Below are 57,671 nucleotides of genomic sequence, written 5' to 3' on the forward strand. Positions count from 1 at the left end.
ACGAAGGGTAATCAGGCGCGATCGACCGGGAACGCCATAACCTCGCTCAATCGCTCCGCTCCCAGCGCCAGCATCACCAAACGATCGACACCCAGCGCAACACCGGAGCAATCGGGCATACCGTGCTGTAACGCTGCGATCAGATTGACATCGATTGGATTTTGCGGCAATCCCAGAACGGCGCGTCGACGATTATCCTGCTCGAAACGTTTCAACTGCTCGTTGGCTTCGGTCAGCTCGCGGAAACCGTTGGCTAACTCCATACCTTTGAAGTAGACCTCGAAACGCTCGGCTACCCGATGGTCTTCGGTACTGATTTCAGCTAGTGACGCTTGAGAAGCAGGGAAATGATACACAAAGGCCGGTTTTTCACGGCCAATTTGCGGTTCTACGCCAACGGTGAACAGCAGCTGTAATAGCGTGTCGCGGTCATCTTCCGTATCGGCGATATTGCTCAAATCCAGCTTCGCCGCCGCTTCCCGCAGCTGGGTTTTGTCCGCTGACAGTGGATCGACATCCAAATGACGCAGGAAAGCCTGCTGATAAGACAGCGTTTCTGCGCTGTTACAATCCAGAATCTGCTGTAGCAGGTCGTCGACCTCATTCATTAAGCGATACATATCATAATGAGGACGATACCACTCGAGCATGGTGAACTCGGGATTATGGTGACGACCGGCCTCTTCATTGCGGAAACTACGACCCAATTGATAAATGGAGCCGCTGCCAGCCGCCAGTAGGCGCTTCATGTGATATTCCGGACTGGTCATCATGTACAGCGTCATGCCATCGGCAGCACCCGGGCCAACAAACCGGGTTTCAAAAGGAGACAGGTGGATATCTGTCACTGTCGCTTGGCTCATGGCTGGCGTTTCAACTTCCAATACGCCGCGATCGGCAAAGAACCGTCGTATTTCTGCCATTATTGCTGCGCGTTTCAACAAATTGGCGATGGGTGCACTTGGCTGCCAGCTTGCCGTTTCGCTCATGGTGGTTAACTCCGAAATCAAACAGGGGATGCAGTCTACTCGCATCCTATCAGGCAAACAAATTTGCGACAAAGATTGCCTATTTATGCCACGAATTCAGCATAACGCGTCGTCAAAAATCCTTATCAACAGCAGATCCTGTCTGCGATCACGTTTCTGCCAGTTAGCCCGCGCGCAGAGGTTCAAATAAAACAAAACAATCGATCACATCAAATTTCTACTACTTATGATTAGGTATACTCATTCCCATACAAATAGTAAGAAATTGCTATTCTTAATGAGTTCCCCCTTGCATCGGGTAATTGATTAGCAAGGCAATAATATTAAAAACCATATTAAGAATAGACATTCCTTTTATATAGCCGAGGTCATTGAAGTTACAGGTAGGCAACTGGCAAACCGATCCCGATCAACTGATTCAGGTTTTTGATTCGGTTGAGAAAGTACAGTTAACCCACCGCAGCCTCAGGTACCAAGGGTATAAGAATTTCACTTGAACAATGGAGAAGCGCAGTGCAAACCTTTAACGCCGACCTTGCCATTATCGGGGCCGGGGGCGCTGGTTTACGTGCAGCAATAGCCGCAGCGGAAGCCAACCCCCAACTGAAGATTGCTCTTATCTCGAAAGTTTACCCAATGCGTAGCCACACCGTGGCCGCCGAAGGGGGATCAGCCGCAGTCACTCAGGACCACGATTCTTTCGACTACCATTTCAACGATACGGTTGCCGGCGGCGACTGGCTCTGTGAACAGGATGTCGTTGACCACTTTGTTCACAGTTGCCCGGAAGAAATGGCGCAGCTGGAAATCTGGGGATGCCCGTGGAGCCGTAAACCCGACGGTTCTGTAAACGTGCGCCGCTTTGGCGGTATGAAGATTGAACGCACCTGGTTTGCCGCCGATAAAACCGGCTTCCATATGCTGCATACTCTGTTCCAAACTTCCCTGAAATATCCACAAATCCAACGCTTTGATGAACATTTTGTTCTCGATATTTTGGTGGATGATGGACAAGCGCGCGGCGTTGTTGCGCTGAATATGATGGAAGGCACCAAAATCCAGATTCGCGCCAATGCCGTTATCATGGCGACTGGCGGTGCCGGACGTGTCTATCGCTATAACACCAACGGCGGCATCGTCACCGGTGATGGCATGGGCATGGCTTTCCACCACGGTGTTCCGCTGCGGGATATGGAATTTGTACAATATCACCCAACCGGCTTGCCTGGCTCAGGCATCCTGATGACCGAAGGCTGTCGTGGCGAAGGCGGTATCCTGGTGAATAAAGATGGCTACCGCTATCTACAGGACTACGGCATGGGGCCAGAAACTCCGTTGGGTAAACCAGAAAACAAATATATGGAGTTGGGGCCGCGAGATAAAGTTTCTCAGGCTTTCTGGCACGAATGGCGCGCTGGCCGCACCATTGCGACACCGCGTGGCGATGTGGTTTATCTGGATTTACGTCACCTGGGTGAGAAAAAACTGCTGGAACGCCTGCCGTTCATCTGCGAGTTGGCCAAAGCCTATGTGGGTGTCGATCCGGTAAAAGATCCAATCCCAGTACGTCCAACCGCACATTACACCATGGGTGGCATCGAAACCAATCAGCAGTGTGAAACCCGTATTAAAGGGCTATTTGCCGTCGGTGAATGTTCTTCCGTTGGCCTGCATGGTGCAAACCGCCTCGGCTCTAACTCACTGGCCGAACTGGTGGTCTTTGGCCGCGTAGCCGGTGAACAAGCCGCACAGCGCGCCATGGAAAGTGGCCCGGCGAACGGCAACGCGCTGGATGCGCAAACCCGCGACGTAGAGGCTCGCCTGGCCAACCTGATGAAACAGGAAGGAACGGAAAACTGGGCTAAAATCCGCGATGAAATGGGTCTTTCCATGGAAGAAGGCTGTGGTATCTACCGTACGCCAGAACTCATGCAAAAAACCGTCGATAAGCTGGCCGAGCTGAAAGAGCGCTTTAAACGCGTGAAAATCACCGATAACTCCAGCGTATTCAATACCGACCTGCTATACACCATCGAACTGGGCTACGGTCTGGATGTAGCTGAATGTATGGCGCACTCTGCACTTAACCGTAAAGAGTCTCGCGGTGCCCACCAGCGTCTGGATGAAGGCTGTACCGAACGCGATGACGTCAACTTCCTCAAACATACTCTGGCCTTCCACACACCGGGCGGCACGCCGCGCCTCGAGTATAGCGATGTGAAAATTACCAAACTGGCACCGGCTAAACGTGTCTACGGCGCCGAAGCCACCGCGCAAGATAAGAAGACGGCACAAGATAAAAAGGATAAGGAGCAGGCGAATGGCTGATATGAAAGTCCTGAAAATGGAGATCATGCGCTACAACCCTGAACAGGATAGCGAGCCTCACTTCGACACTTTCGAAGTGCCTTACGATGAGCAAACTTCATTGCTCGATGCCTTGGGTTATATCAAGGACAATCTGGCGCCAGATCTGTCTTACCGCTGGTCTTGCCGTATGGCGATCTGCGGTTCGTGCGGCATGATGGTCAACCGGGTACCTAAATTGGCCTGTAAAACCTTCCTGCGGGAATATACCGAGGGCATGAAAGTCGAAGCCTTAGGCAACTTCCCGATCGAACGCGATCTGGTCGTGGATATGACTCACTTTATCGAGAGTTTGGAAGCCATCAAGCCTTACATTATCGGCAATAAACAAGATCCAAAAGATGGCCCAACCCGCCAGACTCCGGCACAGATGGCGAAATACCATCAGTTCTCCGGCTGTATCAACTGTGGTCTGTGCTACGCCGCTTGCCCGCAATTCGGTCTGAACCCAGAGTTCATCGGTCCGGCAGCGATTACGCTGGCACACCGTTACAATCTGGATACCCGCGATCACGGCAAGAAACAGCGTATGCCTCAGCTCAACGGTAACAACGGCGTGTGGAGCTGTACCTTCGTCGGCTATTGCTCTGAAGTTTGTCCTAAGCACGTTGACCCAGCCGCCGCGATTCAGCAGGGCAAAGTTGAAAGTGCGAAAGACTTCATGATCGCCATGCTGAAGCCACAATAAGGGAGGGGAAACAGCAATGACAACTAAACGTAAACCTTATGTCCGCACCATGGCCCCGAACTGGTGGCAGAAGCTGGGTTTTTACCGCTTCTATATGCTGCGTGAAGGCACCTCCGTTCCGGCGGTCTGGTTCAGTATTACCCTGATTTACGGCGTTTTCGCCCTGAAAGGTGGCCCGGCAGGCTGGGAAGGATTTGTTAGCTTCCTGCAAAACCCGCTGGTGCTATTGATTAATATCATCACGCTATTGGCCGCGCTGCTTCATACCAAAACCTGGTTTGAGCTGGCACCTAAGGCCGCCAATATAGTGGTAAAAGACGACAAAATGGGACCAGAGCTGATCATTAAATCGCTTTGGGTGGTGACTATTGTTGCGACAGCGGTCATTTTGGCCGTCGCCTTAATCTAACCCGGAGGGAAATAAGATGAATCAAGTTCCTAAGCGCTCCGATGAACCGATTTTCTGGGGTCTTTTTGGTGCTGGCGGCATGTGGGGAGCCATTATTGCACCAGCGGTTATTCTGCTGGTTGCTATTTTGCTCCCCCTCGGCGCATATCCAGGCGACGCTTTAAGTTACGAGCGGGTTTTGGCTTTCAGCCAGAGCTTCATCGGCCGCGTATTCTTGCTGCTGATGATTATTCTGCCGCTGTGGTGTGGCCTGCATCGTATTCACCACGCTATGCATGACCTGAAAATTCATGTGCCAGCCGGCAAATGGGTTTTCTACGGTCTGGCAGCCATCCTCAGCGTAGTCGCTGCTATCGGCGTTCTCACTCTGTAATTCTGAACAAAACGGCCTGCCCCGCGCGGGCCGTCTTCCCTTTGCCCCACTTGTCATCCCCCTCAAAATTTGCATCACTGATAGATGAGAGTTATTTTCAATAAGAACTTATTACTAACAGGATGCCTCGCTATGTCTGTCCCACTGTGGTCAAAAATAACGGTACTTATGTCTGCCCTGCTCTCCGTGGCTTGCAGCGTAACGCCGCCAAAAGATGTCAAAATTGTCGATAACTTTCAGTTACCTCGCTATCTGGGCACCTGGTATGAGATTGCCCGTCTGGATCACTCCTTTGAGCGAGGTTTAGAGCAGGTGACGGCGAATTATTCACTACGCGGCGATGGCGGGATAAAAGTAATAAACCGCGGCTATAACCCACAAAAACAGCGTTGGCAGGAAAGTGAAGGCAAAGGTTATTTCATTGGCGAACCCAATCGGGCGGCGCTAAAAGTCTCCTTTTTCGGCCCATTCTATGGCGGTTACAACATTTTTGAGTTAGATGAAAACTATGGTTATGCTCTGGTATGCGGGCCTAACCGTGATTATCTGTGGATTCTATCCCGTACGCCAAACCTCAGCGCCGAAGTACGTGAAAAACTGCTATTAACGGCCAAAGGCTATGGTTTCCCAGTGGAAAAACTGATCTGGGTGAAGCAGGAATAAGCTAGAACTGAGATCGAAAAAGGGCCGAAGATCGGCCCTTTTCTATTCTGATATTTATCAATTCGCTAACGTTTAGCTTAACTAGCTAATTTCAAACCAACAATACCAGCGACAATCATGCCTAAGCTAAGCAAACGTGCCGCGCTGGCGGACTCACCAAGCAGCACAATACCTAAAATGGCCGTACCTACCGCGCCAATTCCCGTCCAAACCGCATAGGCGGTTCCCGCAGGCAGGCTTTTCATTGCATGAGCCAATAGCACCACGCTCACAACCATTGCCGCCAGCGTAATAATACTGGGCGCCAAACGAGTAAAACCCTGAGTATATTTTAAGCCAATAGCCCAAATAATCTCTAATAATCCGGCAATAACCAGAATAACCCAAGCCATAGTAATCATCCTAATGGGAGGGGTCGTCCCCAGATAGCAGCGGTTTTGCCGGGTCGTCCCGGGCTGCAAATAAAACCGCATTTAAATTAGCACGACGCCTAACGGCCATCAATAAGGTGGGAGGAACAATCTGGTGCCCAAGAATGGCTAAGGGATGCTAGGGAAAGATATAACAGGAATGACCTTCCGCCGTTAAGATTTAATAAAAATCATTAGAAGAATAAAAAACAAAAAATTAATGATTTAAAATTATTAATTAGCTATTGAAGTACATACAATCAACACTAGGAATAACCTTAAATTCTCGATTGAGAATAGTCCTAACATTGATATATTTCATTTCCATTATCTTAATCACAATTTATTGATTGATTTTAAAGAAACACGCAAAAGAAAATTTTATTAAATTCATTATTTAACACTAGTTCATGGCTATTTTTTTGCAAAATTCGATCTTATATTTCAATATTTACTTTAGAGACAAATAATTATCCCAAATTAGCTCAATCATCGATCGAATATAATGTAAAAAACAAAATTTGCAGTATATTAAGCCGAGAATTAAGCCGGGCAATTAAATTCATGATTTAACAAATCAGGGCTTCGCCTGCTTATTCCCCCACGCCAGTAATATGTGGAATTTAACAACATCATTTTTATCTCAAGGATTTGATAATGAAAAAGTTATTATTAACTGCTGTTATTGCAGCATCTTTCTCTGCGGCTGTTCATGCGGCGCCACCTGCTGCCGGTTCCCCTGGGACCATCCGTTTTGAAGGCGAAATCGTCACCGGCGCCTGCGGTATTGATTCTAATTCTTTAGATCAAACCGTTAATTTAGGTCAGGTTCCTTCCCATTTATTTACGGCAAAAGGCGACCGTTCGACGGCGGCTAAGTTCGATATCGTATTGACCGACTGCGATACCACTACGTCTAAAAATGCCACCGTAACCTTTACCGGTGCTGGCCACCAAGAAAATAGCGAACTGTTAGGCGTTACTGGTGCAGCAACTCATGTGGGTATCCGCCTACAGGCCGGCAATAATGAATATCTGGCATTAGGCACCGCCACTAAACCTATTATGTTGAGCAATGGGGATAACCGACTGCAATTTTCGGCCATGTATGAAGCCACTGATGCAGGCGTAACCGCAGGTGACGCAGATTCTACAGCGCAATTTACGGTTAATTATCTCTAATAATATTCAACGGCTTTAATATTAAGGGGGAATATATTCCCCCTAAACATACAGGGCAAGAATTGTGAAAACTTATAGCTTTTATAAGTGGGTACTCTGCGTACCTTTTTTTGCCTTCGAGGCTGTTGGCGTAGAGTTTAATACTGAATTTTTAAAAATTGGTGAACAGGGTCAGGCTGACCTTTCACAATTCTCCGCGCCCGATCGATTGGCCCCGGGAAATTATCTCGTCGATATAGTTGTAAATAATAACTACTACAAGCAACAAGAAATTAACTTTGTCGAAAATGCGAAACATCCGCAAACACAACCTTGTTTGCCTCGTAGTCTGATTAGCACTTTTGGTTTAAAACGAGAATATATCTCGTCGCTGCCTGAACACTCATGCCTACTGATTTACCCGGTATTACCGCACGTTATTATAAAAATAACGGACAGTTGAAAATTACCGTGCCGCAATCCCTACTGGAATATTATGACAAAAACTATACTCCACCAGAGCAATGGGATAGCGGTATTGCCGGCCTGATGCTGGATTACCGCATCATCGGAAATACCCGCCAGAATAAACATGAGGATAGAGTTAATTCCCTTTCTGCATTTGGCACGACCGGGGCTAATTTAGGTGCCTGGCGTTTTCGTGGCGACTATCAGTTTGCTAATTACAGTAATAAAGAAGGCAATCAATCTTTAGATTTTAATAACATCCATGCCTTTCGTCCGTTGCCCTCAATAAAATCGCAGCTCACTTTGGGGCAAACCTATTTAACCTCGGATATTTTCGACACGCTCAGTTACAGCGGCATCAAGCTCGCCAGCGACGAGCGTATGCTGCCGCCCAGCCTGCGCGGCTACGCGCCGCGGATCACCGGTATCGCTAAAACGAATGCCAAGGTAACCGTCAGCCAGCAGGGTAGAACCATTTATTTAACCACCGTGCCGCCCGGCCCGTTCAATATTCAGGATTTGAGCAGCGCAGTACAAGGCGAGCTGCAGGTCAGCGTTGAAGAAGAAGACGGTTCCACCAGCCAATTTACCGTAAATACCGCCTCAGTTCCCTTTCTAACGCGAGAGGGACAAATTCGCTATAACACCGCGATGGGTAAACCGACCAACGGCGGTAATCACGTACAAAACCCATTCTTTACCATGGGTGAAATCTCCTATGGCGTCAGCAGCACCTGGTCTGCCTACGGCGGCACTATTCTGGCTAACGATTACCACTCTGCCGCCGTTGGTCTGGGTAAAGATTTATATCAATTCGGCGCAGTTTCGCTCGATGTGACCCAAGCTCGCGCGACTTTGGAACATCAACAATATCTTGGTCATTCCTATCGTTTTAACTATGCCAAGCGTTTCGACAGCCTCGATGCCGATATCCGCTTCTTTGGCTATCGTTTTTCCGATAAGAAATTCATTTCCCTCAGCGAATTTACCAATGCCAGCAACGGGGTATTACAGCGAGATAATAAGCAACGCTACTCGGTAGTTACGGCTAAACAGTTCGATGGCTTTTCTACCTATCTTTCTTATACCCATGATGCGTACTGGAACGCTAAATCCAGCGAACGTTTCGATCTTTCTGCCAGCACGCTATTCGACATTGAGCAGTTTAAAAATGTCTCTCTCAATATTTCCCTGTCTTATAACAAAGATCAGGATCGTAACGATCTGGTGAGTTATTTGGGGATCAGCATACCTCTCGAAGGGCAGACCCGCGTGAGCTATAACCAGCAAACTGGCCGCGGTCGCTTTGACCAAACCGTGTCTCTGCGACAAAACCGAGGTAAGGACGATTATTACCAGCTAACTACCGGCGGCCAGCAAAATAACGCTCTGGTCAGCGGCTTCTATCAGCATAAATCAGATGCCTACCAGCTGGGATTAAGCGGCAGCTATGTGTCTGACAGCTATCATTCTGCTAGCGCTAATCTCAGCGGTTCTATGGTCAGTACTTTGTACGGCTCCGCGCTACATTCTTCCGGCAGTTCCGGCAACACACGCTTATTGGTTGATACCCACGGTGTTTCAGATGTGACCTTTAATAACGGTAAAAACCACACTAATTCATTCGGCTATTCCATTATCGATGGCGCTCCTCCCTATGAGAATTTCGAGGCGCGAGTCGATATGAATAACCTCCCCGCGAATGCCGAAGCCCATGCGCCGATCCGCAGTCTGGTGCTGACTGAAGGTGCCATCGGCTACCTGCCGTTTGAAATGAATCAGGGCAGCAAGCTGTTGGTATTACTGAAGGATTACCAAGGTGTTTCCGTGCCGTTCGGGGCCGAAGTCACCAATACCCAAACCGGTAAAGCTAACGCCATTGTCGGCGAAGACGGCCTGACCTACCTGATCGGCGTGAAACCAGAGAGTCAGCTTAAAGTTCGCTGGTCGGATAAAAGCTGCACCCTCGTCCTGCCACAGGTATTGCCTGATGCCGTTACGACGCCTCAACCCATGAGTTGCCGCTAACCCTTTTGTTAAAAATGACGCTTAGGAATTGAATATGAAGAGAACATTACATCGCTATTTCATCACCATTCTGACGCTGCTGTTATGCGGTGGACTCAGCTCCGCTCAGGCGGCTCTGGTATTGGATCGCACACGGATCATTTATCAGGAAGGCGCGCAGTCTATTAGCATCACGTTGACCAATAAAAGCACCTTGCCTTATGTGGCGCAGTCTTGGATCGAAGATAGCGAAGGGAAAAAGATCGCTTCGCCTTTTCTAGCATTACCTCCGCTACAACGAGTGGAACCCGGCGATCGCAACGTCGTTCGTGTCACTCTCCTACCGGATAACGCGATCCCTAAAGATCGAGAATCAGTTTTTTATTTAAATATTCGCGAAATACCGCCGAAAACTGATAAACCGAACGCATTGCAAATTGCCCTGCATTCTAAAATCAAATTATTTTACCGGCCTACCGCCGTTATTCCTCCGCGTGGGGAAAATAATGCCGCCAAACTGGCCATCACCACCCAAGGTAAGCAGCTAACCATTAAAAATACGACGCCGCTGCATGTCACCTTGGTGGCCATCGCCATAGGAGCCGGAAAGTCCCCGCTGGTATTTGAACCAAAAATGTTATCGCCGGGAGAAAGCATCGTAGTACCCACAAACCATCCTGTTAACGGCCGGATTTATATATCTCATATGAATGATTATGGTGGCCAGCAGGATACCGCCTACGATTGTTCAGCTTCTGAATGCTCCAGTAACGATAAGCAGAGGTCATAATGCGACGTTTAGCCTCTCTTTTATGCCTGGGCATGGCTTTGGCCTTTCTGTCACCCGCAGTTTGGGCCTTGGCCTGCGTTCGCACCGATGGCAGCGGTTTAATCCTGACCGAAAGTATCGGCTCAACGGTCAAAGTGCCCACCACTCTCCCCGATTACAGCGTGATTTGGCGCGGCCCCACCCGGAGTATTTCCGCTCGCTGTTATCGCGATAACAATATTCGCGAAATGGAGAACATTTACTTCTACGTCAATCCGAGAAACACCAATCCATTGAACTGGGGAATTGAATTCGGGATGCGTTTTAACGGCACTGACCAGTGGCCGCAGGGCGGTGGTAACGGTGCTGGAATCAATACCGGTAGCGTGATACCGGCCTGTAAAGCAGGAATTCCGCTGGCACAGTGTCCTGATGTCACCTTTGCCGTCACCTTTCAGCCGATTATCCGCAAACGTGGGCTGGATCCGTTCTCACCAACGCCGGATAGCACCTATGCCCTGTACCAACTGGACGGCAAATACGGCCTAAATAACGCTCGCGCCAACTTTACCTATGTTATTACCGATTTAAGTCTCATAACCGCAACCGATTGTACCGTGGATGTAACCATCACACCTTCCCCCGGCGTCGTCGATTTCGGCACGGTGCAGAAGACTCCCTCCGGTTTTTCACCGGCGGTACCGCAACAGTTTTTTTCACTGGTTCTGGATAAAAGCGGCTGTAAAACACCGATTAAAATCAACGGCTATATCACGACTCCCAATGCTTATGGCGACTATCTGCTACCCAGCGCAGACAGTGGCTTTGGTATCAAACTAACCGATCTGGCAACCAATAGTCAGATTCCATTGGCCAAACCGTTCTTTTTAGCGGATTTCACCGCGTTAGATACACAGCACGAAGTGTTACTCAGCGCTGAGCTGGTTCCTCTCGGCGAGATTAAAGTCGGGCCATTTTCTGCGACTGCGACGGTGGAAATTCTCTATCTCTAAACTTCGGGACAGATGCGGTTGAACGTCCTTCATATGGATTTGTAGGGGATTGAAATGAAGAAAGTCGTTTTGATTGATCCATGCCGCTTTAGCCGAGTTGGTGTTGAATGGTTAATAAACTCGCGCATGCATTTGGCATCTAAAGTTGCACTGGCGCAAACCAGCAATCTGGTGGTCGCCAATGCACAAATTAAACTGTGGCAACCTCAATTGGTTATCGCCGATCTTTATTCTTACGTCTTTGAAACACATAACCTTAAAATTTTAGAGTCACTTTTGGCTACCTGTATCTCCAGCAAGTTACTGGTTTATCTGCACTCCCCTTTGCCTTGGCTCAGCCAATATCTTCTAGATCGTGGAGCGTGGAAAGTCATCACCAAAAAACATAACATCAGTCAATTGGAACAATTAGTAAGTGCTGCATTATGCAATCCGATGGGAAATTACTCTGAGCAACCATTACAACCCGCTCCGGCATTATTTAGTGATAGAGAGGAGTCGATATTAAATTACTGGCTGGAAGGCTGGGTTGATAAAAGAATAGCAAACACATTAGATATTCATATTAAAACAGTTTATACCCACAAGCGTAATATTCGCCTCAAATTAGGTGCGAGCAATCGGCTTTCTCTTTATCTGGATCTATCAACAAATCAAGGTCAATAACTCAAATTGGCGGCAGCAACCTGATCTGTTGCCGCTGATTTTAGTGGATACGTGATATGGATAGATTTATTCGGTGCTAGCGGTGTTATCAAATCAGGCCAGATCTATCTGAATATAAAGAAAAACCATTATTATTTTCCACATCACTTTAGCTTAACGGATGAGCAGTTCATAAAAATCATGTCATCAATAACCCCCCCATCAAAAAAAAATCACTGGAATTAATATTTATAGATATTTAATTATTTTATGAAATACATCACTCATATTAAGTCGTTGCGAAAACCATAGGTATCAGTGATTGTTACATGAAGAAAATAAAGAGTTAACGTCCTGCCAGCAATAGATGAAGAATATACCATAGAGAAAAATTGGAGTATTACACATAAAAAAGGAATGAATTATGAAAGATAACAAAACTATAGCATTCATATTATTTTCTATTTTCATGATATTCAGTCAATTTTCTTCATTTGCCCAAGCCCATGGATATATTCAATATCCAGCTAGTCGAGCCTATCTATGTCAATTAGGAAATAATACTCAATGTGGCTCTGTACAATATGAACCGCAAAGTGTGGAGGGTATAAAAAACTTCCCAGAACATGGTCCCACTGATGGAGCTATCGCGAGTGCAGGAGTCGGTATGTTTACACCGCTGGATATTCAAACGCCCACCCGTTGGTCTAAGTCAAGCATTTACTCTGGCCCCATTACATTCACTTGGAATATTACGGTAGAACATAGTACAACTCGCTGGCGTTATTTTATGACCAAACCAAATTGGAATAGATCAGCACCACTCTCTCGTGCATCATTTAATTTAATACCATTTTGTCAATATAATGATTATGGAAGTATTCCTGATAAATCCGTTACTCATCAATGTGTATTACCTAACAACCGCACGGGTTACAACATCATCCTTGGCGTATGGGATATTGCAGATACGAATAATGCATTCTATCAAGTAATAGATGTCGATATAATTGGTTAATGTTATCAACAACCAGAGAAACAAATACACAGTGGAAAATACAGATCGGTTCCCGGATTAGTTTTGAAGTGGGAAAGATAAAGAACCCCAATATTCGAATATAACTCAATTATTGGGGTTCTTTATTTATTAACTGCCAGAGTTATCTGGATCAGTTAATAAATCATAACTATTTCAGGCACTAATTACTTAACACGAGAAACATATTCGCCAGAGCGGGTGTCAACTTTAATAACTTCACCAACCTGTACGAACAATGGCACTTTAACCACTGCGCCGGTGCTCAGGGTTGCCGGCTTGCCGCCGGTACCGGCAGTGTCACCTTTCAGACCTGGATCGGTATCAGTGATTTCCAGCTCTACAAAGTTTGGTGGAGTCACAACGATAGGCTGACCGTTCCACAGGGTAACGATACATTCAGCCTGATCGATCAGCCATTTGGCGTTTTCGCCTACGGCTTTAACATCTGCTGCCAGCTGTTCGAAAGTTTCGTTATTCATGAAATGCCAGAACTCACCGTCGTTGTACAGGTAAGTCAGGTTCATATCCATGACGTCTGCGCCTTCCAGAGAGTCGGTAGATTTAAAGGTTTTTTCCAACTGTTTGCCAGTCAGAAGGCGGCGCATTTTCACACGCGCAAAAGCCTGGCCTTTACCTGGCTTCACGAACTCACTTGATTCAACGGCGTAAGGTTCGCCTTCGAACATGATTTTAAGACCGGGACGGAAATCGTTGCTAGAATAAGTCGCCATAATGGCCCTCTGAATATTGAAACTGGTGTTAAGCCCAAAAAATGGCAAACATTGTAACCCGAAACATGCCAATTAGAGAAGATTGGTTGCAGCAACTCGCCGATGTAATTACCGATCCTGATGAATTACTCCGACTTTTAGCGCTAAATGATCATGCCGAGCTACAGCAAGGTAGGGACGCCCGTCGCCTGTTTCCGCTGCGCGTGCCCCGCGGCTTTGTTGCACGGATGCGCAGCGGCGATGCAAAAGATCCTTTATTGCTACAAGTCCTTACCGCACGCGAAGAGTTCGTCACCGCTCCCGGTTTTACTACCGACCCGCTGGATGAGCAACGCAGCGTTGTTCCAGGCTTGCTACACAAATACCGCAATCGCGCACTGCTGCTGGTAAAAGGCGGCTGCGCCGTTAACTGTCGTTACTGTTTCCGCCGTCATTTCCCTTATCAGGACAATCAAGGCAACAAGGCCAACTGGCAGCAAGCTTTGGACTATATTGCTCTCCACCCTGAACTGGATGAGATTATTTTCTCCGGCGGCGATCCGCTGATGGCCAAAGATCACGAACTGGATTGGCTGATCACCCAGTTAGAGGCCATTCCGCACCTGAAACGCCTGCGCATTCACACTCGTCTGCCGGTTGTTATTCCTGCGCGCATTACCTCTACCCTATGTCAGCGGTTTGCAGATTCTCGCTTACAGGTGCTGATGGTGACGCATATCAATCATCCGAATGAAATCGACCAACCGCTGCGTGACAGCATGACGCGCCTCAAACAGGCCGGCGTAACTCTACTGAATCAAAGTGTATTACTACGGGATGTAAATGACGATGCCGACGTGCTGGCAGCGTTAAGTAATGCGCTGTTTGACGCAGGAATTCTGCCGTATTACATCCATGTGCTGGATAAAGTGCAGGGCGCTGCGCATTTTATGGTGGATGATGATGAAGCAAGATTGCTAATGAAAGGGCTACTTAGTCGGGTTTCTGGTTATTTAGTGCCAAGGCTGGCGCGGGAAATTGGCGGGGAGCCGAGTAAAACACCTTTGGATTTACGCTTGACGCAAAGCTAGCCTGCAAAATAAATCAGGAGATACCTTGGCATCTCCTGATGATTTATTTCTTTTCGCTTAAACTCTGGCAAGCAAAGGTTATGGGCACTTATAAACCTGACCAACCATCTTGCTGTCTAACGGAGCGAAGCTGGACAAGAAGGTCTCGCTCGGGCTGGTTGCACCAAAAATCACGTTGCCGCCCATCGCTGCCGCTTTGTTACGCAGATCGTTGGCTGCACCGCGCATAGAACTGCTTTCACCGCCCTGGCCGGATAACCAGTTGCTTTGGCTGCCGCTGACTTCGCCAACTAACTGGCATTCGCTACCAGGCTTAGTATCAGAGAACTTAACCTGCTCGCCAGCCGCAGTTAACTGGGTGGTAGAGCTACAGCCAGCCAGCAACATTGCCGCTGAAAGACCAAGTAATACTTTAATCCGCATTTTTTTCCCCATCAGATATTGAGAATCACGCCAAAGTTTACCAGAAAGCAAAGTCGCCGCTTAGGCATCCGTTGCCACATTTATCTGGGCAATAATAGCTTACAGTTTACACGCTAACTCTGCGCTGTGGCTAAAAAAATCCCAGTGGGCATCACACGACTGAATTAAACCACATTTTAAATTCATTAAATAAATGTATAAGCCTAAAATCCGGTAACAAGCTTATATCTACGGAGAAATACGAATTTCATCAATTTGGCAACAGGTGAAGGAAAGGTGCGGGATTGTTGATTATGGCAAGGTTGACCGTGATAGCGCCGGAGCAGAGAGGGAGAAAAGAAAAAAGCGAGCAGGTTTCCCCGCTCGCTTTAGGTTTATAGCTTATTCGCAATCAATGAAGCTATAGGGTGTGGGGCATTACATCATGCCGCCCATACCGCCCATGCCACCCATGCCACCCATGCCACCAGCGCCCATGTCAGCGCCTTTATCGTCGCGTGGCAGGTCGGTGATCATGCACTCGGTGGTGATCATCAGGCCAGCGATAGAAGCTGCGTATTGCAGAGCTGAACGGGTAACTTTGGTTGGATCCAGGATACCCATTGCGATCATATCGCCGTACTCTTCTGAGTAAGCGTTATAACCGTAGCTGCCTTCGCCTGCTTTCACGTTGTTCGCGATAACAGAAGCTTCTTCACCGGCGTTAACCACGATCTGACGCAGTGGAGATTCCATTGCGCGCAGCGCAACTTTGATACCCACGTTCTGATCTTCGTTGTCGCCTTTCAGGCCAGAGATAGCGTGAGCTGCACGAATCAGTGCAACACCACCACCCGCGACTACGCCTTCTTCTACCGCAGCACGAGTTGCGTGCAGAGCATCTTCAACGCGAGCTTTCTTCTCTTTCATTTCAACTTCGGTTGCTGCGCCAACTTTGATAACCGCAACGCCGCCAGCCAGTTTAGCCACGCGTTCTTGCAGTTTTTCTTTGTCGTATTCAGAAGTTGCTTCTTCGATCTGAGCACGGATCTGAGCAACACGGCCCTGGATCGCAGCTTCGTCACCTACACCGTCGATGATGATGGTGGTGTCTTTGTTGATCACAACGCGTTTTGCCTGACCCAGATCTTCCAGAGTGGTTTTTTCCAGTTCCAGACCGATCTCTTCAGAAATAACGGTACCTGAAGTCAGAGTCGCGATGTCTTGCAGCATAGCTTTACGACGGTCGCCGAAGCCAGGTGCTTTAACCGCAGCCACTTTCACGATGCCACGCATGGTGTTAACTACCAATGTTGCCAGCGCTTCGCCTTCAACATCTTCAGCGATGATCAGCAGTGGTTTACCGGCTTTAGCAACGGCTTCCAGAACTGGCAGCATTTCACGGATGTTAGAGATTTTCTTGTCAGCCAGCAGGATAAATGGGCTTTCAAGTTCAATAGAACCTGTTTCTGGTTTATTGATGAAATAAGGAGACAAATAGCCACGGTCGAACTGCATACCTTCTACAACGTCCAGCTCGTCTTGCAGGCCTGAGCCTTCTTCAACGGTGATAACGCCTTCTTTACCGACTTTTTCCATCGCTTCTGCAATCAGTTTACCCACGGTTTCGTCGGAGTTTGCAGAAATAGTACCTACCTGAGCGATAGCTTTAGAGTCAGAGCAAGGTACAGACAGTTTTTTCAGTTCTTCAACCGCAGCGATAACCGCTTTGTCGATACCGCGCTTCAGATCCATCGGGTTCATGCCAGCAGCAACAGCTTTCAGGCCTTCAGTGATGATGGATTGAGCCAGTACGGTTGCAGTGGTAGTACCGTCACCCGCAGCGTCGTTCGCTTTAGAGGCAACTTCTTTTACCATCTGAGCACCCATGTTCTCGAACTTGTCTTCCAGCTCGATTTCACGCGCTACAGAAACGCCGTCTTTAGTAATAGTTGGTGAACCGAAAGATTTGTCCAGAACGACGTTACGACCTTTAGGGCCCAGGGTGACTTTAACTGCGTCAGCAAGGATGTTTACGCCGCGAAGCATTTTAATGCGTGCGTCGTTACCGAATTTTACGTCTTTAGCTGCCATTGGTATTTTCCTTTAAACTCGTTCAGTTCAGAAGATAGTGAGAGCGCGATTACGCTTCAACAATTGCCAGAATGTCACTTTCGGACATGATCAACACTTCATCGTTGTCGATCTTCTCTGACTTCACGCCGTAGCCATCGTTGAAAATAACCACGTCACCTACTTTCACATCCAGTGGCTTGATTTCGCCGTTATCCAGGATGCGACCATTGCCGACGGCCAGAACTTCACCACGGGTAGATTTACCCGCCGCAGAGCCCGTCAGAACGATGCCGCCAGCAGATTTAGACTCAACTTCTTTGCGCTTGACGATAACGCGATCATGCAATGGACGAATTTTCATTGATAGCTCTCCTTTGAGAAGGTCCGTATCAGATTTAGGATTGATACCGGTCTGCCTTCATAACCAGTACCGTGGGTTTCTAAGTGGGGACGTTTACCCATCCCTTCAAGGGATAAGACAAAAAATTTTTAATTTTTTTGTCTTAAAAGGGCAAACTAAGCTAACTCAGCCCCACTGCGACCACGGTCATATTCACCATGTGATTTTATTTTTAAAAAACATAGCATTATAAAATTTCGTTGCGCTTATTTATCGTCTTTGAAACGGTCATCGCGAGAACGATCGCTTTCTTCGTCACGGTGTTCCACGTGGAAGCGGCCATCATCCTTACGCTGAAATTCGCCGTCAAAGGTATTCCCGTCCGCCGTCGGGCCGGTGCTCCTTGAACGATAAATATTCAAATGCGGCATCAGTTTCAAAGTCAGGGACTTTTGAATTGGCGGCAACAGCAATAATAAACCGAGGAAATCGGTAAAGAAGCCCGGTATCAACAGCAAGAAGCCAGCCAGTACCAGCGATACACTTTTCACCATTTCTGCAGCAGGGCTTTCACCCGCAGCCAGCTTTTGCTGCATTTGCATAAAAGTTTTCACCCCCTGATTGCGCACCAGAGACACGCCCACGCAGGAGGTAAAAATCACCAGCAGTAAAGTAACCAACACGCCTAAAGCGGCTGCCACCTTGATAAATATCGATATTTCTATGTAAGCCAATAAAAATATCAGCATGAACGGTAACCAACGCACCGTATTCTCCTTATTCAGCTCATCTAGCTTCCGTCGAGGGCCGAATCAGGGCACTTCAGACGAAAATCATGAGAATGGGGGCAACGCCGCCGCGGCGCATTATGCCTACTACACTAACGTGGTGGTGCCCATGACATTTTTCAAGCAGTCCACTCTCTTTTATTAAGGTTTTATCTAACTGTGAGAACAATCACAGATATCAAATCCTGTTGATTAATTACCACCATATAGTGATCTGAGTTCAAGGCATTTATCTATAAGCAGCATATGATCGTGGCAGCAATAAGTTGAACGGTTAATCCTTCCGCACTTGTTGCCCACGGCGACATAAATTATTCAACAAGCAAATAATTAGACAGCACAATAGAGAAGGTTCTCATGTCAAATAACATTCGTATCGAAGAAGACCTGTTAGGTACACGAGAAGTCCCCGCAGAGGCTTACTACGGTGTTCATACCCTGCGTGCGATTGAAAACTTCTACATCAGCAATAGCAAAATCAGTGACGTGCCTGAATTTGTCCGCGGTATGGTGATGGTAAAAAAAGCCGCCGCGATGGCTAACAAAGAATTACATACCATCCCGCACAAAATTGCTGACGTCATCATTCGGGCGTGTGACGAAGTTCTGGATAAAGGCAAATGCATGGACCAATTCCCGGTCGATGTATTCCAGGGCGGTGCAGGTACTTCATTAAATATGAATACCAACGAAGTTCTGGCCAACATTGGTCTGGAACTGATGGGGCATCAAAAGGGTGAATATCAGTACCTGAACCCTAACGACCATCTGAATAAGTGCCAGTCTACCAACGATGCCTACCCTACCGGTTTTCGCATCGCGGTTTACGCATCTATCATGAAATTGATCGATGCCATCAATCAGTTGGGTGAAGGCTTCGGTAAAAAATCCAAAGAATTCGAAACCATTCTGAAAATGGGTCGTACCCAATTACAGGATGCTGTACCCATGACTCTGGGTCAGGAATTCCGCGCATTCCAGGTATTACTAAACGAAGAAACCAAAAACCTGCAACGCACCGCCGAACTCCTGCTGGAAGTGAATCTGGGCGCGACCGCTATCGGTACCGCACTGAACACTCCTGAAGGTTATTCCGAACTGGCCGTGAAGAAATTGGCTGAAATCAGTAATCTGCCGGTAGTTCCAGCCGAAGATTTGATTGAAGCGACTTCTGACTGCGGCGCTTACGTAATGGTGCACAGCGCGCTGAAACGCCTGGCTGTTAAGATGTCAAAAATCTGTAACGACCTGCGCTTGTTGTCTTCCGGCCCACGTACCGGTTTGAATGAAATCAACCTGCCAGAATTGCAGGCGGGTTCTTCTATCATGCCAGCCAAAGTGAATCCGGTTATTCCTGAAGTTGTGAATCAGGTTTGCTTTAAGGTGATTGGAAACGACACTTGCGTTACTATGGCGGCCGAAGCGGGTCAGCTCCAGTTGAACGTTATGGAGCCGGTGATTGGTCAAGCGATGTTCGAATCTATCCACATCCTGACTAACGCTTGCTACAATTTGCTGGAGAAATGCATTAATGGCATTACGGCAAATAAAGAAGTTTGCGAAAGCTACGTATTTAATTCCATCGGTATCGTAACTTATCTGAACCCTTTCATTGGCCACCATAATGGTGACATCGTTGGGAAGATCTGTGCGGAAACCGGTAAAAATGTGCGGGAAGTCGTTCTTGAACGCGGCCTGCTAACTGAAGCCGAGCTGGATGATATCTTCTCTGTTGAGAACCTGATGCACCCAGCCTACAAAGCAAAACGCTATACCGATGAAAACGAACAATAAAATAACCATCCGGTAGCCCTTAAAGGCACGCTAGCTCCCCTGGACAGCGTGCCTTTTTACTTTCTGACAAACACAACTTTATAACTTTTTATTTTCATTTCATTCAAGGAGTAAACACTATGATAGCCGTAGAATTAGTCATTGTTCTGCTGGCCATTTTTTTAGGGGCCAGGCTGGGCGGTATCGGGATAGGGTTTGCAGGGGGCATTGGCGTATTGGTTTTAGCCATTATTGGTGTAAAACCCGGCAGTATTCCCTTTGACGTTATTTCAATCATTATGGCTGTAATTGCCGCTATCTCTGCAATGCAGGTCGCAGGCGGCATGGATTATCTGGTACAGCAAACTGAGAAGTTGCTGCGTAAAAACCCAAAACACATCACTATTCTGGCGCCTCTGGTCACCTATTTTTTGACCATTTTTGCCGGTACAGGGAACATCTCTCTTTCCGCATTACCAGTGATTGCTGAAGTGGCGAAGGAGCAAGGCATAAAGCCTTGCCGTCCGCTGTCTACGGCCGTGGTTTCAGCGCAAATCGCCATTACAGCATCTCCGATTTCTGCCGCCGTGGTCTATATGTCCTCGGTAATGGAAGGCCACGGAGTCAGCTATTTACATCTACTGATGATCGTTATTCCCTCCACGCTGTGCGCCGTATTCTTAATGTCGCTGATCGTGTCATGGTGCTTTAACTCCAAACTGTCCGATGACCCTGTTTATCTGAAACGCCTCGAAGAAGGTTTGGTCACGCTGCGCGGCGATCAGGTCAAAGTGATCAAGCCTCGGGCCAAAACCTCGGTATTACTGTTCCTGTTGGGCGTTATGTGCGTGGTGGCTTATGCCATTATCAACAGCCCAAGCGTCGGTCTGGTAGAAACGCCGCTGATGAACACCACCAACGCGATTCTGATTATCATGCTGAGCGTCGCGACGCTGACCACGCTGGTCTGCTCCGTGGATACAGATGCCATTCTCAACTCCAGCACGTTTAAAGCCGGTATGAGCGCCTGTATCTGTATTCTGGGCGTGGCATGGCTGGGCGATACCTTTGTACAGCACAATCTGGTATGGATTAAAGAAACGGCGGGTGGCCTGATTCAGGCTCATTCATGGTTGCTGGCAGTGATTTTCTTCTTCTGCTCTGCGCTGCTGTACTCTCAAGCTGCGACTGCCAAGGCACTGATGCCAATGGCGATGGCGCTGAACGTTTCTCCACTGGCGGCGATTGCTTCTTTCGCAGCGGTTTCCGGCCTGTTCATTTTACCAACCTACCCAACGCTGGTTGCGGCGGTTCAAATGGACGATACCGGCACCACCCGCATCGGTCGCTTCGTCTTTAACCATCCGTTCTTTATTCCCGGCACCATCGGGGTCGCGCTAGCCGTTGTATTCGGCTTCGTGATGGGCGGTCTGGTTCTCTAGTTCTCCCCGAGGGCGCCCCGTGCGCCCTCATCAATCCCCTCTTATCCCGCTGCATTAATCTCCATATTGGATAAATCATCTTCAGACCCGCCCCTCCTTCGGGGTATAGTGCATGACTGTCAGCTTTTCCTAGCGAGGTTAGAATGTCTGATTCTGATGTGATTGTCGTACTGTGCACCGCACCCGATGAAGCCAGTGCTCAAGATCTTGCAGGGCGAGTTCTGGGGGAACAACTGGCGGCCTGCGCTACGCTGCTGCCCGGCGCAACGTCTCTTTATTACTGGGAAGGACGTTTGCAGCAGGAATACGAAGTACAAATGCTATTCAAAAGCAATAGCACCCATCAGCAGGCATTACTGAGTTTTATCAAACAACATCACCCTTACCAGACGCCAGAATTGTTGGTCTTGCCGGTTCGGGATGGAGATAAAGATTACCTGTCATGGCTCAACGCTTCTTTACACTGATACTGCTGCTATGCAGCGCGCTACTGGCACCTCAAAGTGCTCAGGCATCTCTTTTTAGCCAAAACGGTCAGAGCCGCTTTTTGCCGGTCGATCAGGCATTTGCCTTTGATTTTAGACAACAGGGCGAGCAGCTCGATTTAAGCTGGCAAATTCACCCCGGCTATTATTTGTATCGCCAGCAGATCAAGATTGTTCCGCAACAGGCGACTCTTGGCGCGGTGAACATTCCCGCAGGCCTTGCTCATAGAGACGAGTTCTATGGCGAAGTCGCGATTTTCAAACAGCGGCTGGATTTACAGATCCCGATGATTCGGGCAGAGAAAGGAGCCAGCGTCAGCGTGACCTATCAAGGCTGCGCGGATGCGGGATTCTGTTATCCGCCGGAAACCAGAATTGTACCGCTGAGCGCCATTGTCGCCACACCGCACACCGCAGCGGAAACGCCTGTTACGCCGCCGGCACAAACCGAATCTGAACCGGCCTCATTGCCTTTCTCTCCACTCTGGGCACTGTTGATTGGCATCGGCATCGCTTTTACGCCGTGCGTTTTGCCAATGTATCCGTTGATTTCAGCCATTATTCTTGGAAGAGAAAAACCCCATAGCCAAGGACGAATATTTGTTTTAGCTATGGTTTACGTCCAGGGAATGGCGCTGACTTATACCTTATTAGGATTAGTGGTGGCCGCTGCCGGGCTACAGTTTCAGGCGGCGTTACAGCATCCTTACGTGCTGATTGGGCTGTCGGCGCTGTTTGTACTGCTGGCGTTATCGATGTTCGGCCTGTATTCCCTGCAATTACCGGCTTCCCTGCAAACCCGTTTAGTCGAGTGGAGCAACCATCAACGCGGCGGTTCCCTGTTCGGCGTCTTTGCCATGGGAGCGCTAGCCGGATTAATTTGCTCCCCCTGCACCACTGCGCCTCTCAGCGCCATTTTGTTGTATATCGCTCAAAGCGGAAACATGCTGGCTGGCGGCGGTACGCTTTACCTGTACGCGCTGGGGATGGGGATTCCACTGATTGCGGTCACGCTATTTGGCAACCGCCTGCTACCGCGCAGTGGGCCGTGGATGCAATACGTGAAAGAAGCGTTCGGCTTTGTGATTCTGGCACTGCCAGTCTTCCTACTGGAACGCATTATCGGCGATATTTGGGGCATTCGCCTGTGGAGCCTGCTGGCGGTGGCCTTCTTCGGTTGGGCCTTTATTATCAGCTTAAAAACGCATCAAGGCTGGGTTCGGGCGCTGCAACTTCTGCTGCTGGCAGGATTACTGATTGCAGCCCGACCATTGCAGGATTGGGCTTTTGGTCACAGCGCTACGCAGCAAACGACGATTAGCCATCTCAACTTCCAGCAGATTAATAACCTACCGGAATTACAGGAAGCGCTGGCAAAGGCGAAAGGTAAACCGGTGATGTTGGACTTGTACGCCGATTGGTGTGTAGCCTGTAAAGAGTTTGAAAAATACACCTTTAGCGATCCTAAGGTGCAGTCTCAATTAGCCAACACGGTGCTGCTACAGGCCGATGTGACAGCCAATAATGCGGAACACGCCGCAATGCTGAAAGCGCTCAAAGTGCTGGGATTGCCAACTATCCTGTTTTTCGACGAACAGGGAAATGAAATGACGCCGTCGCGGGTCACCGGTTATATGGATGCCGAAGCTTTTTTGCATCATTTGCAGAATAGCCAGCGGTAATCCACACTAGCAAAACACCGATGTGGAAGGAGAAGCAACGTGCAACGAGAAGACGTTTTGAGCAACGCCCTCAGCCTGTTAGAGCAACGAGGCCTCGCAACGACCAGTCTGGAAATGCTGGCAGAAAAATTATCCTTGCCCGTCAGCGACCTTCAACGTTTTTGGCCAGATAGGGAAGCGTTGCTATACGATTGCCTGCGCTACCACGGCCAGCAAATCGACACTTGGCGTCGGCAGCTACAGCTCGACGAAAGCCTGACGCCACAGCAAAAACTGCTGGCTCGCTACCAAACGCTGAATGAACAGGTTCAGCAACAGCGTTATCCCGGCTGCCTGTTTATCGCCGCCTGTAGCTTCTTCCCAGAAACCGACCATCCCATCCATCAATTGGCGGAACAACAGAAACAGGCCTCTCTGCAATATACCGAAGAATTACTGCATGAAATGGATGCCGACGACGTTGAAATGGTGGCACAGCAAATGGAGTTAATTCTGGAAGGCTGCCTGAGCAAGCTATTAATCAAACGTCGACCGCAGGATGTGGAAGTGGCAAAACGTCTGGCGGAAGACGTTCTGGCCGTCGCCCAGTGCCGCAAAAACGGCGCGCTGAGTTAAGTTCAGGGCCAGCGGCTTTGCATCTATCGCGCTCAACCCGCATTATAGTGGCCCTTTATTTTCAGTAAGACTCATAGAGAATTCAGAAATGGCCCAACAAACCTCTGTTGCCGAAGTGATTTATTACCACGGCGCTGTTTATACTGCGGATCGAGATAATACGATCTGTAGCGCTATCGCTATCGGGCAGGGTTATATCCTGGCAACTGGCAGCGATGACGAGGTACTACGCCTCGCTACTCCAGAAACTCAGCTAATTGATCTGCAAGGCAAGCTGATGATGCCAGGACTGATTGACAGCCATATGCACCCGTTTTGGGGCGGCAAGCAGCTACGCGGCTGCCACCTGAACTATGCGGCGCTGACCGTTGAACAGACGCTGGCGTTCATCCAACAACATTTGGATGCCGATCCAAGTCAGGGGGATACCGACTGGCTACCCGTGCGGGCGTGGCAGCGTCAGGCCATGATTCCTGTCGGTGCAGATATGAGCCGTGCTGCGTTGGACACCTTAAAGACTCGCCGTCCGGTGGTGCTGTTTTCCAACGACTGCCACACCTTGGCCGCCAACAGCCGCGCACTGGAACTGTTGGGCATTGATGAAAATACCCCAACGCCGTCCGATGGCAAAATTGCCCGCGATGAGCAGGGAAAACTGACCGGAATTCTGGAAGATGCGCCCGCAATGCGCGCTTTCGACAGCATTCCTTCCGGCTCGCCTGAGCAAAACGTGAATACCGCCGCCTATGTGCAACAGGTTTTAAATGCTCAGGGCGTGACAACGGTGATGGATACCCGCGTATTTGCCGAACAATTATCCGCATTCGGCGCACTGCGCGATCGTGGCGAACTCACGCTGCGACTGCTGGGTGCAAAAGAAGTCACTCCCGACAGCCTGAAAGGGCCGCAGGATGCCGGACGAGCCGTTGATGAAATTGTCGAATTTGGTCGCCAATGGGGTGATAAAAACTGGACGCCAGAACCAGGTTTGGCCGTTGATCACGTTAAATTATTTATCGATGGCGTACTCCAGCCGCCGACAATGACGGCCTCGCTGCTGGAACCCTATCGTGAAAATCGCGGAACAGCCGAGCAACCAGACTGGCAGCCAACCGAACGTTACGGTGACCTGTACTTTACGGCTCCGGTGGTGGACGCCCTGATGGTGGAATGTGCTCGCGCCGGTATGCATCCTCATACCCATACCGTCGGCGACGGTGCCATTGAAATGGTACTCAACGCCGTTGAGAAGATGCGTGAAGCTTATCCTGAGAAGGATATTCGTCCGGGCCTGGCACACAACGAATTGGTTGCAGCCCATCAATACGAACGTTTTGCCAAACTGAAAGCGACGGCGGTGCTGTCATTCCAATGGTGTGGTTTGCCGGGAGTGTTGATCGACGAAGAGCGGGAAATGCTGGGAGAAGCGCGTTTCCAGCATATGGAACCGACCGCCCGTTTCCTCGATGCGGGCGCGCGTCTGGCTTATGGCAGCGACTGGCCGATTGATCGTCTGGATGAGTGGTATAACCTTCAGGTGGGAATGACTCGTCGCGCGTGGGATAGTGAAGGAAACCCGGCTGGCCCGCGTTTAGATAACGACCGCGATTTGACGTTAATCGAAGTGCTGCGAGCGGCAACTATTGACGCTGCCTATATGATTGCCAAAGAACAATACATTGGCTCATTGGAAGTCGGTAAATTTGCCGATGCAATTATTTTTAAAAATAATCTGTTTGAACAACCGGCGGAAACCATTTATCAGACCAAAATCGAAAAAACGCTGATCGGTGGGAAAATCGTTTACCAAAGTTAATCTAACCTTATAAAAAAGGGGCAGTGCTGCGGCGCTGCCTTTTTATTTTAGGCCATTACCACCCTTTATTGAACATTATCACTTTGTATTTCAATAGCAGAATATAAATGCCGGTCAAGTTAACCAAAAACACCACTTTAGGATATCTATTATTAACATTGATTAATTTTATATATTCCCAATAATTAGAAAGAAATAATCGCGTTATCGCCCTCCTGCGCTAAATTAAAATTCATCGTATTTACCCGAAAAAAACCGCGGCCTTGGCTATTATTACTCTCCGTACTCACGCTGAGCTTTCCAACCCGTACCCCCTGTGTCAAAATCCGCTCCCTTTTTATATTTGAACACCAGAACGACGGTATCCGTTGATACCAGGAGATGATAGGGTAATGCCACAAAATATTCAGTTACGCAGAGTTCTTAAAACGCCAGCCTTGGTCGCCTTCGGCCTTGCTTATATGGTTCCGCTGGGCGTATTCACCACTTACGGTCAGGTGACGGTTCTCAGTCATGGCCACTTACCTATCGCTTATCTCATCACGATCATCACCATTTTATTTACTGCTCTCAGCTATTGTCGTATGACCAGCGCGCTCCCGCTGGCTGGCTCTGCCTATTCTTACGTACAGCGCTGTTTTGGCGGTAAAACCGGTTTTCTGGTGGGTTGGGCGCAAATATTGGATTATCTGTTCCTGCCGATCCTTAACTATTTAGTTTTAGGTATATTTTTACACGAAGCATTCCCGGCTATTCCTGCGGCAGTCTTTGTCCTGGGTTCGATCGTCAGCGTCAGCTTGCTGAATATCCTCGGCGTTCGCTTGCTAACGTCGGTTAATTTCTCGCTGATTTCGGCGCAAATGGTCTTTATCGTTCTGTTTTTGGCACTATCGTTCAGCCAGGCCGATCTCAGCCCGGAAGCACTGTTAAAGCCGCTGTTGGTGGGCTCATCTGACTTTTCCGGTCTGTTATCCGGCGCGGCGGTGCTTTGTCTAGCCTTCCTCGGTTTTGATGCCATAGCGACCATGGCGGAGGAAGCGCATGACGCCAAACGCACGCTGCCACGCGCTATTCTGATTACCGTTATCGCAGCCGGTACTATATTTATGGCCGTTTCTTATGCCGCTCACCTTATCTACCCAGACTGGAAAGCGCTGATTCCGGTACAAGATACCGCCAGTTTGGTGATATCGGAAAAAGTAGGCGGCAAGTGGATGTACACCTTCTTTATGGCGACCTATCTGACCGGCGTATATGCCTCTGCCATGACGGCTCAGACCGGGGTTTCACGCATCTTTTACGCCATGGGTCGTGAAGGCGTGCTGCCACGCAAAATCTTTTTCCATCTTCACACACGTTTCCACACGCCTTATCGAGCCATCATTTTTGTCGCGATTATCTCGCTCTCCGCACTGTTCCTCGATTTGAGCATGGTGGTATCAATGATTAGCTTCGGCGCACTCGGCGCATTTACCTTCGTGAATCTCAGCGTGGTCAAACACTTCCTGATCAATGAGAAACGCCGCGGCACCAGCGCCATGATTAAGTATGGCCTGCTCCCGATGATAGGGTTTGTGATGTCGGTGTGGCTTTGGGTCAATCTGGAGCCAGACGCACTGAAGGTAGGATTGATATGGTTGGTCATTGGGTTTATCTATCTGGTTTATCTGACCAAAGGCCTGCGCCAGGCGCCGCCTTCTGTCGATCATGATGACATTGCTCACCTGATAGATTAAGTTTTCCCATTGAACCAAACAGATAGGCCCCGCATTGACCGTGTTCAAGCGGGGCTTATTTCGTTTATATGACTCATTCTCGCTGTGGAAAAAACCGGAATGTTAACCAGCCGTCGAATTACACATACTGATGCACCTTACTTTGTCGAAGTAGACAAACTGTATGAAAGCGCCTTCCCCCGCCATGAAAAACGCACTCCTAAAGCTAAAACCAGCGCGTTAAACAACGATAATTATTTGTTACTTGCCTGGTTCGACGGCGAACTATTTGTAGGAATGATTGGTTCATGGGCGTTTAACGGTTATACCTATATTGAACATCTGGCTGTCAGTAGCCAGCAACGCTCGCAGGGATACGGCAAACGCATACTTGAGCAATTTATACGACAGCATCCGGTGATTATTCTGGAGGTCGACCCACTGACGACTGAAATCGCCCGTAAGCGCCTGCGCTTCTATCAAGGACTCGGCTTCGTAGAAAACAGCTTCGAGCACCGCCACCCCCGCTATCATCCGGATCTTGACGATCACGAACTGGTGGTATTGAGCTACCCAGAACCAATCAGCCAAGCTCTTTATAATCAATTTAATAATGAGCTTATCAACATCGTAATGGGCAACGTGTCGTCCCTGAGATTTTGAGAAACTCGCGGCACTATGTCGCTCAGCGCCCAACAATGAGCGATAATGCATCAAAACCAGCTAAAACGCTGAAACATTAGGCAGGCAATCAAGAAGTGGAAGGATTTACATTGACGAGCCAACGGTAATCGAGTTTAATACGCCCCGTTGCCCGGATAGCTCAGTCGGTAGAGCAGGGGATTGAAAATCCCCGTGTCCTTGGTTCGATTCCGAGTCCGGGCACCATATTTAGAGAAACCAGCCTACGGCTGGTTTTTTGCTTTCTGGCATCTGGACTCTTCATCGAACACGTTCGATTATTCGAGCCAAAGGCTCTCACCCCTGCGGGGCCGTCGCAAGCGACGTTCAAAGCCGCCTAGCGGCGTTGTCCGAGTCCGCCAATTACTCTATCGACACTGAACCTACTTCAGAGTGACCCAATAGATATTGGTTTTTAATTCAGCAGAATTAAGAACTCTACTATCTGGAAATACAGATACTGTAACAGCAATATGTAGTCTATATATTTGCATCTATGAAACCATTAATGCCATTGATAAAGCCCATTCTTTTCTGAACGGTATTGAGTTGGCGACATATTGAAATAACTTTTAAAATCCTGGCAGAAAGTACTCTGACTAGGGAACGCCATATCCTGGCTGATTTCACTCACTCTCAGATTTGTCTCTACCCGTTTATCCGCGGATAAAATAAGTCTTTTCCACCGTCTATATTTGGATAAGCTCATGCCTATTTCGCTTTGGCCTTCAAGTCAAAATAAGATTTAGAGTATCCAGCCACAGCAATAACGTCCGAGACTTTGATTCCCAGATGAATATTGACTTATACCCAACAAAAAATGTCAGGAAAACTTTTAATAAAAAAATTTTTTGGCATAGGTCATATCAAGACATGAGATTCCCTGTTGATTAAAAGAAAAACCAATATATTGTCATGAAGCGAAAACTCTCTACTTCGTATTATAAATCGAATAAATAATTATGTTAGCGGTTTATCAGGCAGCCTTAAATACCGCATTTACTCTTTCTTCCCACAGCATTACTACCGGTAATACACTCAATATTTTCAATAAATAAAAAATGTTATTAGCTGCTATATTTAAAAAATAAAAGTGGTTATCAATAAGTGACAATAAAGTTCGGTAGCCTGAATAGCAAGCCTGTCTATCAATCCAAATGAGCTACTGTTTTTAACTGACTCTCGTTATAAATACAAACTTCATCGACCAGAAAACAGTGATAAGCACATCGCTGGTAAACTCTGCAATACGGCTGTTGACGCCTCAGAGCTATAAAACAAAAAAACCCTCCAGAAATAAGGAGGGTCAGTGGAAATGACGGAACGTTGGAGGAAAAGCCCAAGCGCGGTATCTCCGCCGTGTTTTACCTGTCTGAACGCTAAATCGCCCCTAAATTCAGATATAAACCAGCAGAAAATTGTCTCTCACGCGTTTAACAAGCTGCTTCTACGGTTTCTACCTCTCTTTGTACATAACCAAGACGGATAGCATCAAGCGCAATCATTTTCTCTTCATTAGTCGGAATCACAGCGGCGATGACTTTCGACGCCTTAGTGGTAATAACCTGAGTAGCACCGCACTGTAATTGAGCATTCTTCGCTGAATCGGTCTCAAAACCAAAAACGGCCAGATGCTCCAATGTTAGCTGACGGATCAACGCCGAATTTTCACCCATGCCGCCAGTCAGGATTAAAGCATCAAACCGCCGCAGCGAACTGGCGTGTCCGCCGATATGTTTGGCAAGCCGATGTACAAAAACGTTTATCGCTAAACGTGCCCCCGCATGCCCTTCACGATAGGCTTTCTCTAAAACCCGCATGTCGCCGGATAAGCCAGAAATGCCCAAAAGCCCGGATTCCTTGTTTAATACATGATCCAAATCCGCCATATTTTGTCCGGTTCGATGCGCCAGATAAGCTAGTGCCCCGAAGTCCACATCACCGCTACGGGTTCCCATAACTAAACCTTCCAACGGCGTCATTCCCATTGATGTATCTACGCTTTTACCATCTTGAATGGCGCAAATAGATGCACCATTGCCGAGGTGCGCAATAATCAGACCATAGTCCTGCTTATCAAATCCGAGAATATCAACGGCTTTACTCGCCACATAGCGATAAGACGTGCCGTGAAAACCGTAGCGTCGGACACCTTGCTCGCGAAAATAACGGTAAGGCAGCGCGTAAATATATGCCTCCGGTTTCAACGTTTGGTGAAAACCTGTATCAAAAACGGCCACCTGCCTGATGCCTGGAAATAGCTGACGTGCAGCCTCAATACCATGCAAATTTGCGTAGTTATGTAGAGGAGCCAGTGGTGAAACTTTTTTTATCTCATCAACGACGCGATCGTTAATTAACACTGATTCACTGAATATTTCACCGCCATGGGCAACACGATGGCCGATTAAGACAATAGATTTATCCAGTCCGCACTTTGCTAACTCATCGGAAATAGCTGTCAACGCATCAGCATAATTGCCTTTACCCAGTTGAATCTTGGCGTTTTTATCAATTCTTAAAAAAGAGGCTTCGGAACCAATACCGTCTGCAATTCCTGACGTGATGGCTTCACAATTACTCAGGTTCAGGACTGAAAATTTAATCGATGATGAACCGCTGTTAATAACCAGAACCGTAGGGTTTAAAGTCATGTCATTACTCCGCCCATGTATTATTGAGGGCAAGTTGAGGGCTTTTAGCGCCATACTTAAACTAATTTGTAGACGATATTAAGAATGGTCAGTAGACCGACGAGAGTGACAAAGTAGTTTTCTGGGCGACCTCTGAATCGAGCCAGCGCTGGCAGTTTATGGATGGCATACATCGGCAGCAGACACAGCAATGAGGCGATAATTGGTGCCCCCATGGCTTCAATCAAATCGAGGATATTGGGATTGATATATGCCACTATCCAGGTCGATCCCATAATGAAAACCATGCTGATCAGATTTAACCTACCGCTGGAAACTTTGGTTTTATCACCCTGATAACCAAATTTAACAATCAAACCATTTAGGCCTTCTAGCGTGCCGAGATAATGCCCAAAGAAAGATTTAAAAATGGCAACCAGCGCAATCAACGAAGCGGCATACTCCAGCGTAACGGAGAAAGCTGACTGGCCTCCCGCCATGGCGGAAAAATGGTTAGCGAGATAGGACAGTACGGGAATATTCTGTACCTTGGCCTCTGCCATATTCTGAGGCGATAGCGCAAATAAGCAGCTAAAAGCAAAGAACATAACAACCGCGACCATTAACATGCTGGCTCTGCTAATAATCTGAGAACATTTTTTCTCAGTAAAACTACGACCGAATTCCGGCTCATATTCTTCACGTTTTGATACAACAAAAGAAGAAACGATCGGTGAGAAGTTAAAGGAAAACACCATGATGGAAATACCCAGCCACACCGTTACCAGTATTCCGTCATGTCCGAACAGAGAAATATCATTGACACCCACCTGCTCAATAACCGAGGTATTCCAGTAAGGAATCAACGAAACTGAAATAAGTACCAGGCAGGCAATAAATGGAAATACCAGGAAACTCATGACCTTAACCATGAGATCTTTGCCAAAGTAAATCACTGCGGACATTAATAGCAGTAATCCTAACGCCACCAAACCTCGGTTTAGCGGAACCAACTGAAGCTGATTTTCCCAAAAGGTCATAAAGGTGTTGGTAATAGTAACGCCGTAAATCCACAGAAGTGGGCAGATAGCAAAAAAGTAAAGGAAGGTAATAACGACGCCGCCGGTTTTACCGAAGTGCTCTTCAACCGTTTCAGTAATATCCCCTGAACAATTTTTTCCTGACAAACACAAGCGAGCCAATGAGCGGTGGCAAAGAAAAGCGATTGGATAAGCCAAAAGCAACATGATTAATATTGGAATAAGCCCGCCAATACCTGCACGAATAGGGAAAAATAGAACGCCTGCGCCTATCGCGGTGCCAAATAATCCTAAAGTCCAGGTTGTATCTGACTTACGCCACGTTTTTGTTTTGACTGGTGTTGATATAGCATTATCGATATCCATTAATAAATTCCTTATTAAGATATTTTACGAAATACTGCTTAACCCCGTAATTTGTGATACTCGTGATAAATCAATGTTGCCGCCTGATATAATGCTGACGGTCTTTTTGCCGGTGATATAGTCTTTTAACTTTCCGCTCAGTAATGCCGCTGATGCTAATGCCCCTGCACCTTCGGTTATGATTTTGTTACGTTGAATAAGGTCGATCATACTTCTTCTTATTTCATCTTCGCTGACCAAGACAATGTCATTAACCAGCGCTTTGACTATTTCAAAGGTTGCATTACCTGGGCGCGCGACATCGCAGCCATCGGCCAATGTTGAGGTTTTACGATGATTGGTAATACTACCGTTATAATAAGAGGCCGCCATGCCATGAACGTTTTCCGATTGTACGCCGATAATATTAATAGTCGGGTTGACTGATTTGATCGCCAAAGCAATACCGGCAATCAAACCACCACCGCCAATAGGAACAATCACATTATCGACATCGTAAAGATCTTCGAGTATTTCCAAACCAATGGTCCCTTGGCCGGCAATCACCTTTTCATCATCAAAGGGATGAATGAAAATTCTATTCTCCAATTCAATAATTTCACTGGCTTTGGCGATGGTGTCATTGAAGTTCTCTCCGTGCAGTATCACCTGAGCAGAATATTCACTGGTCGCCGCAATTTTTGATTTCGGCGCACAATTTGGCATAACAACTTTGCTGTTAATGCCTAACATGGCGCAAGATAAAGAAACGCCTTGTGCATGGTTCCCTGCGGAACAGGCAACGACACCCTGTTTTTTTTCTTCTTCAGTAAGTGAACTGAGTTTATTAAATGCCCCGCGAATCTTAAATGAACCGGTACGCTGCATGTTTTCAAATTTGAGGTAAATCTCACCATGGCAACGCTCGCTAAGGTAATTTGATCTCGCCAGACCGGTTTTATAGATATGCCCCTTTAATCTTTTTTGCGCGCTAATCACGTCGTTAATCGTCATTTTTAAGTCATTGTAAATTTTCATGTTTATAGCCCTGATCAATAATAATTCAAAGAATAATATATATAATAGGGCTGGATGCTACGGCACGAAAAACTGGATTAATGTGACGGAAATAGCAAAAAGAAGCGGTTGATATCTAATGAACAGTGGTTTATTTCAAGAAATGCAACGGAGTCGACATTAAGAGAGAAATTAGTTTTATTTATCTGAAAAGGTGAGGGGAATTAAATTTCACTTAAAAAACGTTTATAACCAAATAAAATAGACAGGAAAGCAGCGGAAGAGAGCCATGAGGTAAGGAATAAGAATAAATTTAATGAAAATCAAAGCCGTCAGGCCAAAGTTTTTTACTATCATAATATTTTATCGCTATGCCTCACTCAATGTTAATAAATGGTTGTGTTTATGTTTAAATATAACAAACCTACAGTTTTAACCATAAAGTCGGATAGATAATAAAATGTGATAACGATCACTTCATTATTCATAAAATTTTTCAGTAAAACACATATCGTCACATGTAAAAACAACGGAAATAGCACGGTATAAATCAAGAGCAATACTAAAAACATGCCTATTCGCTTTTATTCATTCACTTACCAAATTACACAACGCTTAACTTAAGATAATAAATATATCAAAATAAAATTAATCACCAACAACAGATAACCACCGCAAAAGTAATGTAAATTACATTTTTCACAATTAATTTAAAAACGCTGTAAGAATAATAAAATTAAACACATTATTATCATAAGCATAAATGAGCGAAAAACATAAAAATAAAATACAAATAAAAGAGAGAATAGGCACTATTAATAACGATAGAAACCGATGGGAAAACTAATGCTTGTAAACAATACTTATAAAGCACCCCAAAACTGGTCGTTGCCTAAGTCAGAAGCTCTTATTTCAGGAGGAAATGCATCTGCATCTTCAATATCTAAATTTGATATACCCAGACTAGAAGAAATAAAAACGCTTTGTGATCAAGGCTGCATAGGTATAGTGCCTGAGCATCTAATTAAATTACAGGTATTTGCTCAAGAAAATAATTGTCTGATAGGTATCAGGCCCGTGGATGTTATGGCAACAGACCTGATCAAAAATGGATACCCAACCAAGGGTTTTCATATTAAGGGAAAAAGTGCTAACTGGGGCCCTCAGGCTGCATTTATCTGCGTTAAGCAGGAGCTGAGCAAACTGGTAGATAAGCCAGATAAAATTGCGTTATTTAATCAACAAATTCAAGCCTGCATTGACGAAGGCCACGCGCAAAAAGTACCGCTGGAAATAACTGCAGCAAGGTTAGATATCTTGATGAAGAGAAATATGGTTGATATTCAGATAGATGCTAATGGTTTCCCCATTGCGCTGGATGCCCGAACCCCCAGTGGAAAACTGTATAAATTTGAGCTGATACCAGTAAAAGAACATGCGGATTTATATTTAGTTCAACATCATGGAGAGACCATTGAGGTGCTGGCACCGCCCGGTGAAAATAAAAAACCGCTGACCGCTGATTACGATTTATTGATGATTGCACCACACTTACAAGAGTACGGGGCTAAAGATAATCTCCTAATCAAAGAGGTTTCCCACGATGTATTCAAACGAAACATGGATGTTTATAAGCGTCGTCGTCATAGCGAGGTAGTTAATAAATATTTTCAGGCGGAATATCTTGATCCCGCTAAATTTTATGAGCGGGAAGACAGCAATATTGGCAATGTCTCACCGCGAATCCGCGCAATGATACCACTTATAAATAAAGCTATGGTGGGCGAGGGTGAACCGGTTGTCCATCACAGCACTGACGCAGGCAGCCCGGCAAGCGACATAGCGGCAAATTTCCCCGCGACCTTCGTGCTACCAAAGCCACTAGGAAAATTGAATGATATTTGCGTGATAAAAAATATAGATGAATTTAAGGAGTTGATCATCGCCGCTAAAAACGAAAACTATTACATTCCGGTCAATCCACTATGGCCAAATGAAGTGACAAAAATACGTAGCGAGAGTTTTTCCTCCGTTATTCGACGTTTTAGTCGTTAAAGTAATAAATACGGATGATTTCTAACCTTTTATATATGACGTCTATTTTCCAAGGCGAATTTTTTTATTTATTCGCAGGTTTTTCGCACATTAAAAGCCACCTTCAAAGAAGGTGGCTAACCGACGATGAAATTACTTCGCTGGGCTTAGGGTAAATATTTTTGGGTTTCTTCCTAACCATTGAGCGGCTAGTGCATTGACCTGTTCTGGCGTCACCGCTTCCAACTGCTCTGCCTCTTGAGCCAGCAGGGCGAAATTGCCGTCATCACTACCAACCTGAGCCAAGGCATCAGTCCAATAACTGGCACTGTTTCGCCCTTCTTCCTGCTCAATTCGCCAAGCTTTTTTGGCTTTACTCAGCTCTAGCGGACTGATTCCTTCTTCTGCAACCTGCTTCAGCACTTTCTGCGCCAACTGCGCCATTTCTTCTGCCCTTTCTGGCGCAGAGGTAAAGTTCAATCGAGCCAAATAATAAGGCGTTGGCAACTTGGCTACCATTTGGCTAAAGCCCAGAGTATAAACGCCGCTGGCCTGTTCCCGCAGCGCATAGCGCAAGCGTAGAGAAACCACTTTATCCATCAGTTGTAAGGCTAGCTGATTCGGCTGTGACCAGACCGCATACGATGAGAATTGCATACTAACCATAGTCTTAGGACTACTGGCTAATGGGTAGTCCTTCGACATTGCACGATTCAGCGGCTTAATGCCCAAATCACGCCAATGTAGTCGCTGCTCGGTAGCAGGAATACTTCCCATCCAACGTTCCACCAGCGTTTGCAACTTCCCTTCATCCAAAGAACCGCTAATAGTTAGTGTCATATCCTGCGTGGCGGAAAATAGCTGACGATGGCGTTGCTCTAGCCCTTTTATATTAAAGTCGCGCCACGGCCCGTTAGCTGTCACCAATAAGCGATCCCCATGTTGATAGCCTTCCTGAGTCATGCTATCGAGAAAACGGCGCTCTACCGGTTGCTTATCAATGCCCAAAGCATAGGACTGCTTCTGCCGCTCCAGCTTTTCGCCGGAAAACTGAGGCGCAGTCATTTTCAAGTGCAGCAATTGCAATAGGGATTCCAAATGTGCCGCTGGCGCAGAGCCGCGTAAACCGTGGAATAACATCTCGTCGTAAGGCGTCAGCGCCAAATCCTGCTGTTTACTCAGTTGAGCCAACTGGCGCGAGCTGTATTTTCCGTAACCGCTGGCTTCCGGTAAGCGCATCGCCCAGCTAACCTCACTGACCTCATTCTCATCTTCCAACGAACGCCCACCGGGAATACGTAATGAAATCTGCACATTATCTTTCATTCCCGCGTCCGATTTAACGATCACCCGCATTCCGTTGCTCAGCGTCCACAGTTGTGTATTGGCGATAGGCAAAATCTGGCGCTGTACAACCCTCCCGGCCACCGGCGTATCTAGCGTTAAAGTCACCGCTTTGGGTTTTAGGGTGAAAGCGCCCAGCTGGGTTTGACGAGTTGCGTTCCACAACGCCGCGATAGCTTTACTATCCACCTGTTTTTTATCCGTATCTGGACCAATTAAAGCTAATCGTACTGAAGCGGTATCCAGCAATTCCGCCACCTGCGCCTGAACGTGCTGCGGGCCAATCGCGGCCAGCCAGGTTTCCGTCATTGCTAGCTGCTGCTGTTTATCCAGCATCGGTAAATTGAGTTCAACCGCCGTAGTAAGATTATCTGCAAGATAACCAGGCTGATAACGGCTTTCACCGGCAGCCTGCTGACGCAGTTTGGTTAATATTTGCTGACGCGCTGCATTCAGTTCTTCTGCACTCACCGGCGTGCTGGCCATGCGCTGTAGCTCGGTAAATAGCTGTTTCAGCGTTCCGTTGTAATCACTCCCCTGCGGGCGAGCGATTAATAAATGCTGAATACGCTGATTATCCAGCAAAGCGGGCTGCTGATTAATGCTGGCAACCGAGAGCATCTCGTTATCCACCAGCAATGATAAGCGCTGGTTAAAGATGGTCAGCCACAAAGTATCCAGCAAATCTCGCCACTGACCGTTAGCGCTATTTAAGGAAACCGGCAAATCACGCTGTAACCCCAACTGAATAATGCGCGAGCCTTGTTCTGCATCGAATAATTCACTGATTAACATGCCAGGCTGAGGCGCAAATTTCTTCCAATCTGGATTATCCTGAGCCAACGGCTGGGTAGCAGGAACGGAGAATAACCCAGTAATTTGTTTACGCACTTCCGTAGATTTGAAGTTTCCGACAATCACCAGAGCCATTCGCTGCGGCTGATACCATTGTTGATAATAAGCCACGGCTTCAGATACCGGAGCATGCTGTACCACATCCAGCAAACCAATAGGATCGCGTTGTGCATAGCGGCTACCGTAATACCGTAGTTGCTCCAGTGACTGGTTAATACGGAAACCCACGCCCTGACGCAAACGCCACTCCTCCACAATCACTGGCCGCTCTTTATCAAAAGCTTCGGGTTCAAAACTGATACCTGTCGCCCAATCGGACAAAATCCGCAGCCCGAGCTGAATTTGCTTTTCCTCTGCGTTAGGCAGAGAAAGCTTGTAAGTCGTGGCATTCAGACTAGTCACTGCATTAACGTGACTTCCCAAGGTAATACCTTGTTTTTCTAGTGATTTAAAACTGGAAGTGCCGGGGAAATTACGCGTACCTTTGAACGCCATATGCTCGACAAAATGCGCTAAACCACGCTGTTTTTCACTCTCTTGCAATGAACCACTGTTCACCAGCAGCCGCATTTCCACGCCCGGCTGCGATCGCGCTAGCAAATAAACCTGTAGGCCGTTATCCAGCGTGAAGTGCTGCACATCACTGCGAATCGGCAAAGACTGCCCGTCAGATAGCTCGGTTTCACGGGTTGTCGGCGCGCAGCCCAACAATACGTAGACAAGCGACACAAGCACTAGTCGGTTAAACATGGTGTAGCAACTCCTTGAGAAAAAACAGATTTTACATCCAGGTACAAGCGATGGTCGGCGAGATCGGCCAGGAATGTCTGGTGACTTACCAGTAAAATGGCGCTGTGCGGCAACGCCGAACGCAGCAACCGCAGCAGATGGCGCGCGCTGGATGCATCCAGCGCCGAGGTGGTTTCATCCAACAAAATCAACCTTGGCTTATTCAATAACAAACGGGCAAACATCAGCCGCTGCTGTTCGCCGCCGGAAAGGCGCTGTTGCCACGCCGTCGATAAGGCCAATTGATAAATGAACTGCGGCAAACCAACCTGTGTCAGGACGTCCCGATACTGTTCATCGCTAAAAGCACTGCGATCCGCTGGATATGCCAGTAAATCGTCCAATCGCTCATGCGCCAGATATAACCGCTGCGGCAGCCAGCTCACGCTGGCGCTGCGGGTAATCTGCCCGCGGTAATGTGGCCAATGGCCGCTGAATGCACGTAATAACGTGGATTTACCAATGCCGGATCGTCCCTGAATCAGCGTCAGGCTACCTAGCGCAGCCTCTACGAGGATGCCTCGCAGCAGTGAATTTCCATCGGCAGTTTGTAAATTCAAGCTGGCCCGTAGCGGCATCGCGTCGTCCGAAGCCGTTTCTACCGGGCTGGACGGCTCCGCTTCCAGCAGCACCACAAAGTTATACAATCGGGTTACGGTGGCCTGCCAGGCGGCAATGTCCCGATAGGAGAAAATGAACCAGCCTAGAGCACCCGCCACCTGAGCGAATGACTGACGGATTTGCATCAATCCGCCCAATAACAGTTCACCGGCGAGGAATTTTGGTAACGCGAAAAAAATCGGCGCCAATGCGCTAAGCTGCTGATAACCGACGGTGAAGAACGATAGGTTTTTCTCATAGCGAATCAGCTGATACCAGTTATCGGCAATGGCGTGAAAACGCTGTAGCAAAGCCGCTCGCTCGTGCAATTCGCCGCGTTGGCCAGCAATAGCGTCGCTGGCTTCCCGTCGGGCAATCAGCCCACTGCGGTAATCGGCCTCACGACGCTGTTTTTCCATATTGAGCTGACGCAGCGGATAGCCGATCCAGTGGGTCAGGCCAATGCCAATCAAGGTGTAGAAAATACACACCCAGAACATGTAACCAGGAAGGGTGAAACTGTGGGACGGCAGGGAAAAATTCAGGCTGCCAGAGAGTTGCCATAAAATGGCGGCGAACGACACCAGCGTCAGCATGGAATGCAGGAAGGTAATCAACAGACGCAGGCTAGATTCAATCAGCAAACGCACATCCTCGGCAATTCGCTGGTCTGGGTTATCTGGCTCCAATGCGTTGATTTTCAGTGCATAGTGTTGCCCGTTGCGAGAAAGCCAGCGTGCCAGAATATATTCGGTCATACCGATACGCCAACGCATGATTAGCCGTTGCTTCAAATAATCCGCAAACACCACCACCAGAATCAAAGCGCTAACCAGCACGATAAAATGCTGGAGTAACTGATAGAGAGCCTGGCTGTTTAGCTGCTGTAGCGCATTGTAAAAATCGCCGTTCCACTGGTTAAGACGCACATTAAACCAAACCGATGATAGGCTGAGCACCAGCACTATCGCCAATAGCAACCAGGCAAACCATGCGGTGCCAACGCCCCAAAAAGGCCTAGCGAGATAACAGAACTGTTTTAACGTTTTCATCAATCAACCGATCTTGTACTGACCTAAAAACCAAAACGTCTGGCTGCCTAAGCCGCCCGACTGCGTTCAGTGACTTCTCAACATAATTACAGGTCGTAACTCAGTTGCAGCCAGAACTGGCGCCCCGGTTCATAGGAGTGCAACACCTTGTCTTCATACACAAAAGTGTCCGCCACGTTGCGTTTGTTCAGTACGTTATTCACCTCGACCGAGATCCCCGCACCATAGGCAAAATCAGGTTTCCAGGTCACTTTGGTGTCCCAGCGGTAGGTGCTGGCAAAGTGGGTCTTCTCGTACTTCAACATCTGCGAACCGGTGGTCGGATCGGTGTAATAATCTTGCTGGTAGCGTACCGCCTGATCCCGCGGGCCACGCCATTGCAGCAGGTTATAGAAGGTCAGGTTGTGTTCCTGCCAATCACTGGTCAGCTCCAGATTGAAGCGCCACGGCGAGTTAAAGTTGGTGGAGGGTAAATCGGAAGCGTTAATCACCTTGCCGTCGTACCAGACTTTATCCGAATCCAGCTTGGTGCTTGGGTCGAAGAAAGCGTAACCCTGATCTTTCGGCGTATTGCTCTTACTTTGCTGCCAGCTCAGGGAACCGGTCATAGCATGAGACAACGCACCAGTTTCCCACGGCTGATTGTTGCTCACGGAAAGTGAAACCGTATCGTTGCTGCTGCGGCCGCCGTTATCAAAGGTACGAATGCGCGACTGCAAACTATTACCGCTGTTCGGATACTTAGTACGGCTGCGTACCTCGTCATAACCTTCGCGGTGAACATATTGCAAACGCCACTGGGTTTTCATGATTTGCTGTTGCAGAGCGAGGCTTAACTCATCGTTATAAGGCGTTGAAAGTTTATCGATACCTTCGAAATCTTTCACGTCGCCCCACTCAACCTGATTGGGATCGCGGTGACAGTCGTAGTAGCAATTCTGCATACCGGCGTTTTGCGCTTCATACAGCGCATAGGTCAGCATTGAACGACCATAGTAACGGTTAGCCCCAGCGATCAGCACCGTATTACCAGTTCCGAAAATATCCAAACTGCTGCTCAAACGCGGAGCAATATTGGTCTGGCCGACAAAATCATCCCGATCCACACGTACGCCCGGACGCACGGTCAAACGGCCATACTGCATGCTGTCGTCAAGGAACAGGGCGTAGCTGGTGTAATCCGCTTTATAGGTTCCCGCGCGAAAGCGGGTGATATTGCTGGGCTGAGCATCTGAAGTAAGCCAGTCTGGCGATCCGTAGAACCGATAGCGGTAGTAATCCCGATCCCGTTGATAGCGCGCCTCGGTTTTATTAACTTCAAAACCAACGTTTGGCGAGTGGAACATCCCCAGCGCCTCAAATTGATTAAAGCGCAGCACCCCTTTCGCCGTGGCACTGTTTTGTCGGGTGATCAAGTCCCCCTGCCCGCCATTGTTGTAATAACCCGTATTCGGCCAGTTTGAATAATCTTCCAGGGCGAAGAAATCTTTCACATCATTGGTGCGCTCATCCACCAGCTTTTGGTAACCGGCGGTTAAATCCAGGTTGGCAAAATCAAAGCGGTGCTCTAACTGCAACGTCGTGTTCAAGCCATTATGATCGTTATCGTAGCCTGAATTGATTACGCTGCTGGAAAAGAGCGAGCTGGTATAGGCCGAGTAATTGCCGGATAAATGCAGGCTGGTACGCTCATTGGCATCCCATGAGAACTTGGCGAAATAGTTATCAGACACCCGTTTCTGGCTGCGGTAGCCGCCGTCCATTGAGACGCCTTCCAGCTCATTATTCGGCCCTATCTGTAAACCGCTGCCGCCGCTGGTATAAGTCGGAATATCCGAAATACGATGCGAGGCAGAAAAGACTACGCCCAGATTATCGGTTATGCCCGCTTCAAACCAACCCCCGAAGTTCTGTTTACTGTATTTCGGCTGGAAGCGATCTGGCCGACTGGTGTCATTCTTTGAGCTGTCAAAAGCGGTGCCGGGATCGGTAAACACCTTGTTCCACGCCGAACGGGTTTCGCGGAAATATAAATGTGCGCTGTTATCACCACGCCAGCGACGGCTGGTGACATCCAGCGTACCGCCGGTAAAACCACCATATTCCACCGGAATGTTGTTATCGAACACAGTCACGCTGTCGATTAAACGGCTATCGAGATAAATCCCCTGATCGCTGCTGTCAACGCGGGTCGTGGTTTCACCATTGCCACTGCTGGCCGGATCGACGTCGTTGTTAAAGCTCACGCCATCCAGTTTGTAGTTGTTTTGGTAGCTGGAAGAACCGTGGATAGAAATCGCACTCGGCTTGATTTCCCCTTGATTGAGACTGGTGTTACCGCTGTTAGAAAACTGTACCGCCGGATTGGTACGCAATAATTCGGTAATGTTACCGTTGCCGGTAGTGCGCTGGCGAATCTCTTCCGAAGTAATCACCTGCGGGGCTGACATCAGATTATCCGCTGCCCGACCGCTGGTTTCCCCCATCACAGAGGTAGTCGGAAGAATAATAGCGCCGGTGTTAGCACCTTTCATCGTCGGTGGACGAATAACAAAACCGCTACCGCTGCTAACCAACTCCAGGCCGCTGCCCGCCAGTAATTGCTGCAACGCAGACTGCGGGCTGTAATTACCATGCAGAGCGGGCGCTCGCAGGTTACGCAGCTCGGATTCATCGAATAACACATGCAGTTGGCCTTGCTGCGCCACATTGGCAATAGCGTTGGCTAACGGTTGCTCCGCCATATTGAGCTGTAAATCGGCGGCGCCTGCCCCTTGACTCATCAGCAGCGTTGCCAGCGCCAGGGCAGAAAGAACAGGCATCCCAGAAGGTTTCTTTTTGTTGTAAGTCATCTCGCAATTTCTTCCCTAGAAAATAAAAATGCCTTGCCAATGGGCAGAGGCATCAGGGAAGACGAGAGAATGAGAATTATCCTCACCTATGAAATGAATTATTTTTTACTTTTGCTGCGGGCGCGGCAAAATCAACGCGTTACCCTGAGCGTCCTGTACAACATTCACCGCCAAAAGCAGCGGTAAAGCGTTTAAGAACTCATCCGGATTAGCTAAATCCAGCGAACCTGAAACCGGCAGCGATGCCAAGCGCCCGTCGGTCAACTCGATTTTTCCTGACCGATAGCGCGCCAACTCTTTCAGTAGCTCGCCCAATGGCCGATTGCGGAATGAAATTTGCCCACTACGCCATTCGCCGACTTCATTCACCTGCCGCTGACCTCGCTGTAGATCGTTTTCCCCTTTCAGCAAGCGCGCTGAATCTCCGGCATGCAACATCACGGTTTCCATAGATGGCCGCCCGGTGACCGCTACAGTACCTTGGCGTACCGCCACCCCCATTTCATCAGCGTCATAGCGGACGTCAAATTCGGTTCCCACGACCCGCACCTGACTTTCTCCGGCATAGACCAAAAAAGGTCGCTGCTTATTTGCCGCCACCTGCAAATACACCTCGCCATGATCCAGCCAGAGTTGGCGTTTTTTCCTAGCGTAGTGAACACGCATTTTAGTATATCGATTCAAATGCACGCGGCTGCCGTCGGACAGCACCACTTCACGAGCATAATTATCGGTTTGCAGATGAATATCGTGCATCAGCACTAGCGGCAACTGACTGGCAGGCAACCACAGAGCAAGCAAAAAGAAAGCCCCAGCGGCACAGGCGCGCAGCGGACGCCACCAGCTCGGTTTTGCCTTAGGCTGCGCAGCACTCGCCGGGCGCGTAATCAGGGCACAGTCCCCCCAGATTTGCTGCATCTGTCGAAAAGCCTCAGCGTGAGCCGCAGAGCGCTGTAACCATTCCTGAAATTGCCGTTGTTCCGCATCGTTAAGGCGACGCCCCTGGCTGCGGCTAAACCACAGCGCAGCCTGTTCGTCGATTTCTGTTTCCAGAAGGCGGCTAGCGTCCGTCATTGTGCTCACTCTCCTGTTCCGCTACGTAGCGTTTACAATGCACCAAGGCACCGGCAATGTGCTTTTCTACCATACTGACAGAAATTCCCATTCTCTCGGCCACTTCAATTTGCGATAAACCGTCAAAGCGGTGCATTAAAAAAGCCTCCCGACGACGAGGAGAAAGGCTTTGCAACGCTTCCTCCAGCCGATTTAAACGCTGTTGGTGTTCGAATAAACGCTGCGGTTCGGTTTCTGTCGGCGCAACTTCCTCTCTACCTAGGCTATCTTCATGATTTTCAGACAATAATAGCCGCTGCTTTCCGGTAGCACGCCAATGATCGATAAGCACCCGATGAGCAATTTTGAACAAAAAGGCGCGCGAATGCTCCACCGGTGTTTGCCTGGCACGTTTCAACCACAGTGTGAATACGTCCTGTGACAAGTCCTTGGCATCGCTGGCGTTATCCACTCTTTTACGAAAGAAGCTAACCAACTGACCGTAAGTGGCCTGATAGGCCAAACTCACCCTGTTTGATGGGGGTTTATCCATGAATGCATCCGTTAAAGTCGCGCGGTCCTTTTGACCTGTGCCGTTCAGGCCAGCATAGGTATTGAAGCCGTCAGGTACATCAATCCGGTTGCCCACATCTGGCTGTAAAATAGCGTTCCACAATTTTCTCTGCTGATTCGGCGGATACTCGTAGGCCCCGCTCTTCTGAAGCTGGCGGTTATAAGCAAAACTCGGAATAAATGCAAATGATAATGCCTATAACTATCAATATGCTTATTGTTACGTATAATCCGCAGCTTGGCTGTCGGTGTTATTGAGTGCAGGGAAAGTGATAAATATCATCGGCACGGCATGGGCAGCCATTTATAAAAAGGGTTTATAATCAATAAAATAACGCCGAGAATACGGCGTTCGCGGAGTCGGTAATGAAATCATTCTACCCACAGCCAGCCCATAGCCACGGCCCAACCACTGCAGCGGCTCACTTTACACCACACACTTTTGGACCGCCGGAAGGCAACCCGCGCACCCGCTGGACCGCCAGTTTACTGCTGGGCTTAGCGCTACATTTACTGGCCGCAGTGTTAATGCTGGGCTGGTGGAATCGGCTTTCACCTCAGGGCGCGTTGCCACCGGCAGTAATGGTAGAAATGGCGATTTTTCAGCAAGCTAAAACCGCGCCAACTGACGTACCACAAGGTGTTTTGCAGCAAATGGCGGCACCTGATGACGTTCAGCCGGTCAAAAAGGAGTTGCTGGAGCAGCCGAAGCTGGCGCTTTCTCCCCGCGGTACTCACGCGATTCGGCCGGAGAAAGTCGATAGCAAGAAAAAACCGGTAGTAAAACCGAAACCAACCGAAACCCCGTTGCCGGTCATAGCCGAAAATACCGCATCAACCACCAGCGCCCCATTGCCCGGTTCGGCCAAGAAAAACGCCGCCAACTTTTCCAGCGCTTCTTCCGCGGCAATCAACGGTAAAGCCGCATGGCAAGGGGAAGTATTAGCCCATATCGATCGCTATAAACGTTATCCCCGAGAAGGGTTACGCTATCGTTTGGAAGGGGTGAGCCATGTGCGTTTTGTGGTTGATCTGAAAGGAAAAGTGTTATTAGCAGAGCTGATCACCAGTTCCGGCGCCAGAATTCTTGACCGCGAAGCTATGACGTTGATTTCCCGCGCTCAGCCAATGCCCGCGCCACCGGCAGACATTCTAAACAACGGAACTATCGAAGTCATCGCCCCTATCGCCTACAACGTTAAAGGCGCTTATTAGTGAGCACTGCGCAAGGCCAGAATGGTCACGCGCAGTAGCCAGTCACCTAACAAAGCCAAGGGCGTAGCTACCTTTGAATAAGATAACGAATGGTCGGCCCATCCTGCTGAATATCCAACACTTTATAGCCATAATTACGTGCATCCAGCGGGATATTATTGATCGATTGTGGGCAATCGCTGATCACCTCCAGTATTTCCCCTGGTTTGAGCTGCGGCATGGCTTCCAGCGTAGCGACTGCTGGATATGGACAGGGCTCTCCGACCATGTCTAGTCGGTAATCTGGAACTATCGGTTGGGTGCTCATAGTGATTCCTTAGATAAAATTGGCGCGGCAGCTTTACGACTGCGGAAGAAGCGTTTTTCCCACCACAACATGGCGGCAAAAGCGATGCCTAATAACAGATAGGTTATCAGCAGCCCTCCGATTGGGCCGAAGGTGTCCAGCAGATTGACTTTGTCATGGTTTGTCACGAGCACTGGGGCAAAATCATCCCAGTAATATGCCAATAGAGTGGCACCGATAACGTTGCCTAAACCGACCCACCAGTAGTGAATTTGCCCTTCTACAGCACGATACATCCAGCCGGTTTCACAGCCACCAGCTAGCACAATGCCGAAACCGAATAACAGGCCACCAATGACCGCATTTGGCCCTGCCCACAGGATTTTCGGCGCAACACCCAGTTGAACATAGCTAAAGATACCAATAGCGCTCACCGCCATGCCGAGAATAATGGCTTTTGCCATATGGGTACGGCCAGTAATCCACAGATCGCGAAAAGCCGATGTGAAGCAAATCTGCGCCCGTTCGATCAATAAGCCAAAACCAATGCCAAATAGCATAGCAATGCCGAGTTTAGGCGCCTGGAATAATTCGGTTAACGCCCAGCATAATGCCAGCGCGAATACCACCATACCCAGACGGAAACGGCGCTTTGCGCGCTGAGGATTTTGCGTTAACGGTGCTGCTGCGCTGACTTTCTGCAATTTCACCGGAATACGGAATATTGGTAACAGCGTAAATTTTGCCCCGAAATAGGAGCCAGCCGCCGTTGCGAGGGCAAAAAACCAAGCGTGTAATGAAAATTGAGGAATACCAGTAAAAAATGCAGCTAAATTGCACCCCATAGCCAGACGAGCGCCAAAACCGGCAATAATCCCACCTACCAGCGCCTGAGCAATTCGAATACCGTGTTGGGGCTTACGTAGCTTAATATTGTTAGCCCACAGCGCCGCAGCGATACAACCGGCAAACATGCCGATAATCATCATTCCGTCGATACGGTCCAGCGGCGTACCTTCGAAACCTATAACTTTAAAGTAGCCCCACTCCTGCGGGTTAGCGCCGAACCACTGCATTACATGCCCGCCCCAGCGTGTGAACTCTCCGGTCACGGCCCAAAAAGTACCGGTCAGGCCAAAATAGTAGGTCGATAAGATCCCTGCGGCGATCACCGCCGGAAGCGGTGCCCAAAATCGCACCAAATATTCGGATTTAAACGACTGCCAGGTCATGCTTCCTCCACGCAATATTCATCCCCCACGCAGCGAGGTTTGTTATCGCCGATGGAATAAAAAGTTAAAAAGACTCGCAATGATAAGGCAATTTAAACCCACAGAGTATTTAATCCTGCATAGTTTGTAAGGTTTTTGTCTTTCCCGCCACGCAGTGGAGCAGGGATCTATTATTGAGAAAGGAAAGTTACATTGGTGCAGAACAGAAACGTGAACGCTAAATAATCGGGTTTATCGAAGAGAAATAGGGTAGCCGGTATAAAAAACCCGCGGCGCACATTCGGCAAACCGCGGGCTTCGATCCAGACAGGAGTTAACTAACCTTGGCTAGCTGGAGTTTGTTGTTCCGCGAAGAAAGATTTCTCATATTCTCGGGCTTTCTTCCGATCAAACTGGTGTTCCCACTTGGCAATCACCAATACTGCCAGTGCGTTACCCACAACGTTCAACGCAGTTCGCGCCATATCCAGAATTCGGTCAACACCAGCAATAAATGCCAGACCTTCTAATGGAATGCCCACGCTGCCTAAGGTTGCCAGCAACACCACAAATGACACGCCCGGTACCCCCGCGATGCCTTTGGAAGTCACCATTAAGGTCAGCACCAGAACGATTTCCTGACCAATAGAAAGCTCAATACCATATAGCTGCGCGATGAAGATCGCCGCAATACTTTGGTACAACGTAGAACCATCCAGATTAAAGGAATAGCCGGTTGGCACCACAAAGCTGGTAATCGACTTTGGCGCGCCGTAGGCTTCCATTTTCTCGATGATACGCGGCAAAACGGTTTCTGAGCTGGCAGTAGAATAAGCCAGAATCAGCTCATCTTTCAGAATGCGAATTAACGTCCAGATCCGCAGATTACAGGCTCTGGCAACTGCGCCCATCACAACCAAGGCAAAGAAAAGAATTGCGGCGTAAACCAATATCACCAGCTTGGCGAGCGGAAGCAAGGCGGCAAAACCAAAATTCGCTACGGTCACGGAAATCAGGCCGAATACACCTATTGGGGCGTAACGCATGATCATATGTGTGACTTTAAACATGCTCTCAGAAACGGCTTTGAACACGTTAAGCAGCGGCTCTTTGGTTTCTTTTGGTAAAGAAGACAGCCCTAAACCAAACAGTACCGAGAAAAAAATAATCGGCAACATATCGCCATTGGCCATCGAGGAGAAAACATTCGATGGGATCAGCGATAGAATGGTACTCACCAGACTATGGCTACCGCTTTGTACCTGCGCCGTGGTTTTTTCATACTGAGAAATATCCACTGCGGTTAGCGTCGACATATCGATGCCATGACCCGGTTGGAAAAAATTGGCCAAAGTGATACCGACAATAATCGCGATAGTGGTGATCACTTCAAAATAAATAATGGTCTTCAGGCCAATTCGCCCTAATTTCTTTGCATCTCCAACGCCAGCAATACCCACAATCAGCGTTGAAATAACAATAGGAACCACAATCATTTTAATTAAGCGAATAAAAATATCGCCAGCAGGGCTGAGAATATTACTGACTAACCAATCACGAGACTCGGCCTGATTATGGAGAACAGCACCAACCAGAATACCTAATACAAGCGCAATTAGGATTTGCCAAGCAAGACTTATTTTTACACTTTTCATACCCAAAAAAATCCCTCAAAGCATTCCCCAAAGCGCATGATGGACATGCACTTCAGATGGAATACTTAATCATTAAATACGGGGCTATAGTTAATAAAATCCGCGGATCGGCCTCCCGCCAGCCGTCCACCTTTTCAATCAGTATCATTTCAACCCGTTGTTCTGCAAGCCTTGTTTACTCTGGCTTAACCCACTACGCCGAGTATCTTTTGGTAGGAACAAAGAGTGATAAGCCATAACCAACTGTTATTAAAATAATAAATTTAAACCATAGCAAATAAGCACTTCACCCTTAGGTATAAAAAATAGGCGAAATTAATTAGCCGATAAAATCAGCGGCTTGTTGTATTTAATGCCTTATTTTGTTCGCATTTTGTTAAATGGGCAGTATTTCGATTTTCTACCTATTTTAGGTATTCTGCAACCAAAGCTCCCAATAAATTCATTCAAAAATGAGAAAAATCATGATTAATCGAACAAATCTTTGCTGCATAACTATGCTGTTATTCTTAAACTCGTTTTTTATTTCCATTAAGAATATCTACTGACTTTAAATACTATTAAGTAATAATAAAAATCTAATAATCGACTTGCTCTAATCATTATCAGAATTATTTTTAGATAAACTTCCTGCCATTATTGCGAATGGATTTTGTCTTAATCGTTATTCAAACAAAGAAGTCACCTATATACACAATCACGGTGTAATACTTCTTTCGCTGAAATAAATGGCACACAGGAGTATTTCATCTGATCAAACTTCAATTCTCGATTAAATCCCTTCCCTATTGAGATATTGATACACCACACAGCACATCAAGTAAGTCCCTAAAACAACATCTTTTCTGCGTGATCTGTCGCCCAAAAAAGAAACAAAACGACGCCCAACACTATAATTAACCTTTAGTTGACATATTATTAACAATCTAAAGGAGAATAAATATGAGCCAACTACCTAAACACCCAATTCCCGCTGCAATTGCAGAAAATGCCCTGATCAACCCAGTCCAATATCATGATTATTATCAACAATCTGTACAAAACCCCGATGCATTCTGGGGCGAACAGGGCAAGATTATCGACTGGATAAAACCCTATAGTATTGTTAAGAACACTTCATTTGATCCTGGCCACGTCAGTATTCGTTGGTTTGAGGATGGTACGCTAAATTTATCCGCTAACTGTCTGGATCGCCATTTGGCCGAGCGCGGTGAGCAAACCGCAATTATTTGGGAAGGTGATGATCCAACCCAATCCAAGAACGTCAGTTATAAACAGCTACACCAAGATGTTTGCCAGTTTGCCAATGTATTGAAAAAACTTGGCGTAAAAAAAGGCGACGTAGTGGCTATTTATATGCCAATGGTGCCGGAAGCCGCGGTAGCTATGCTGGCCTGTGCGCGTATCGGTGCCGTTCACTCGGTAATTTTCGGCGGGTTCTCACCGGATGCGGTTGCTGGTCGTATTATTGATTCCAACTCCAAACTGGTTATCACCGCTGACGAAGGTATCCGCGCTGGCCGCGCTATTCCATTGAAAAAGAACGTTGATGAAGCGCTAAAAAATCCGGCTATCACCAGTATCAATAATGTCGTGGTCTTCCAACGTACCGGCAAACCGGGCTACTGGCAGGAAGGTCGAGATTTATGGTGGCATGACCTGATTGAAGGCGTTTCAGCGGATTGTCCCGCTGAAGAGATGAATGCAGAGGATCCATTATTCATCCTTTATACCTCTGGTTCTACTGGTAAGCCTAAAGGCGTACTGCACACCACCGGTGGCTATCTGGTTTATGCCGCCATGACCTTCAAATACGTGTTTGACTATCACCCGGGCGATATCTATTGGTGTACCGCCGATGTGGGCTGGGTCACCGGTCACAGCTATCTGCTTTACGGCCCGCTGGCCTGCGGCGCTATCACTTTGATGTTTGAAGGCGTTCCTAATTATCCAGGCGTTAACCGCTTAGGTCAGGTTATCGATAAGCATCAGGTCAATATTTTGTACACCGCTCCAACGGCGATTCGCGCATTGATGGCCGAAGGCGATAAAGCGATTGAAGGCACCAAGCGCACATCGCTGCGTCTGATGGGTTCAGTTGGTGAGCCAATTAACCCCGAAGCCTGGGAATGGTATTACAACAAAATTGGTAACGGTAAATGCCCAATTGTGGATACCTGGTGGCAGACCGAAACCGGCGGTTTCATGATTACGCCACTGCCAGGTGCAACCGAGCTGAAAGCCGGTTCAGCTACCCGTCCATTCTTCGGCGTACAGCCAGCGTTGGTGGACAATCTGGGGAATCCGCAGGAAGGTCCAGCCGAAGGTAATTTGGTGATTATCGATTCATGGCCGGGTCAGGCCCGTACTCTGTTTGGCGATCACGATCGTTTCGAGCAAACCTACTTCTCAACCTTTAAAGGCATGTATTTCAGCGGAGATGGCGCCCGTCGCGATGAAGACGGCTACTACTGGATTACTGGCCGCGTGGATGACGTTCTCAACGTTTCCGGTCACCGCTTAGGTACCGCTGAAATAGAATCGGCGCTGGTTTCTCATCCGAAAATCGCCGAAGCAGCGGTGGTTGGCGTTCCCCACAATATTAAAGGTCAGGCAATTTATGCCTATATCACGTTGAATCACGGAGAGGAGCCAACACCGGAACTTTATAGCGAAGTGCGTAATTGGGTACGCAAAGAGATTGGTCCAATCGCGACGCCAGATATTCTGCACTGGACAGATTCATTGCCAAAAACCCGCTCTGGGAAAATTATGCGTCGCATATTACGCAAAATTGCCGCGGGCGATACCAGCAATCTAGGGGATACCTCAACGCTGGCCGATCCGAGCGTAGTAGAAAAATTACTGGAAGAAAAACAATCAATGCAAGCAACGTCATAAATTACACCGCCAGAGAGCGGCAACTTAATTAATGCCTCACAGGAGAACTCTGATGAATGACAGCATTTATCAAGAGATTGAAAATAATCCTAAATTCAAAGAGTTGGTACAAAAGCGAGGCCGGTTTGCCTGGCTGCTATCATCAATTACCTTAGCACTCTACGTTGGCTTTATTTTTCTCATTGCCTTTGAACCTCAATGGCTGGGGACTCCGCTATATGCAGGAGCCAGCATCACGCGCGGTATTCCGGTCGGCATAGGTTTAATCGTAATTTCTTTTGTTCTTACCGGTATTTATGTTGTCCGCGCTAACGGTGAGTTCGACCGCATGACGGCAGAAATTCTTCGCGAGGTGAAGCAATGAAGATCCGCCATTGGTCTGCACTTTCCTTACTGGCTCTGCCTGCGCTGTCACAGGCAGAGGCAATCAGCGGTGAAGTTCAGCGTCAACCGTTGAATATTCAAGCTATTGTGATGTTCTTACTTTTTGTTGGCGCTACGTTGTATATCACTTATTGGGCTTCGAAACGCACTCGTTCCCGGCAAGATTATTACACCGCTGGCGGTCGCATCACCGGTTTCCAAAATGGGTTGGCTATTGCCGGTGACTTTATGTCAGCCGCATCATTCCTCGGTATTTCCGCACTGGTTTATACCTCAGGCTACGATGGGCTGATCTATTCCATTGGTTTTCTGATCGGCTGGCCAATTATTCTGTTCCTGATTGCCGAACGTCTACGTAATCTTGGTCGCTATACCTTCGCCGACGTTGCGTCATACCGTTTGCAACAGCGCCCAATTCGTACCCTATCAGCCTGCGGATCGCTGGTTGTGGTTGCCTTATACCTGATTGCTCAGATGGTTGGTGCAGGTAAACTTATTGAGCTGCTCTTTGGCCTGAACTACCATGTGGCCGTAGTATTAGTCGGTATTCTGATGGTTTTATACGTGTTATTTGGCGGAATGCTGGCAACCACTTGGGTACAAATTATCAAGGCTGTCTTGCTGCTGGCGGGAGCAACATTCATGGCGTTGATGGTCATGAAATCCGTCGGCTTCAACTTCAATACTTTGTTTAGCGAAGCCATCAAAGTTCACCCTAACGGTCTCAAAATCATGAGCCCCGGAGGATTGGTTTCAGATCCTATATCTGCGCTATCGCTGGGTCTGGCTCTGATGTTTGGGACAGCCGGACTGCCACATATTTTGATGCGCTTCTTTACCGTAAGTGATGCAAAAGAAGCTCGTAAAAGCGTGTTCTACGCTACTGGCTTTATCGGTTACTTCTATATTCTGACCTTTATTATCGGTTTCGGCGCTATTTTACTGGTTGGCCCAAACCCTTCCTTTAAAGATGCGGCTGGCGCACTGTTAGGCGGCAGCAATATGGCGGCGGTTCATCTTGCTAACGCCGTTGGAGGCAATTTCTTCCTTGGTTTTATCTCCGCCGTCGCTTTCGCCACCATCCTAGCGGTAGTTGCCGGCCTAACATTAGCCGGCGCCTCTGCGGTTTCCCATGACTTATACGCCAGCGTAATTAAGAACGGTAAAGCGCGAGAACGTGATGAATTACGCGTCTCTAAAATTACCGTGGTGGTATTAGGGATTGTAGCAATCGGCTTAGGGATTCTGTTTGAGAATCAGAATATTGCCTTCATGGTAGGTCTGGCCTTCTCAATCGCCGCCAGCTGTAACTTCCCAATAATCATCATTTCGATGTATTGGGACAAGCTGACGACACGAGGCGCACTAGTCGGCGGCTGGTTAGGATTGATTACTGCCGTCGTGCTGATGATCTTGGGACCAACCATTTGGGTCAAGATTCTTGGTCACGCCGAACCAATCTATCCATATGAATACCCAGCTTTATTCTCAATGATTGTAGCCTTTGTCGGCACATGGCTGTTCTCTATCACGGATAATTCAGAAACCGGCAAGAAAGAGCGCCTGCTGTTCAGAGCGCAGTTCGTTCGATCGCAAACCGGCCTGGGCGCCTCTCAAAGCGGCGGCCACTAAGCATTAGTTTTTTCAAATATCTCAATGTACTAGAATAAAAACCAAGGCCCTTCGGGGCCTTTTTCCATCTCATTCAGTGCGAAAATAGCGAAATAAAAATCGGTCGTGCAGAGGGTTAGACTGATACAGATAAAATGTAGAGAGAATTTATAAACGGGCTGATTCTACCCGACAGTAATAATAAAGATAAAAGCCTAAATAGCCTTCAGCGCAGCTGACTTTTTCACTGTTAAGAACGAGGTACTTTTGGGGAGAATTACGCCACATTACCTAAAATGTCCGCAGGATAACTAACTCTTCATCACCGCTTTATAATGTTAAATAACCGAGTAATCAGCACGATATACGAAGGCTATTGAGAATAATTTATGGCTCGTGAGTGGCCAATCCTGACCGATAAGTGATGAGTGATAAGTGATAAGTGATAAGTGATAAGTGATAAGTGATAAGTGATTATCGCCGGATTATTGGTTTTCATGATAATTACTTTCGACCAGCAGTTAAAAATCTTCTGTCTGTTACTCTTCGCAGTGAGGCCGGTAGTGTATCAGAGGCCTCAGCATCCCGACTGGCGACACGTTTTATCCCCTTACGCCCCACCGGATGCAAGCCTGGCTCTTGAGCTACCGCCGAGTGTGAATACCCATTAATGAGGATGAGTTTCCGATAAAACCGACCTGGTTCGTTGGTTGCATGGCTTTTTAATAAAATATAAGCCCGGTGAGTGACTGTATCTGCCTGAAAATGCTGCGAATTTACTGCCTGAAAACGTCAACGGCGGCGCAATTTACCGGATAAGCCGCCCCTTATGGAATGAAAATCGCCATATACGCCTTCAACGCCCGACATTCCCGGGGGTTCCCATGCCCTTAAACGCAAAAAGCCCCCCGCAATCGCAGGAGGCTCGGTTCGAGGGCGGCAATGACTTTTATCCGCCTCGCGTCTGTCTTTTTTCCATAGCAAAAACCCCACGCTTTTGGCATGGGGTCTTGGCTTGATTTGATGCCTGGCAGTGTCCACTGTATTCGTCTCATCTTCTGGATGAGACTCACCCCGCTGGGGCCAGCGCAGGCGCAGTTTGTCGCATGCATGCTCGAGTCGCACACCACCCAAACGAGACAAACAAAAAAGGCCACCCGTTAGGGTAGCCTCTTTTGTTTATTTGATGCCTGGCAGTGTCCTACTCTCGCATGGGGAGACCCCACACTACCATCGGCGCTACGGCGTTTCACTTCTGAGTTCGGCATGGGATCAGGTGGGACCACCGCGCTATTGCCGCCAGGCAAATTCTGTTTCAATCAACCCGCCACGTGATTTACACCACACAGCCAGTCAATCCAATCTGTTAACAATGCTGAAAATCAAAACGCTCTCTAAAACACCTTCGGTGTTGTAAGGTTAAGCCTCACGGATCATTAGTACTGGTTAGCTCAATGCATCGCTGCACTTACACACCCAGCCTATCAACGTCATAGTCTTTAACGTTCCTTCAGGGGGCTTAAAGCCCCAGGGAAGACTCATCTTGAGGCAAGTTTCGCGCTTAGATGCTTTCAGCGCTTATCTTTTCCGCATTTAGCTACCGGGCAATGCCATTGGCATGACAACCCGAACACCAGTGATGCGTCCACTCCGGTCCTCTCGTACTAGGAGCAGCCCCTCTCAATCTTCCAACGCCCACGGCAGATAGGGACCGAACTGTCTCACGACGTTCTAAACCCAGCTCGCGTACCACTTTAAATGGCGAACAGCCATACCCTTGGGACCTACTTCAGCCCCAGGATGTGATGAGCCGACATCGAGGTGCCAAACACCGCCGTCGATATGAACTCTTGGGCGGTATCAGCCTGTTATCCCCGGAGTACCTTTTATCCGTTGAGCGATGGCCCTTCCATTCAGAACCACCGGATCACTAAGACCTACTTTCGTACCTGCTCGAGCCGTCACTCTCGCAGTCAAGCTAGCTTATGCCTTTGCACTAACCTCACGATGTCCGACCGTGATTAGCTAACCTTCGTGCTCCTCCGTTACTCTTTGGGAGGAGACCGCCCCAGTCAAACTACCCACCAGACACTGTCCTCACCCCAGATTATGGGGCCGAGTTAGAACATCAAACATTAAAGGGTGGTATTTCAAGGTTGGCTCCACGCAGACTGGCGTCCACGCTTCGATGCCTCCCACCTATCCTACACATCAAGGCTCAATGTTCAGTGTCAAGCTATAGTAAAGGTTCACGGGGTCTTTCCGTCTTGCCGCGGGTACACTGCATCTTCACAGCGAGTTCAATTTCACTGAGTCTCGGGTGGAGACAGCCTGGCCATCATTACGCCATTCGTGCAGGTCGGAACTTACCCGACAAGGAATTTCGCTACCTTAGGACCGTTATAGTTACGGCCGCCGTTTACTGGGGCTTCGATCAAGAGCTTCGCCTTGCGGCTGACCCCATCAATTAACCTTCCAGCACCGGGCAGGCGTCACACCGTATACGTCCACTTTCGTGTTTGCACAGTGCTGTGTTTTTATTAAACAGTTGCAGCCAGCTGGTATCTGCGACTGGCTTCAGCTCCGAGAGCAAGTCTCTTCACCTAGCGCCAGCGTGCCTTCTCCCGAAGTTACGGCACCATTTTGCCTAGTTCCTTCACCCGAGTTCTCTCAAGCGCCTGAGTATTCTCTACCTGACCACCTGTGTCGGTTTGGGGTACGATTTAATGTTACCTGATGCTTAGAGGCTTTTCCTGGAAGCTTGGCATCAACTACTTCTGCACCGTAGTGCATCGTCATCACGCCTCAGGGTTGATGGTTTTCCGGATTTACCAGGAATACCCCCCTACACGCTTAAACCGGGACAACCGTCGCCCGGCTAGCCTAGCCTTCTCCGTCCCCCCTTCGCAGTAACACCAAGTACAGGAATATTAACCTGTTTCCCATCGACTACGCTTTTCAGCCTCGCCTTAGGGGTCGACTCACCCTGCCCCGATTAACGTTGGACAGGAACCCTTGGTCTTCCGGCGTGCGGGTTTTTCACCCGCATTATCGTTACTTATGTCAGCATTCGCACTTCTGATACCTCCAGCAGTCCTCACAGACTACCTTCAACGGCTTACAGAACGCTCCCCTACCCAACAACACCTAAGTGTCGCTGCCGCAGCTTCGGTGCATGGTTTAGCCCCGTTACATCTTCCGCGCAGGCCGACTCGACCAGTGAGCTATTACGCTTTCTTTAAATGATGGCTGCTTCTAAGCCAACATCCTGGCTGTCTATGCCTTCCCACATCGTTTCCCACTTAACCATGACTTTGGGACYTTAGCTGGCGGTCTGGGTTGTTTCCCTCTTCACGACGGACGTTAGCACCCGCCGTGTGTCTCCCGTGATAACATTCTTCGGTATTCGGAGTTTGCATCGGTTTGGTAATCCGGGATGGACCCCTAGCCGAAACAGTGCTCTACCCCCGAAGATGAGTTCACGAGGCGCTACCTAAATAGCTTTCGGGGAGAACCAGCTATCTCCCGGTTTGATTGGCCTTTCACCCCCAGCCACAAGTCATCCGCTAATTTTTCAACATTAGTCGGTTCGGTCCTCCAGTTA

At 48.1% G+C, this 57,671-nt stretch carries 44 protein-coding genes, 1 tRNA gene, 2 rRNA genes and 1 pseudogene (1 of these 48 running past the window's edge); 27 read left to right on the forward strand and 21 right to left on the reverse strand.

What is annotated here, in order from left to right; translation table 11 throughout:
* Positions 1–11: 11 nt before the first annotated feature.
* On the reverse strand, positions 12–989 hold the full coding sequence (gene epmA, locus PL78_RS08260) for an elongation factor P--(R)-beta-lysine ligase (RefSeq protein WP_064514671.1): 978 nt from the start codon (positions 987–989) through the stop codon (positions 12–14).
* Positions 990–1,502: 513 nt separating this feature from the next.
* Here epmA and frdA point away from each other — a divergent pair.
* From frdA to blc, 5 genes are all read left to right on the forward strand, one after another.
* Positions 1,503–3,317 (forward strand): fumarate reductase (quinol) flavoprotein subunit, encoded by a 1,815-nt coding sequence (gene frdA, locus PL78_RS08265; RefSeq protein WP_064514673.1) that lies wholly within the window; start codon positions 1,503–1,505, stop codon positions 3,315–3,317.
* Entirely contained in the window at positions 3,310–4,044 is a 735-nt protein-coding gene (locus PL78_RS08270; RefSeq protein ID WP_064514675.1) for a succinate dehydrogenase/fumarate reductase iron-sulfur subunit, read from the forward strand. Before frdA ends, PL78_RS08270 begins: the two co-directional genes overlap by 8 nt.
* 16 nt (positions 4,045–4,060) lie before the next feature.
* Complete coding sequence (frdC, locus tag PL78_RS08275; protein ID WP_064514677.1) at positions 4,061–4,453, forward strand: fumarate reductase subunit FrdC; 393 nt, start codon at positions 4,061–4,063, stop codon at positions 4,451–4,453.
* Between the two features lie 16 nt (positions 4,454–4,469).
* Complete coding sequence (frdD, locus tag PL78_RS08280; RefSeq protein WP_064514679.1) at positions 4,470–4,826, forward strand: fumarate reductase subunit FrdD; 357 nt, start codon at positions 4,470–4,472, stop codon at positions 4,824–4,826.
* Positions 4,827–4,958: 132 nt separating this feature from the next.
* Positions 4,959–5,489, forward strand: coding sequence for an outer membrane lipoprotein Blc (gene blc, locus PL78_RS08285; RefSeq protein WP_064514681.1), 531 nt, complete (start codon positions 4,959–4,961; stop codon positions 5,487–5,489).
* Positions 5,490–5,566: 77 nt separating this feature from the next.
* Here blc and sugE read toward each other — a convergent pair whose 3' ends face one another.
* Positions 5,567–5,881 (reverse strand): quaternary ammonium compound efflux SMR transporter SugE, encoded by a 315-nt coding sequence (sugE, locus tag PL78_RS08290; protein ID WP_064514683.1) that lies wholly within the window; start codon positions 5,879–5,881, stop codon positions 5,567–5,569.
* Positions 5,882–6,556: 675 nt separating this feature from the next.
* Here sugE and PL78_RS08295 point away from each other — a divergent pair.
* The 7 genes and pseudogenes from PL78_RS08295 to PL78_RS08320 all read left to right on the forward strand — a co-directional run bounded on the left by PL78_RS08295 (position 6,557) and on the right by PL78_RS08320 (position 12,980).
* Positions 6,557–7,081, forward strand: coding sequence for a fimbrial protein (locus PL78_RS08295; RefSeq protein ID WP_064514685.1), 525 nt, complete (start codon positions 6,557–6,559; stop codon positions 7,079–7,081).
* 64 nt (positions 7,082–7,145) lie between these two features.
* Positions 7,146–9,238, forward strand: a pseudogene (locus PL78_RS08300) (fimbria/pilus outer membrane usher protein); the annotation flags it as partial.
* A 63-nt stretch (positions 9,239–9,301) separates the two neighbouring features.
* On the forward strand, positions 9,302–9,556 hold the full coding sequence (locus PL78_RS20775) for a FimD/PapC C-terminal domain-containing protein (RefSeq protein ID WP_235601032.1): 255 nt from the start codon (positions 9,302–9,304) through the stop codon (positions 9,554–9,556).
* A 34-nt stretch (positions 9,557–9,590) separates the two neighbouring features.
* Positions 9,591–10,325, forward strand: coding sequence for a fimbrial biogenesis chaperone (locus PL78_RS08305; protein ID WP_064514687.1), 735 nt, complete (start codon positions 9,591–9,593; stop codon positions 10,323–10,325).
* A complete protein-coding gene (locus PL78_RS08310; protein WP_064514689.1) occupies positions 10,325–11,317 on the forward strand; it encodes a fimbrial protein in 993 nt (330 codons plus the stop codon). The genes PL78_RS08305 and PL78_RS08310 overlap by 1 nt, the downstream gene beginning before the upstream one ends.
* 54 nt (positions 11,318–11,371) lie before the next feature.
* A complete protein-coding gene (locus PL78_RS08315) occupies positions 11,372–11,983 on the forward strand; it encodes a LuxR C-terminal-related transcriptional regulator (protein WP_064514690.1) in 612 nt (203 codons plus the stop codon).
* Between the two features lie 403 nt (positions 11,984–12,386).
* Complete coding sequence (locus PL78_RS08320) at positions 12,387–12,980, forward strand: lytic polysaccharide monooxygenase (RefSeq protein ID WP_064514692.1); 594 nt, start codon at positions 12,387–12,389, stop codon at positions 12,978–12,980.
* A gap of 185 nt (positions 12,981–13,165) precedes the next feature.
* On the opposite strand, the gene efp is transcribed toward PL78_RS08320, so the two are convergent.
* A complete protein-coding gene (efp, locus tag PL78_RS08325) occupies positions 13,166–13,732 on the reverse strand; it encodes an elongation factor P (protein WP_064514694.1) in 567 nt (188 codons plus the stop codon).
* A gap of 41 nt (positions 13,733–13,773) precedes the next feature.
* Between efp and epmB the strand changes: the two genes are divergently transcribed.
* Positions 13,774–14,802, forward strand: a complete 1,029-nt coding sequence (gene epmB / locus PL78_RS08330) for an EF-P beta-lysylation protein EpmB (RefSeq protein WP_064514696.1) — start codon at positions 13,774–13,776, stop codon at positions 14,800–14,802.
* Positions 14,803–14,880: 78 nt separating this feature from the next.
* Here the strand turns inward: epmB and PL78_RS08335 are convergent, their stop codons facing one another.
* From PL78_RS08335 to PL78_RS08350, 4 genes are all read right to left on the reverse strand, one after another.
* Positions 14,881–15,225 (reverse strand): DUF4156 domain-containing protein, encoded by a 345-nt coding sequence (locus PL78_RS08335; RefSeq protein WP_049599206.1) that lies wholly within the window; start codon positions 15,223–15,225, stop codon positions 14,881–14,883.
* A 417-nt stretch (positions 15,226–15,642) separates the two neighbouring features.
* The gene (groL, locus tag PL78_RS08340; protein WP_064514699.1) at positions 15,643–17,298 is read right to left on the reverse strand and encodes a chaperonin GroEL; all 1,656 of its coding nucleotides are present in this window, start codon (positions 17,296–17,298) and stop codon (positions 15,643–15,645) included.
* Positions 17,299–17,347: 49 nt separating this feature from the next.
* A complete protein-coding gene (locus tag PL78_RS08345; RefSeq protein ID WP_004722430.1) occupies positions 17,348–17,641 on the reverse strand; it encodes a co-chaperone GroES in 294 nt (97 codons plus the stop codon).
* Between the two features lie 245 nt (positions 17,642–17,886).
* A complete protein-coding gene (locus PL78_RS08350) occupies positions 17,887–18,387 on the reverse strand; it encodes an FxsA family protein (RefSeq protein WP_064514701.1) in 501 nt (166 codons plus the stop codon).
* Between the two features lie 378 nt (positions 18,388–18,765).
* On the opposite strand from PL78_RS08350, the gene aspA reads away from it, so the two are divergent.
* The 9 genes from aspA (at position 18,766) to PL78_RS08395 (ending at position 28,824) form a co-directional block, all read left to right on the forward strand.
* On the forward strand, positions 18,766–20,202 hold the full coding sequence (gene aspA / locus PL78_RS08355; RefSeq protein ID WP_064514703.1) for an aspartate ammonia-lyase: 1,437 nt from the start codon (positions 18,766–18,768) through the stop codon (positions 20,200–20,202).
* Between the two features lie 119 nt (positions 20,203–20,321).
* Positions 20,322–21,623, forward strand: a complete 1,302-nt coding sequence (locus tag PL78_RS08360) for an anaerobic C4-dicarboxylate transporter (protein WP_064514705.1) — start codon at positions 20,322–20,324, stop codon at positions 21,621–21,623.
* A 143-nt stretch (positions 21,624–21,766) separates the two neighbouring features.
* Entirely contained in the window at positions 21,767–22,090 is a 324-nt protein-coding gene (gene cutA / locus PL78_RS08365) for a divalent cation tolerance protein CutA (protein ID WP_064514707.1), read from the forward strand.
* Positions 22,066–23,790 (forward strand): protein-disulfide reductase DsbD, encoded by a 1,725-nt coding sequence (locus PL78_RS08370; RefSeq protein WP_064514708.1) that lies wholly within the window; start codon positions 22,066–22,068, stop codon positions 23,788–23,790. Before cutA ends, PL78_RS08370 begins: the two co-directional genes overlap by 25 nt.
* Before the next feature lie 39 nt (positions 23,791–23,829).
* Positions 23,830–24,405 (forward strand): transcriptional regulator, encoded by a 576-nt coding sequence (locus tag PL78_RS08375; RefSeq protein ID WP_064514710.1) that lies wholly within the window; start codon positions 23,830–23,832, stop codon positions 24,403–24,405.
* Positions 24,406–24,493: 88 nt separating this feature from the next.
* Positions 24,494–26,221, forward strand: coding sequence for an amidohydrolase (locus tag PL78_RS08380; protein ID WP_064514712.1), 1,728 nt, complete (start codon positions 24,494–24,496; stop codon positions 26,219–26,221).
* Positions 26,222–26,613: 392 nt separating this feature from the next.
* Entirely contained in the window at positions 26,614–27,957 is a 1,344-nt protein-coding gene (locus tag PL78_RS08385) for an APC family permease (protein WP_064514714.1), read from the forward strand.
* Between the two features lie 99 nt (positions 27,958–28,056).
* Positions 28,057–28,599 (forward strand): GNAT family N-acetyltransferase, encoded by a 543-nt coding sequence (locus PL78_RS08390; protein ID WP_064514716.1) that lies wholly within the window; start codon positions 28,057–28,059, stop codon positions 28,597–28,599.
* A gap of 149 nt (positions 28,600–28,748) precedes the next feature.
* Positions 28,749–28,824, forward strand: a tRNA-Phe gene (locus tag PL78_RS08395).
* 298 nt (positions 28,825–29,122) lie between these two features.
* On the opposite strand, the gene PL78_RS21075 is transcribed toward PL78_RS08395, so the two are convergent.
* From PL78_RS21075 to tdcB, 4 genes are all read right to left on the reverse strand, one after another.
* Positions 29,123–29,326, reverse strand: a complete 204-nt coding sequence (locus PL78_RS21075; protein WP_071889804.1) for a helix-turn-helix domain-containing protein — start codon at positions 29,324–29,326, stop codon at positions 29,123–29,125.
* Positions 29,327–30,050: 724 nt separating this feature from the next.
* On the reverse strand, positions 30,051–31,271 hold the full coding sequence (tdcD, locus tag PL78_RS08400) for a propionate kinase (RefSeq protein WP_064514718.1): 1,221 nt from the start codon (positions 31,269–31,271) through the stop codon (positions 30,051–30,053).
* A gap of 56 nt (positions 31,272–31,327) precedes the next feature.
* Positions 31,328–32,656 carry a threonine/serine transporter TdcC gene (gene tdcC / locus PL78_RS08405; protein ID WP_064514720.1) on the reverse strand — a complete coding sequence of 443 codons (1,329 nt, stop codon included), beginning with the start codon at positions 32,654–32,656 and terminating at the stop codon, positions 31,328–31,330.
* A gap of 24 nt (positions 32,657–32,680) precedes the next feature.
* A complete protein-coding gene (gene tdcB / locus PL78_RS08410) occupies positions 32,681–33,673 on the reverse strand; it encodes a bifunctional threonine ammonia-lyase/L-serine ammonia-lyase TdcB (protein WP_064514723.1) in 993 nt (330 codons plus the stop codon).
* A gap of 825 nt (positions 33,674–34,498) precedes the next feature.
* Here tdcB and PL78_RS08420 point away from each other — a divergent pair.
* A complete protein-coding gene (locus tag PL78_RS08420) occupies positions 34,499–35,707 on the forward strand; it encodes an anthrax toxin-like adenylyl cyclase domain-containing protein (protein WP_084414380.1) in 1,209 nt (402 codons plus the stop codon).
* A 132-nt stretch (positions 35,708–35,839) separates the two neighbouring features.
* Here PL78_RS08420 and PL78_RS08425 read toward each other — a convergent pair whose 3' ends face one another.
* The 5 genes from PL78_RS08425 to PL78_RS08445 form a co-directional block, all read right to left on the reverse strand.
* Positions 35,840–38,635: a M16 family metallopeptidase gene (locus tag PL78_RS08425; RefSeq protein WP_064514726.1), complete on the reverse strand. Its 2,796-nt coding sequence runs from the start codon at positions 38,633–38,635 to the stop codon at positions 35,840–35,842.
* Entirely contained in the window at positions 38,620–40,326 is a 1,707-nt protein-coding gene (locus tag PL78_RS08430; protein ID WP_064514728.1) for an ABC transporter ATP-binding protein/permease, read from the reverse strand. Before PL78_RS08430 ends, PL78_RS08425 begins: the two co-directional genes overlap by 16 nt.
* Positions 40,327–40,412: 86 nt before the next feature.
* The gene (locus tag PL78_RS08435) at positions 40,413–43,178 is read right to left on the reverse strand and encodes a secretin and TonB N-terminal domain-containing protein (RefSeq protein WP_064514730.1); all 2,766 of its coding nucleotides are present in this window, start codon (positions 43,176–43,178) and stop codon (positions 40,413–40,415) included.
* A gap of 105 nt (positions 43,179–43,283) precedes the next feature.
* Complete coding sequence (locus PL78_RS08440) at positions 43,284–44,252, reverse strand: FecR family protein (protein ID WP_064514732.1); 969 nt, start codon at positions 44,250–44,252, stop codon at positions 43,284–43,286.
* Positions 44,239–44,784 (reverse strand): RNA polymerase sigma factor, encoded by a 546-nt coding sequence (locus tag PL78_RS08445; protein WP_064518330.1) that lies wholly within the window; start codon positions 44,782–44,784, stop codon positions 44,239–44,241. The genes PL78_RS08440 and PL78_RS08445 overlap by 14 nt, the downstream gene beginning before the upstream one ends.
* 386 nt (positions 44,785–45,170) lie before the next feature.
* Between PL78_RS08445 and PL78_RS08450 the strand changes: the two genes are divergently transcribed.
* Positions 45,171–46,019, forward strand: coding sequence for an energy transducer TonB (locus PL78_RS08450; protein WP_084414306.1), 849 nt, complete (start codon positions 45,171–45,173; stop codon positions 46,017–46,019).
* Positions 46,020–46,086: 67 nt separating this feature from the next.
* Here the strand turns inward: PL78_RS08450 and yedF are convergent, their stop codons facing one another.
* From yedF to gltP, 3 genes are all read right to left on the reverse strand, one after another.
* On the reverse strand, positions 46,087–46,326 hold the full coding sequence (gene yedF / locus PL78_RS08455) for a sulfurtransferase-like selenium metabolism protein YedF (protein WP_049599155.1): 240 nt from the start codon (positions 46,324–46,326) through the stop codon (positions 46,087–46,089).
* Positions 46,323–47,537: a selenium metabolism membrane protein YedE/FdhT gene (gene yedE / locus PL78_RS08460; RefSeq protein WP_064514734.1), complete on the reverse strand. Its 1,215-nt coding sequence runs from the start codon at positions 47,535–47,537 to the stop codon at positions 46,323–46,325. Before yedE ends, yedF begins: the two co-directional genes overlap by 4 nt.
* Before the next feature lie 317 nt (positions 47,538–47,854).
* Positions 47,855–49,171, reverse strand: a complete 1,317-nt coding sequence (gene gltP, locus PL78_RS08465) for a glutamate/aspartate:proton symporter GltP (RefSeq protein ID WP_064514735.1) — start codon at positions 49,169–49,171, stop codon at positions 47,855–47,857.
* Between the two features lie 942 nt (positions 49,172–50,113).
* Between gltP and acs the strand changes: the two genes are divergently transcribed.
* Genes acs through actP form a run of 3 tightly spaced genes read left to right on the forward strand, consistent with a single transcriptional unit; the run spans position 50,114 to position 54,088 of the window.
* On the forward strand, positions 50,114–52,072 hold the full coding sequence (gene acs, locus PL78_RS08470; protein ID WP_064514737.1) for an acetate--CoA ligase: 1,959 nt from the start codon (positions 50,114–50,116) through the stop codon (positions 52,070–52,072).
* A 52-nt stretch (positions 52,073–52,124) separates the two neighbouring features.
* Complete coding sequence (locus tag PL78_RS08475) at positions 52,125–52,436, forward strand: DUF485 domain-containing protein (protein ID WP_049599145.1); 312 nt, start codon at positions 52,125–52,127, stop codon at positions 52,434–52,436.
* Entirely contained in the window at positions 52,433–54,088 is a 1,656-nt protein-coding gene (gene actP / locus PL78_RS08480) for a cation/acetate symporter ActP (RefSeq protein ID WP_064514739.1), read from the forward strand. The genes PL78_RS08475 and actP overlap by 4 nt, the downstream gene beginning before the upstream one ends.
* A gap of 1,167 nt (positions 54,089–55,255) precedes the next feature.
* Here the strand turns inward: actP and rrf are convergent.
* Together rrf and PL78_RS08490 are read right to left on the reverse strand one after the other, a co-directional pair.
* A 5S ribosomal RNA gene (gene rrf, locus PL78_RS08485) occupies positions 55,256–55,371 on the reverse strand.
* Positions 55,372–55,482: 111 nt separating this feature from the next.
* Positions 55,483–57,671: ribosomal RNA gene (locus PL78_RS08490) — 23S ribosomal RNA — on the reverse strand; it runs 718 nt beyond the window's last position.

The organism is Yersinia entomophaga (assembly GCF_001656035.1).
Taxonomy (GTDB): Bacteria; Pseudomonadota; Gammaproteobacteria; order Enterobacterales; family Enterobacteriaceae; genus Yersinia; species Yersinia entomophaga.

What these genes read in the sequence shown, in the direction of transcription:
- epmA (WP_064514671.1), bottom strand. Translation starts at nt 989, where the DNA reads ATGAGCGAAACGGCAAGCTGGCAGCCAAGTGCACCCATCGCCAATTTG.
- PL78_RS08270 (WP_064514675.1), top strand. Translation starts at nt 3,310, where the DNA reads ATGGCTGATATGAAAGTCCTGAAAATGGAGATCATGCGCTACAACCCT.
- frdC (WP_064514677.1), top strand. Translation starts at nt 4,061, where the DNA reads ATGACAACTAAACGTAAACCTTATGTCCGCACCATGGCCCCGAACTGG.
- frdD (WP_064514679.1), top strand. Translation starts at nt 4,470, where the DNA reads ATGAATCAAGTTCCTAAGCGCTCCGATGAACCGATTTTCTGGGGTCTT.
- blc (WP_064514681.1), top strand. Translation starts at nt 4,959, where the DNA reads ATGTCTGTCCCACTGTGGTCAAAAATAACGGTACTTATGTCTGCCCTG.
- sugE (WP_064514683.1), bottom strand. Translation starts at nt 5,881, where the DNA reads ATGGCTTGGGTTATTCTGGTTATTGCCGGATTATTAGAGATTATTTGG.
- PL78_RS08295 (WP_064514685.1), top strand. Translation starts at nt 6,557, where the DNA reads ATGAAAAAGTTATTATTAACTGCTGTTATTGCAGCATCTTTCTCTGCG.
- PL78_RS20775 (WP_235601032.1), top strand. Translation starts at nt 9,302, where the DNA reads ATGAATCAGGGCAGCAAGCTGTTGGTATTACTGAAGGATTACCAAGGT.
- PL78_RS08305 (WP_064514687.1), top strand. Translation starts at nt 9,591, where the DNA reads ATGAAGAGAACATTACATCGCTATTTCATCACCATTCTGACGCTGCTG.
- PL78_RS08310 (WP_064514689.1), top strand. Translation starts at nt 10,325, where the DNA reads ATGCGACGTTTAGCCTCTCTTTTATGCCTGGGCATGGCTTTGGCCTTT.
- PL78_RS08315 (WP_064514690.1), top strand. Translation starts at nt 11,372, where the DNA reads ATGAAGAAAGTCGTTTTGATTGATCCATGCCGCTTTAGCCGAGTTGGT.
- PL78_RS08320 (WP_064514692.1), top strand. Translation starts at nt 12,387, where the DNA reads ATGAAAGATAACAAAACTATAGCATTCATATTATTTTCTATTTTCATG.
- efp (WP_064514694.1), bottom strand. Translation starts at nt 13,732, where the DNA reads ATGGCGACTTATTCTAGCAACGATTTCCGTCCCGGTCTTAAAATCATG.
- epmB (WP_064514696.1), top strand. Translation starts at nt 13,774, where the DNA reads ATGGCAAACATTGTAACCCGAAACATGCCAATTAGAGAAGATTGGTTG.
- PL78_RS08335 (WP_049599206.1), bottom strand. Translation starts at nt 15,225, where the DNA reads ATGCGGATTAAAGTATTACTTGGTCTTTCAGCGGCAATGTTGCTGGCT.
- groL (WP_064514699.1), bottom strand. Translation starts at nt 17,298, where the DNA reads ATGGCAGCTAAAGACGTAAAATTCGGTAACGACGCACGCATTAAAATG.
- PL78_RS08345 (WP_004722430.1), bottom strand. Translation starts at nt 17,641, where the DNA reads ATGAAAATTCGTCCATTGCATGATCGCGTTATCGTCAAGCGCAAAGAA.
- aspA (WP_064514703.1), top strand. Translation starts at nt 18,766, where the DNA reads ATGTCAAATAACATTCGTATCGAAGAAGACCTGTTAGGTACACGAGAA.
- PL78_RS08360 (WP_064514705.1), top strand. Translation starts at nt 20,322, where the DNA reads ATGATAGCCGTAGAATTAGTCATTGTTCTGCTGGCCATTTTTTTAGGG.
- cutA (WP_064514707.1), top strand. Translation starts at nt 21,767, where the DNA reads ATGTCTGATTCTGATGTGATTGTCGTACTGTGCACCGCACCCGATGAA.
- PL78_RS08370 (WP_064514708.1), top strand. Translation starts at nt 22,066, where the DNA reads ATGGCTCAACGCTTCTTTACACTGATACTGCTGCTATGCAGCGCGCTA.
- PL78_RS08380 (WP_064514712.1), top strand. Translation starts at nt 24,494, where the DNA reads ATGGCCCAACAAACCTCTGTTGCCGAAGTGATTTATTACCACGGCGCT.
- PL78_RS08385 (WP_064514714.1), top strand. Translation starts at nt 26,614, where the DNA reads ATGCCACAAAATATTCAGTTACGCAGAGTTCTTAAAACGCCAGCCTTG.
- PL78_RS08390 (WP_064514716.1), top strand. Translation starts at nt 28,057, where the DNA reads ATGTTAACCAGCCGTCGAATTACACATACTGATGCACCTTACTTTGTC.
- PL78_RS21075 (WP_071889804.1), bottom strand. Translation starts at nt 29,326, where the DNA reads ATGAGCTTATCCAAATATAGACGGTGGAAAAGACTTATTTTATCCGCG.
- tdcD (WP_064514718.1), bottom strand. Translation starts at nt 31,271, where the DNA reads ATGACTTTAAACCCTACGGTTCTGGTTATTAACAGCGGTTCATCATCG.
- tdcC (WP_064514720.1), bottom strand. Translation starts at nt 32,656, where the DNA reads ATGGATATCGATAATGCTATATCAACACCAGTCAAAACAAAAACGTGG.
- tdcB (WP_064514723.1), bottom strand. Translation starts at nt 33,673, where the DNA reads ATGAAAATTTACAATGACTTAAAAATGACGATTAACGACGTGATTAGC.
- PL78_RS08420 (WP_084414380.1), top strand. Translation starts at nt 34,499, where the DNA reads ATGCTTGTAAACAATACTTATAAAGCACCCCAAAACTGGTCGTTGCCT.
- PL78_RS08425 (WP_064514726.1), bottom strand. Translation starts at nt 38,635, where the DNA reads ATGTTTAACCGACTAGTGCTTGTGTCGCTTGTCTACGTATTGTTGGGC.
- PL78_RS08430 (WP_064514728.1), bottom strand. Translation starts at nt 40,326, where the DNA reads ATGAAAACGTTAAAACAGTTCTGTTATCTCGCTAGGCCTTTTTGGGGC.
- PL78_RS08435 (WP_064514730.1), bottom strand. Translation starts at nt 43,178, where the DNA reads ATGACTTACAACAAAAAGAAACCTTCTGGGATGCCTGTTCTTTCTGCC.
- PL78_RS08440 (WP_064514732.1), bottom strand. Translation starts at nt 44,252, where the DNA reads ATGACGGACGCTAGCCGCCTTCTGGAAACAGAAATCGACGAACAGGCT.
- PL78_RS08445 (WP_064518330.1), bottom strand. Translation starts at nt 44,784, where the DNA reads ATGGATAAACCCCCATCAAACAGGGTGAGTTTGGCCTATCAGGCCACT.
- PL78_RS08450 (WP_084414306.1), top strand. Translation starts at nt 45,171, where the DNA reads ATGAAATCATTCTACCCACAGCCAGCCCATAGCCACGGCCCAACCACT.
- yedF (WP_049599155.1), bottom strand. Translation starts at nt 46,326, where the DNA reads ATGAGCACCCAACCGATAGTTCCAGATTACCGACTAGACATGGTCGGA.
- yedE (WP_064514734.1), bottom strand. Translation starts at nt 47,537, where the DNA reads ATGACCTGGCAGTCGTTTAAATCCGAATATTTGGTGCGATTTTGGGCA.
- gltP (WP_064514735.1), bottom strand. Translation starts at nt 49,171, where the DNA reads ATGAAAAGTGTAAAAATAAGTCTTGCTTGGCAAATCCTAATTGCGCTT.
- acs (WP_064514737.1), top strand. Translation starts at nt 50,114, where the DNA reads ATGAGCCAACTACCTAAACACCCAATTCCCGCTGCAATTGCAGAAAAT.
- PL78_RS08475 (WP_049599145.1), top strand. Translation starts at nt 52,125, where the DNA reads ATGAATGACAGCATTTATCAAGAGATTGAAAATAATCCTAAATTCAAA.
- actP (WP_064514739.1), top strand. Translation starts at nt 52,433, where the DNA reads ATGAAGATCCGCCATTGGTCTGCACTTTCCTTACTGGCTCTGCCTGCG.